This window comes from Georgenia satyanarayanai, assembly GCF_900116375.1.
In the GTDB taxonomy this organism is placed as follows: domain Bacteria; phylum Actinomycetota; class Actinomycetes; order Actinomycetales; family Actinomycetaceae; genus Oceanitalea; species Oceanitalea nanhaiensis.
Map to the genome: position 1 here is coordinate 396,158 of NZ_UETB01000001.1, position 45,449 is coordinate 441,606.

Genomic DNA, 45,449 nt, shown 5'->3' on the forward strand with positions numbered 1-45,449 from the left:
GGAGGGCTTCCTCGACCTCGACGAGCGGGTGGTCATGGCGCTCACCGGCGCCGGCCTCACCTGGGGCGGGACGTACCGGACAGCCAAGGACATCATGCACTTCGACCTGCGCGAGGGGGACGGCGGGAAGGTGAACAAGGCGCGGATCGCGCACACCGACAGCAGGTAGCGCGCGCGGCGGCGAGCATGGACGCCCGGTCCGTCCCTCCTCGCTCGCGCGCCCCGCGGGCTACGCCGTGATCAGGTCTCGACGGCGGAAGCCCGCGGTACCGATCGCCACGAGGATCGCGGCGATGAGTGTCAGCAGGGCGACCGCGCCCCAGGAGATCTCCTCGGCCGGGTACTGGCCGACGTGCCGGAACACCGAGGTGGCGAGCACCGCGTCCTCCAGCTGCAGCATGTCGCCGAAGAGCCCGAGGACAGCTCCGTACACGAAGACCACCCAGGTGAGCCCGGTGAGGCGCGGCGCCAGCCCGTAGAGCGCGACGGCGAGCCCGAGCAGCAGCCAGGTGACCGGTGCGTGCGCCGCGTGTCCGAGGACCACGCTGCCGACGAGGTCCCAGTCTCCTGTCCCGAGCCCCGCCCCGAGCCCGACTCCGAGACCGGCGAGGGCGAGGAGCCACAGGGTCCCCAGCGCGGCGACCAGCACCCAGGAGAGCACCCAGCTCGTCCGCGAGACGGCCGCCGCCAGGACAGGCTCGGTACGCACCCCCTGTTCCTCGCCCCGCAGCGACTGGACCGACAGGATCGCGAACACGGCCACGATGATCGTGAGGTAGATCCCCATGAACCCGAGGTACCCCTCGACCATCCCCTCGGAGCCGCCGAACACGGCGAGGAGCTCCGCGGGCATGCCGGACGCATTCTCCGCCATCGGCTGCACGAAGGCGCCGAAGGTGATGCCGGCCAGCAGCAGCGCGAACGACCACCAGGCCAGTCCCGACCGCTGCAGCCGGTAGGCGAGCGTGAGCGAGCTGCGCAGCCACCCGGGAGCCGATGCCGAGCCGAGCCTGTCGGGCAGGATGCCCGCGGCAAGGTCGCGCCGGGACTGCAGCGCGAACCCCGCAGCGGCCAGTGCCAGCGCCGCCGCCAGCGAGACGGTGAGCGGCCACCACCGGTCGAGGGTGAGCGGGGCGGTCTGCTGCGACCACCCGAACGGGGAGAGCCACGACAGCCACCCGAGGTTGCCGCCCTGCGTGGCGGACATGTCGCCCAGCCCGCGCACGATGAAGGCCGCTGCGAGCACCGCCCCGGCGACGCCTGACGCCGCACGGGAGTACGGCGAGAGCTGCACGGTGATGGCTGCGACACCGGCGAAGACCAGCCCGACGGCGCCGATGCTGCACGCGAACAGCAGCGCCGCCCCCAGCGGGCCGGCGGCCCGCGAGGTGTGGAACGTGAGTGTCAGGAGCACCGTCATCGCCGCGTTCATCAGGACGACGAGGACCAGGGCAGCGGCGAGCTGCGCGTGCCGCCCCACGACGTTGGCGCGCACCAGCTCGGCCCGGCCCGTCTGCTCCTCGACGCGTGTGTGGCGCGAGACCGTGGTGATGCTCATCAGGGCCGCGCCGATCATGATGAAGGCGCCGTAGGTGCCGACCAGGAAGCGCCCGAGCGTGATGTCGTCGAAGCCGTAGCCCGGACCGCCGATGAGTGCCATCACGGGGTTGGCCGCGAACGCGGCGAAGGTGGCGAGCGCCTCCTCGTCCAGGACCAGCCCGAGCGCGGTGGCGAAGTAGGCGAGAAGCATGGTCAGGCCGAGCACCCACGCGGGGAAACGGACCCGGTCCCGGCGCAGCATGAACCGCAGCAGCGTCCCGGTGCCGACGAGCGAGGAGCCCCGCTCGCGGTCCCTGCGGTGGGTGGATGCGGGGGAGGTGGCGAGCGTCGTCGTGGTCATGACGCGCTCCTGGTCAGCTCGTCGCCGTAGTGGCGCAGCAGCAGCCGCTCGAGCGTCGGCTGCGTGGCGGTCAGCGACTGCACGCCGTGGCTGGACAGCTCGCGCATCACCTCCGGGAGATGCTGTGCATCGACGTCGAAGTGGAGCCGGCCGTCCTCCTCGCGCAGACCGTGCACGCCGGTGAGCCCCGACAGCGCGGAGACGGGCTCGGCCGTCTGCGCGGTCACCGCCGTGCGCGACAGGTGGCGCATCTCGCCCAGCGTTCCGGACTCCACGATGGCGCCCTTCCGGATGATCGAGATGCGGTCGGCCAGGACCTCGACCTGGGCGAGGATGTGGCTGGACAGCAGCACCGTGCTACCGGCGTGCTTGGCCTCGCGGATGCACTCCTGGAACACCGCCTCCATGAGGGGGTCGAGTCCGGCGGTCGGCTCGTCGAGCAGCAGCAGCTCGGCGTTCGAGGCGAGCGCCGAGATGAGCGCGACCTTCTGCCGGTTGCCCTTGGAGTAGGTGCGCCCCTTCTTGCGGGGGTCGAGGTCGAAACGCTCGATGAGCTCGTCGCGCTTCTTCCGGTCGACGCCCCCGCGCAGCTGGGCGAACAGGTCGATAGCCTCACCGCCGGTGAGGTTGGGCCACAGCTCCACGTCGCCGGGCACGTAGGCGAGTCTGCGGTGCAGCGACACGGCGTCGTGCCACGGGTCGCCTCCCAGGAGGCGAACGCTGCCGGAGTCGTGCCGCAGGATCCCGAGCAGGATGCGGATCGTGGTGGACTTGCCCGCCCCGTTCGGGCCGAGGAAGCCGTGGACCTCGCCGGGGGAGACGTCGAGGGTGAGGCCGTCGAGCGCGTTGACCGTGCCGAAGCTCTTGCTGAGGTTCGAGATGCTGATGGCGGGCGCCGTGGCGTCCGCGCGCGTGAGGGATGTCATTGTTCGCCTTCTCGGGTCGATGGGGTGTCGGTCTCCGGAGCGTGCTGAGCCGGCGGGTCGTGCTGGCTCCCCGGAGTGGCCCGAGGCCCCGGCGCGGACATCCCCTCGGGGACGGACTCGATGAGGCCGTACCGGTAGAGGTCGAACAGGTAGGGGGTGAGGCGTGTCATCGAGGCGAACAGGTCCTCCGTGCCCAGCGAGTGCCGAACCCTGGGCTCCAGCAGCATCGGCGCGAGCCCCAGCATCGCGACGGCCGTGGCCTGTGCACGCCGGTCCTCCGCCTTGCGCAGGACGTACCCGGCGAAGCCTTCCTCGATGATCTGCTCGATGACCTCGACGTAGTGGTCGAAGAAGCGCTGGCCCTGCTCGGACGGGTCGAGCAACGACGTGAGCAGGTACTCGGCGCTGATCCGCATCGGACCGTGGCTCAGCATCTCGGCGACGACGAGCGGTGAACGGGTGGCGTTCTCGCGCTTCGTGTTGGTGAGCAGCTCGAAGACGTGGTCGTCACAGGCGGCGCGCAGCCCGTCCTTCGAACCGAAGTGGTGGATCACCAGACCCGGCGACACCCCCGCCGTCGCCGCGATCTTGCGCACCGTCGTCCTGGAGAAACCGTGCGCGGCGAACTCGCCGATCGCGGCGTCGCGGATGCGTGCTGCGGTGTCCGGAGCGGTGTGCGGGGCTCGTCGTGTTGAACCCATGTTCAATATTAAACGGCTGTTTGATGACGTCGTCAAGAGGCCTCAGCGCGGGGGCCGGTGGAGATCGTCAGCCAGCTCGCGCCCCGGTCGCCCGACGTGCCGACAGCCCGCTCAGTTCTTGCATGTGACGCGCATCACGGACATCCTTGCGAGACGATCGCCTCCGGGTTGGAGGTGCCATCACCGTGGACGAGGGGGCAACGATGCTCGAGCGGCTCGCTGAACGTCTTGGACTGCGCACCAACCCGACGATCTTCTTCGTCTCTGCCGCCCTGATGGTGGTCATCCTCATCGTGCTGCTGCTGTACCCGGGGGAGACTCACGCGGTGTTCACCCTGAGCCGCAGCTGGGTGGTGACCAACCTCGGCTGGTTCTTCATCATGGGCGTCTCACTGTGGCTGGTCTTCCTGCTGGCGGTGGCGCTCAGCAAGTTCGGCAACATCCGCCTCGGGGACGACGACGACCGGCCCAAGTACAGCAACGTCTCCTGGTTCACCATGCTGTTCGCCGGCGGCATCGGCACCGTCCTCATGTTCTGGGGCGTCGCCGAGCCGATCTCCCACTTCTCCAACCCGCCCATCGACGGCGTGGAGCCCTACTCGGTGCAGGCCGCGCAGGACGCGATGAGCTTCTCGCTCTACCACCTGGGCCTGCACACCTGGACGATCTTCGCGCTGCCCGGCCTGGCCATGGCCTACTTCATCTACCGCTACAAGCTGCCCATCCGGGTGAGCTCGGTGTTCTACCCGTTCCTCAAGGAGCGCATCTACGGGCCCATCGGCAAGACGATCGACGTCTTCGCCATCCTCGGCACGCTGTTCGGCCTGGCCGTCTCGATCGGTCTGGGCACCTCCCAGATCAACGCGGGCCTCAGCGAGCTCTTCGGGGTCCCGGACGCCGTGCTGCCGAAGGTGCTCATCATCGTGGCGCTCACGACGGTGGCGGTCGCCTCGATCGTGGCCGGTCTGGACAACGGCGTGCGGCGGCTGTCGAACATCAACATCGGCATGGCCGTGGGGCTGCTGATCTTCGTCTTCCTCGCCGGCTCCACCGTGTTCCTCGCCCGTCAGATCATCGAGACCATCGGCCTCTACGCGCAGAGCATCATCCCGCTGTCCTTCTGGAACGACGCGATGGCGCCCTACACCGACGAGGAGGGCTGGGGCTGGCAGGGCGGGTGGACCGTCTTCTACTGGGCGTGGACGGTCACCTGGGCGCCCTTCATGGGCATCTTCGTCGCGCGGATCTCCAAGGGCCGCACGATCCGCGAGTTCGTGCTGGCGGTGCTGTTCGCGCCGTCGGCGTTCACGCTGGTCTGGTTCTCCATCTTCGGCTGGTCGGCCATGGACCTGGACGGGATCGGCGGGGACGGCGGGGCGATCTCCGCCGCCGTCGCGGAGAGCATCCCGCTGGCGATGTTCGAGTTCTTCGAGAACTTCCCGGCCACCACCCTCATCCAGGGTCTGGCGGTCCTGATCGTCGCGATCTTCTTCGCGACCTCCTCCGACTCCGCCTCGCTGGTGGTGGACATGCTGTGCACCGGCGACGGCGAGGAAGGGCCGGTGCGCCAGCGCGTCTTCTGGGGGGTGTCCGAGGGCATGCTCGCCGCGCTGCTCATCGTGCTCGCCGGGGACACCGGGCTGGAGGCGCTGCAGCAGGTGATCACCGTGGTGGGCCTGCCGATCTTCATCCTCGTGTTCGCGATGGCGTTCGCCTTGGCGCGCGGGCTGCAGCAGGAACGTATCCAGAAGCTTCGGATCGTGGCCCCACCACCGGCCCCGTCGGAGGAGGAGGTCGCCCGCGCGAACGGGGACCCGCCGACCCAGGCGCAGACGCCCAAGGCGGAGGACTGACCCCCGGCCGGCCGGCGCGGGTACGGCGCGAACGGGAACGCCGTCACGAGGGGTCGGCTCGTGCCGTACGGCGTCTCGTCAGCCCTTGGCCGGATCCTCGACCAGCGTGGACGCCCAGTCGGGGACGTAGGAGGAGACCTCGATCGGCGGCCGCTGGTAGCCGGTGCCGGAGGGGCGCTTGGGCAGGGTGACCTTCTCCTCGCGTGGGACGTCCTCGTAGGGGAGCGAGGCGAGCAGGTGGTGGATCATGTTGAGCCGCGCCTGCTTCTTGGAGTCCGAGGCCACGTGGTACCAGGGCGCGACCGGTGTGTCGGTGTGGACCATCATCTCGTCCTTGGCCCGGGAGAAGTCCTCCCAGCGGGTGATCGACTCGAGGTCGATGGGGGAGAGCTTCCACTGGCGCAGCGGGTCGTGCAGGCGCTTGCGGAAGCGCTCGAGCTGCACGTCGTCGGAGACGGAGAACCAGTACTTGCGCAGGTGGATGCCGTCCTCGACGAGCATCTGCTCGAAGATCGGGCACTGGCGCAGGAAGCGCTTGTGCTCCTCGGGCGTGCAGAAGCCCATGACCTTCTCGACGCCGGCGCGGTTGTACCAGGACCGGTCGAACAGGACGATCTCGCCCGCGGCCGGCAGGTGCTCGACGTAGCGCTGGAAGTACCACTGGCCGCGCTGACGCTCGGTGGGCGCGGGCAGCGCGGCGATGCGCGCGGTGCGGGGGGAGAGGTACTCGGTGATCCGCTTGATCGTGCCGCCCTTCCCGGCGGCGTCGCGGCCCTCGAAGATGACGACGACGCGTTCGCCGGTCTCTTTCACCCACCTCTGCAGCTTCCCGAGCTCACCCTGCAGGCGGTAGAGCTCGGCCTCGTAGACCTTGTTGGGGATCTTCGTCGTGGTGAACCCGGCAGCCTCGGGACTGATGTCGGTGGCGTCCGTCCTCGTTGATCTGGCCATGGGGAGAGTGTGGCGCAACTTCCACGGGTGCGGGGGTCCGTGCCTCACGACGGCGACGCGCCACTGCGGAGATCCAGTGGCGCCGCGCTCGTCGCTTGCCCCGCTCAGTACCCCGAAGAGCTGCTCACGGCGACGAAGGCGCCGATGGCGACGAAGACCAGGACGACCTGTCCGATCCCCCAGACGACGGCGAGCCACCCCAGGACCTTGCCGGCGGTGGCCGACTGATTCATCCGCTCGGCCTTGGACGCCTGCCAGATCGCGAGCGGGCCGAAGACGATCCCGGCGAAGAACAGGCCGATGATGCCGAAGATGAGCGAGGTCTGCGCCGCCTTCTCGCCGCGCATCGCGTCCGGTGAGTAGGTGGTGTGCTCCGGGGCTCCGTTGTAGATCGGCATGCCGCCCTGCGGCTGCGGCGGCGGAGTCGTGGGGTACTGCTGGGACATGGCGCTCGCCTTCTCGTGGGAGGAGTGGTCGACACGGTCGCCAGGCACGCGTGGAGGAGGGGCTGGCAGCATCCGACGGCATCGCCGGTCGCACGGCTCATGCTAGCCACGTGGGCAGGGTCGTCGACGAGCTACCGCACCTCGACGTCCACCGAGTGCCAGCCGCTGGCGCCGTCGGGCGCGGGCGGGGTGAAGCGCTCGGTCTGGACCTCACCGTTCCCGTCGGTGGCCCGCACGGTGAGCGTGTGCTCCCCGGGCTCGGCGTCCCACTCGAGCATCCACATGCGCCACGAGTCGATCGTGGGCTCGGCGGCGAGGGTGGCGGGCTGCCACTCGCCGTCGTCCACGCGGACCTCGACGGCGGTGATGCCGCGCTGCTGGGCCCAGGCGACGCCGGCGATGACGGTCGGCCCGGCGTCGACCGGTCCACGGCGCGGCACGTCGATGCGTGAGGCGGTCTTGATCGGGCCGCGCTCGGACCAGCCGCGCGGCGTCCAGTAGCCCTCGTCCCTGGCGAAGCTCGTCACCTCGAGGTCGACCACCCACTTCGTCGCCGACACGTACCCGTACAGCCCCGGCACGACCATCCGCACCGGGAAGCCGTGCTGGGCGGGCAGCGGCTCGCCGTTCATCCCGACGGCGAGGAGGGAGCTGCGATCGTCGGTGAGCGCCTCGAGCGGGGTGCCGGCCGTCCAGCCGTCGGCACTCGTCGAGAGCACCATGTCCGCCTCCGGCAGCGGACGGGCGCGGGCGAGGAGCTCGCGCACCGGCCAGCCGGTCCACACCGCGTTGCCGGCGAGGTTCCCGCCCACGTAGTTCGACACGCAGGTGAGTGTCACGAGCGCCTCGACCATGGGCTGGGCGAGCAGCTCGGCCATGTCGATCTCGACCTCCTCCTCGACCATCCCGTGCACCCGCAGCCGCCACGTCGTGGGGTCCACCTGGGGGACGGTGAGGGCGGTGTCGATCCGGTAGAAGTTGTCGTTGGGTGTGCGGTAGGGCGTCTGGCCCGGCACGCCCTGCTCAGCGGCCGCGGGGATGGTCACCGGCGCGGCGACGCGCGGCACGACGAACGCGTCCCGTGCCGCCCGCACCGCCTCGCCGGCGCCGCTGAGGACGCGCCCGGCGATGATGCCGAGCACGCCGACGACGGCGAGCGCCCCGCCCCCGACGAGCACCGAGCGGCGGGTGAGGTCGCCCGGCATCTCGACCTCCGCCGTCGTCGTCATGTCGCGGTTGAACCAGGCGAGGACGAGGGCGCCGACGACGACGCCGGCCATCGTCGGCAGGGCGTCGGTCGCCGCCGCGTTGGGGCGGCTGAGGACGGCCGCGACGCCGAGGATGCCGACGAGCGCGAACGTGACCAGCCCGGCCGCGAGCATCCACCGGGCGAGCAGCCCGATGCCCGCGCACGCGGCGAGGAGCACGAGGCCCATGCCGACGAACAGGGCGGTCTTGTCCGCCGTCCCGAACGTCGCGACGGCGAAGTCCTTGAGCCACGGCGGGGTGAGGTCGACGAACGCGTCGGCCACCGCGAGCAGCGGCGACGGCGTCCCCTCGACCGTGGTGACGCGGGTGAGCAGCCCCGCCAGCAGCTCCGCGACGCCGAGCGTCACCGCGCCCGCTGCCAGTCCGGCAAGCGCGGCCGCACCTCGCGGGGTGAGCATCACCACACCATGGTCGCACCCTCGCGCGGAACTTCGGCGTGGGACAGGTCTGCGCGAGGGTGCAGCCCTTCTGGGTGCAGTTATGCATACCTTGCACGAGTGCAAACCAGCTGCCCCGCCCCCGCGGCAGGGTCCGGCTCGACCTCGCCGGGATGGTCCTGCTCGCCGTCGCCACCAAGTGCCTCGTGCTCGCCACCTCCTGGGGCGGCCACACCTACGCCTGGTCCGACCCCGTCATCCTCGGCCTCATCGCCGGCACGGTCGTCGCCGCGGTGGCGTTCGTGATGGTGGAGCTCCGCGCCGCCGAGCCGATCCTGCCCATGCACCTGTTCGCCGAGCCCAACTTCAACGTCACCACGGTGGCGGGCCTGCTCATCGGCGTCGGCATGTTCGGCGCCATCGGCTACATGCCCACCTACCTGCAGATGACCTTCGGTGTCGACGCCACCGAGTCCGGGCTCCTCATGATCCCGATGATGGGGACGATGCTCGTCACCTCGACCGTCACCGGCCAGCTCGTCACCCGCACCGGGCGCTACAAGTGGATGCCGATCACCGGCAGCCTCATCCTCGCCGTGGGCCTGATGCTGCTGTCCACCCTCACCGCGGACATGGGCGTGTGGCACGTGTGTCTCTACGTCGGGGTCATCGGGCTGGGGCTGGGCATGTCGATGCAGGTCCTCGTGCTCGTCGTGCAGAACACCTTCCCGCTGCGTGAGGTCGGCACCGCCACGGCGTCGAACAACTACTTCCGCCAGATCGGCGCCACCCTCGGCTCGGCGCTCGTGGGCAGCATCTTCACGAGCCGGCTGGCGAGCCTGCTCGTCGAGCGGCTCCCCGCCGAGGCGGTGGAGAGCGTCGGCGGCGGTGCCGACTCCCTCACTCCCGCCATGGTCGCCGGCCTGCCGGACGCGATCCGCCAGCCGATCATCGAGTCCTACAACGACGCACTGACCCCGATCTACCTGTGGATCGCGCCCCTCGGGCTCATCGCCGCGGTGCTGCTGTGCTTCGTCAAGGAGGTGCCGCTGGCCACCAGCCTGGACGACGAGCAGGTTCCCCAGGCCGCCGTCGAGGGCAACCTCCTGGCGCCGGCCGACATGGCCGAGGAGGGGGCCGTGGCCCGCGGGCCTCGCGCGGTGGGATCCTGACGACGCGACGGACCCGTCCGGGTCCGGCGGTCGGGACGTCTCCCGCCCTCTCCGCGCGACGCCCTGCACAGCACCACGAGATCGGAGGCCCTGATGCCGTTCGCCGACGAGCTGATCGGGACGCAGACCGTCCGCGCCCTGACCTCGTCGCTCGAGACGGTGCGGCCCGACCTCGGGCTGACGGCGGTGCGCGCAACGGAGCAGGCGCTGGCACCGCTGTCCTTGCGTGAGCGCAGCGACCTGCTGCGGGACGCGCTGCTCGCGGACCTGCCGGGCGACTATCCCGCCTTGGCCGCGACGGTCCGCGCAGCACGCGACCGCGCCGAGTCGTTCACCGGCTGGCTCATCTGGCCGGTCACGAGCGCCGTCGTCGCCAAGGCGATCGAGGACGGCTCGGAGGACGCGTTCGACGATGCTCTGGCCCTGATCGCAGAGCTCACCCCGCGGCTGACCGCGGAGTTCGCCATCCGCGGGCTTCTCAACCACGACCTCGACCGGGCTCTGGCGATCATCCAGGGCTGGGTCGCCTCCGAGGACGAGCACGTCCGCCGGCTGGCCACGGAGGGCACTCGCCCGTTCCTGCCCTGGTCCGTGCGGGTACCGGGCATCCTGGTCGAACCCCGGTCCACGCTCCCGATCCTGCACGCCCTCTACCGGGACGAGTCCGAGTACGTGCGCCGCTCGGTCGCCAACCACCTCAACGACCTGAGCCGCCGTGAGCCCGACCTCGCCGTCGAGACCGCGACTGCCTGGCTCGACGCTCCGGGCGACACCGACGTGACCAAGGAGAACACCCGCAGGCTCGTGCGCCACGGCCTGCGCACCCTCGTGAAGCAGGGGCACCCCGGAGCGCTCGGCCTGCTCGGGTTCACACCCGCGGCGGTGGATGTGACAGGGCCGGTGCTGGCCACCGACGTCGTCGCGGTGGGGGAGGTGCTGGCCTTCACCGCCTCCGTCCGCAACACGGGGACGGAGGCGGCTCAGCTGGCCGTCGACTACGTCATCCACCACCGCAAGGCGAACGGGTCGCAGACCGACAAGACGTTCAAGCTCACCACCCGCCGACTCGCACCCGGCGAGGCCGTCGACCTTGGCAAGCAGCACTCGTTCCGTGTCATCACCACCCGGCGCTACTACCCGGGGGAGCACGCACTCGAGCTCCAGGTCAACGGCGTTCGATACGGCCGCGTGAGCTTCACGCTGACGACCCCGCCGGGGCAGGTAGCCGCGGAGGGCTGACTCCACCGGCAAGACGGTCCGGATGTCTGCGTGTCCGACGATGTCCGGGCACACCGGGGCGGGGAGGCCCCCCTCGACGCCTCCCCGCCCCGGTGCTGTCCCAGGGCCGGGCTACTCCGCGATCGCACCCTTCCGGCGGGCGACGGCCGTCACCGCGATGCCGGCGAGCAGGGTGGCCAGTGCGCCGGCGAGCACGGCCGTCGAGACGCCGGTGGTCGGCAGGGTGCCGCCGCCGGCGGTCGGACCTTCGCCGGTGCCGCCGCCGGGCACCTCGCCGTCGTCGGGTGCCGTCGTCGGCTGCTGCGTGGGAGGCGTGTCGGTCGGGGCGTCCGTCGGCTGCTCCCCGTCCATGGTCGCGAGGGCGTCGAGGTAGTCGTAGACCGCGAGCCCGATCTCCTGGACGATCGGGTTGCCGATCTCCTGGGTCTCGTCGAAGCCGCCCGAGTTCGTCACCTCGGTGAGCACGACGACGGCGGCCTCGTGACCGGGCACGAGGAAGTAGCCGACGTCGTGGGTTACGTTGCCGGTCTCCCCGGTCTTGTGGGCCACGGGCGCGTCGTTCAGCACGGCGCCGAACTTCGTGTCGACCTCCTGGTCACTCATCCACGTGAGGATCTGCTCGCGGGACTCCTCGCCCAGCAGCTCGTCCCCGTACATCGCCTCGAGCAGCGCGAGGGTGTCGCCGACGTCCAGCACGTTGGCCGGCTCGTCGATGAGCTCCCCGGGGAACATCTGCCGGTTGAAGCGCATGACGTCCAGGCCGAGGTCGTCGATGAGCTCCTGCGTCGTCGGCAGGCCGATGTGGTAGAGCAGCACGTTCGTCGCCGTGTTGTCACTCTCCACGACCATGCGCCGCACGAGCTCGCGCACCGTCGTCGTGAACGGCATCTCCTCGTCCTGGAAGCTGCCCGACCCGCCGACCACCATGTACGGCGAGATCGTCACCGGCGCGTCGAGGTGGAGCAGGTCGCGCTCCGTCTGCCGCATGACGGCGGCGAGCAGCGAGAGCTTGATGACGCTCGCCGGGTTGTACGGCTCCTGCGACCCCAGCAGGACCCGGTCGCCGTCCGCGGTGAGGTCGCTGAAGCCCACGGACACGCGGACGTCCTGCGCCGCTGCCCTGTCGATGTAGGGCTGGACGATCGCCTCGACGTCGGCCGTGACGTCCCCGGTGAGGCGCGCGAAGTCGTAGACGACCCGGGCGGTCTCCTGGACGAAGACGTCGGCCTCGGCGCGCGGCAGGTCGGTGAACGACGTCGTCGTGGTGAACGCGAGCTCCCGTCCGGGCAGCAGGACGATACCGGAGTCGTGGGACACGTCGGCGAGCTCACCGGTCTTGTTCGCGAGGTGGGCGCGCGGGATGACGGCACCGAACTTCGTGTCGACGAGCTGGCCCCGCATGAGGTCGATGATGTGCTCGCTGGACTCCGCGCTGAGGATCTCTCCCTCCCACAGGAGTGTGACGAGCTCGGTGACCTCCTCGGCGGAGATGTAGTTCTCCTGGAGGGGAGGGGAGGCCGGGTGGATCATCTTGCGGCCGAGGTACAGGTCCTCGAACCCGAGCGCCTCGACGTAGTCGTTGACGGCGTCGAAGCCGCCGGCCAGATCGATGAGGACGTTGGTGGCGGTGTTGTCGCTGACCTGGACCATGAGCTCCATGAGCTCGGCGACGGTGATGTCGAGTGGGAACTGCCCGTCCTTGAGCGTGCCGGAGCCGCCGACGATGTTGGGGTCACCGGCCGGGATCGTCACGGTCTGGTCGAGGTCGAGCTCGCCGGCGTCCACGTCGGCCATGAGCGTGGCGAGCAGCGGGAGCTTGATGATGCTCGCCGCCTTGACCCGCTCGTCCTCACCGGCGATCAGCGTCGCGCCGTCGAACCCGCCCGCGAGGTCGGTGACGGCGACGCTCAGCGTGACCCCTGACTCGGCGGCGTCGGCGACGACGGCGTCCAGCCGGCTCTCGAGCCCGTCCCAGGTCTGCAACGGCTCCGCTGATGCGGTTGCTGCTCCGGCGAGCACAAGAGCGGCTCCGACCGACGTCGCCACCAGCCCCCGTGTCGCTCGGCGTGATCCTGTGCGCATGCGCAAGGTCCTTTCCTCGTCGTGGGTGAGTACGAGGGAGTGAAGTCGAGCGACGTTGCCGGGGTGTTGCGACCTGTTAACTCCGTGTCACTTCGGGCGCGGGCCTCAGCTGCAACGTCATGAAGGTGCTCAGCGGGTCGGGCGCGTAGTCGCCGAAGGGCCCGGTCTCGAGAAAACCGTGGCGCGCGTAGAGCCGGCGCGCGGAGGCGAAGTAGTCCATCGAGCCGGTCTCGAGGTGCACGCTCGTGCAGCCGCGCTCGCGGGCGACGCCGAGCAGGTGGGCCAGCATCGCGGACCCGACGCCGCGGCCGCGGGCTGCCGTCACGGTCCGCATCGTCTTGAGCTCGGCGGCTCCCTCTCCGAGCCGCTTGATGGCGCCGCAGCCGAGCAGGGCGCCGTCGTCGTCGCGCGCGGTGAAGAACGTGACGTCCGCGCCGCGAAGACCCTCGTCGGTGAGCGCGTGCACGCTCTCCGGGGGTGAGGTGGCGTACATGTCCTGCAGGTGCTCGCGCAGCAGCGCCGCGACGTCCTGCGTGTCCAGGTTCCCGGGTTCGATCCGCACGGGAGCACCGTAGGACCTCGCGGTTTCGGTCGCGTTTCGCGCCGCCCCACCGGTGCGGTTGCCCGCCCCGCACGGTGTAGACAGGGAGCATGCCTCACCCGTCCCGCCGCTCCTCCGTCGCGCCGTTCCAGGTCATGTCGATCCTCGACCGCGTCGCCCAGCTGCGCGCCCAGGGCCGCGACGCCATCTCGCTGTGCGCGGGGGAGCCGTCCGGTGGTGCGCCGCGGCAGGTGCGCGAGCTCGCGACGAGCACGCACGCAGGCGACCAGGCGCTCGGGTACACCAGCGCGCTGGGCCTATGGGAGCTGCGCGAGGCGATCGCCGGGCACTACGGCCGCTGGTACGGGCTGGACGTGCCGGCCGAGCGGGTCGCCGTCACCACCGGGTCCTCGGGTGCGTTCATGCTCACCTTCCTCGCCGCGTTCGACCCGGGCGACGTCGTCGTCCTCGCGCGACCCGGCTACCCCGCCTACCGCAACATCCTCGACACGCTCGGCTGCCGGGTGGTGGAGGTCGACTGCGGGGCGGAGGTCGGCTTCCAGCCCACCCCCGAGCTGCTCGACGGCGTGCTCGCCGAGCACGGCAGCGTCGCAGGGCTCGTCATCGCCTCACCCGCCAACCCGACCGGCACGATGATCGACCGGGAGCGGATGGCGGCGCTCGCCGCCTGGTGCGCCGAGCACGACGTGCGCCTGGTGAGCGACGAGATCTACCACGGCATCACCTACCCGACCGACCCCGCCGCCCCCGACGCGCGCGGGGTGTGCGCGTGGGACGTGCCGGGTGCGGAGTCCGCCGTCGTCGTCTCCTCGTTCTCCAAGTACTGGGGGATGACGGGGTGGCGGCTCGGGTGGGCGCTGCTGCCCGAGGACCTGTCCGGCGCCGTCGACGCGCTCGCCGGGAACGTCGCCCTGTGCCCGCCCGCGCCGGCCCAGTACGCCGCGCTCGGCGCGTTCTCCGACGCCACCTACGCCGACGCCGACGCACGCGTCGCCGACCTCGCCCGCACCCGCGCCGTCCTGCTCGACGACGTGCCCCACCTCGGGTGGGGGCCCGTCGCGCCCGCGGACGGGGCGTTCTACCTCTACGCGGGGCTGGGGGAGCGGCTGGGCTCCTACGCGTCGTCGGTCGAGTGGTGCGAGGCGTTGCTCGAGCAGGAGGGCGTTGCCGTCGTGCCGGGCGTGGACTTCGACGGCGCGCGCGGGCAGGAGTACGTGCGGCTGTCCTTCGCGGCGGGTGCCGAGGCGGTGCGGGAAGCGGTGCGGCGGATCGAGCGGTTCCAGGGATCGGTGAGCTGACGAGGAGGGTCCGGATGGACACGTGGACGTACGAGGGGCACGCCGGTGAGCTGGCGGCGCGGCGGTGGCCGGTCGACCAGCCGCGCTACGTCGCGGTGCTCTGTCACGGCTACGGCGAGCACATCGGGCGCTACGAGTGGGTGGCGCAGACGCTCAACGGGCACGGGGCGAGCGTGTACGGCGTCGACCACGCCGGTCACGGCCGCAGCGCTGGAGAGGGGGTGCTCATCCGCGACTTCGACGACGTCGTCGCTGACCTCCACCTGCTGGTGCAGGCCGCGGAGGAGGAGAACCCCGGCCTGCCCGTGGTGCTGGTGGGCCACTCGATGGGCGGGATGATCGCCGCCCGGTACGTGCAGCTGCACGGCGAGGAGCTCACCGCCGTGGTGCTGTCCGGCCCTGTGATCGGACGTTGGGCGACGGTCGACTCCCTGCTGGCGATGGAGGAGATCCCCTCCACCCCCATCGACCCGGCGACGCTCTCGCGTGACCCGGCCGTCGGTGCCGCCTACGCGGAGGACCCGCTCGTGTGGCACGGCGACTTCAAGCGACCGACCCTCGAGGCGCTGCAGGAGGCGATGCGGCGGATCGCGGCCGGCGGGTCCTTCGGGCAGCTGCCGGTGCTGTACCTCCACGGCGAGGACGACCAGCTCGTCCCGATCGGTGCGAGCCAGGCCGGGATCTCGGCAGTCCGAGGTGCACGCACGGAGGCGAAGGTCTACCCGGGGGCGCGGCACGAGATCTTCAACGAGACGAACAAGGACGAGGTTCTCGCCGACGTGCGGGAGTTCATCGACGGGGTGCTGGGGGTCTGACTCATTGTGGCCGACGGCGTAGGCGTGGCCTCTCGGACGTTCGGAGCGATATCCCGGGTACTCGCCAGTGAGCAGTGCGGTCCGCGAGCGATGACATCACCTGAGTCGGTGTTGCCAGCGACGCCGAGGCGGACACGCTCATTGCGCCCTACTGACAGATAGTCAGCGATCCGGTGCGAGCTTACGTCCGCTCCCCACCACCTATCTCCGATTTGCCACCAAGGACCGCGAAGGCGATGCCGAGTCCGATCACGGCTGCACCACCCACGGTGGTGGTCAACTTGTATGCGAAGGCTTTGTGTTCGGAGTCCTTGGCGGCTTCTTTGTCGATAATCTCGCCCAACATCGCCAGGATCCGAAACCGATCCTCTGATGTCAGTCCATCGCGATCCAGTTCCTGTCGGAGGATCGCGCGGTACTCGGCGAACGCGCGGTGGACCTTCTTCTGGCTCTTCCAATTGCTGGTGAGTGCGTTGGTGGCCTGCTCGTGAACGTCGCCTAGGGAGTCGAGCACAAGAGACTTGAAGTCGGGGAACTGGTCGATAATCTTGAGTGCTACGTCCGTGCTCATGTTCGGCATCTCGGACACGAAACTAAGAAACCTGTCCTTGGAGAGGTGCCTCCACGACTCAATACCGAGCTTCTCCTTAAGACCCTGTTCATCGAGTCCATTCATGGTCGCCCTCCCAGGTCTGCTGTGCTCGCATCACGAACCGCCACATCCGTTTGAGTCTACGGCTGAGCTCAGGGCAGCCGGCCCTGCTTCATGACGAGTGAGGAGTAGACGTTGCTGATCCGCACGCCGTCGAGCCAGGCGGTCAGCCGCGCTGCCTCGGCGTCGAGGGCGGACCGGGCCACGGTGCTGACGTCGCGGTGCAGGACCACCTTGACCACGCCGTCGTCGTCCTGGACCCAGGCGCCGACGATGCGGCCGTCCCACCACGCGGTGTTGCCGGCATTGCCGTTGGTGTCGAAGAGGTAGGGGGTGTCGTCAGGGTCGAGGTAGAAGCTGCGGCCCTTCCAGCCCATGGTCGTGGGGTCGAGGGTGGGCAGGAGCGCGGCCCACGGCTCGGGAGCGGCGACCGGCGCCTCGTCCTCGGGCAGCACCCAGCCGACCTGTCCGCCGTCGAGGCTGACCTCAACGGCGCCCACCGCGGCGAGGGCGGCGCGCGCCGCAGCTTTCGTGGAACCGAGCCACCACTGGACGTCCTCGACCGTGCCGGGGCCGAAGGTCGCGAGCCAGCGGCGGACGATCGCGGCGTAGCCGTCGTCCGCGGGCAGGGGAGTAGGTCGCTCACCGAGCCAGGACTCCATGAGCGTCCAGGTGGGGCGGCCGATGCGCCAGTGGCCGGCGTTGTGGGCGCGCACGATGCGGCCCTCGGCGCCGAGCATGGTGAGGACTCGTGGACCGATCTGGAAGGTGCCGCCGTACTTCTTGTCGAGGTCGGTGGTGAACCGCCCCGCCATCTCGGGGACCTGTTCGCGGATCTCGCGTGCCGGCAGCGGGCCGGACGTGGCGAGATGGGCGAGGACGGCGCTCGCGGCGGCGTCGCGCCAGGCGGCGCCGTCGTCGGCCACGGCGTACTTCTCCACGTCGCGGGCGATGACGCGGCGCTGCTCGGCGGCCGTGCGCGCGGAGGCGCTGCCGAGCGCCGCGGGGAGGAGGTCGCGCGGGAACACGAAGAGCGTGCGGCGCATCGCGAGCTGCTTGACGAGGCTGCGGTCCTCGTACAGGGCGTGGTCGACGGCGTCGGGTGCGACGCCCTCGGTGCGGGCGTGGACGGCGAGGTGCACGGTCGACGGCTCGGTGGCGTGGAGGACGGTCATCGCCCGGGTGGCGGCAACCGGGTCCGCCAGGCGGTGGGCCGGGTGCAGGGCGTGGCGGATCGCGAGCCGGCTCCGGCGCTCGGTGTCGTCGATGTGGCGCATCGGGGACCACTATGCCGGTCGGCTACGACATTGGGCGGCCGCGCTCCGCTGAGCGGGCCGGGGTCGCACTCTGCGAGTCCCGCGGCCCTCGTGTAGACAGTTCTCATGCCACTTGAAGGTGAATACGCCCCCAGCCCCAGCGACCGCGCCCGCAAGCAGGCCGAGCTGTACGAGATGTCCAACGGTCAGGAGGGGAACACCCTGGGCGGGCGTCCCGTCGTCATCCTCACCAGCGTCGGTGCCAAGTCCGGCAAGCTGCGCAAGACACCGCTGATGCGGGTCGAGCACGAGGGACGTTACGCCGCCGTCGCCTCGCTGGGCGGCGCCCCCAAGCACCCGGTCTGGTACTTCAACGTGGTGGCCAACCCGCACGTCGAGCTGCAGGACGGCGCGGAGAAGTGGGACATGCAGGCCCGCGAGGTCACCGGCGCGGAGAAGGAGGAGTGGTGGGCCCGTTGCGTCGAGGCCTTCCCGCCCTACGCCGAGTACCAGGAGAAGACCGACCGCGAGATCCCGGTCTTCGTCCTCGAGCGGACGGTCTGATGTCGAGGTTGCGCACCGTCGCACGGGTCGCCCTCGGCGTCGCCATGGTCGGCGCCGGGGTGGGCCACCTGACCGTGCAGCGCGAGGAGTTCCAGGCGCAAGTCCCGAACTGGTTCCCGCTCGACAAGGACCTCACGGTCCTCGCCTCGGGCGTCGTGGAGATCGCGCTCGGCTCGGCGTTCGTCGCGCTGCCCCGGCACAAGCGGGTGATCGGGGCGGTCCTCGCCCTGTTCTTCGTCGTCATCTTCCCGGGGAACGTCGCCCAGTACCTCGAAGGCAAGGACGGCTTCGGGCTCGACACCGACGAGAAGCGCCTTGGCCGGCTGTTCTTCCAGCCGGTCCTCATCCTCTGGGCGCTCTACGGCGGCGGCCACCTCCGCCGCCGCAAGAAGACGGAGCTCACCGGCTCCTGACGGCCGCCATCCGAGGCAAGGGGAGACGTGTGCGCAAGACGTTCAGCTGATTCACGACGTGAATCAGCTGAACGTCTCGCGCACACGGTCACCTTCTGCGACCTCCTCCCCGCGGCAGGCCCAGCGCCACGGCGCCCGCCACAGCGATGAGCGCGACCGCTGCCACGGTCGTCCCGCCCCACGCGCCCGCCTCCCACGCCTGGCCCAGCAGCACCCCGCCCACCGACGAGCCCGCGTAGTACGCCAGCGTGTAGCTGCCCGAGCCGTCCGAGGGCCGCGGGCTCAACCGCGCCGACGCCGCGGACGCCACCGCGTGCACCATGAAGAAGCCCGCCGCCACCACCGCGAGCCCCACCCACACGAGGACGAGGGAGTCGGGCACGGTGAGCGCCACCCCGGCCGCGCACGCCGTCAACCCCGTCAACGCCGTCGCCCGCAGGCCGACGCGCCGCTCCAGCCGTCCGGCGAGCGACGACGTCGCCGTCCCCGCGAGGTAGGTGAGGTAGAACATCGAGCCGAGCCCCGTGCCGAGGAGGAACGGCGGCGCATGGGTGCGGTAGGCGATGACGTTGTAGATGCCCACGAACATCGCCATCCCGAGCCCGCCGAGCAGGTAGACGCGGAGCCGGGCAGCTCGGGCGCCGTCGGTCTCCGTGCGCCGCGCGTCCGTGGCGACGACGCCGGGGGAGCGGCGCGGGAGAAGCAGGGCAGCCGCCGCCGTCAGGGCCGCGCCCGCGAGCGCGACGACGAGCATCGCGGTGCGCCACGTCGTCACGTCCGCGACGATCCCGCCCACCACGCGCCCGCCCATCCCGCCGACCGTCGTGCCGGCGATGTAGAGCCCGGCCACCCGCGTCACCCAGCCGGGCGCGACGTTCTCCGCCACCCAGGCCAGCGCGGCGGCCGGCACCGCTGCCATCGCGGCCCCCTGGACGGCGCGGGCGAGGAGCATGAGCGCGAAGGTGGGTGCGAGCGCGGCCACGACCCCGGCGACGACGGCGCCCGCAAGTCCCAGCACCATCGTCCGTCCCCGGCCCGTGCGCTCCGACAGCCGCGCCAGCGGCAGGACGGCGACGGCGATCCCCAGCGTGGACGCCGACACGAGGAGGCTCGCGCGGGTCGCGCCCACGTCGAGCTCGGCGGAGACGAGCGGCAGCAGCGGCTGCACCACGTAGACCATCGCGAAGGCGGCCACGCCCGTGGCGCCGAGGGCGAGCAGCGCCCTGCGGTACTGCGGGTCCTGCGGACGCAGACCCACGGCGGGCTGCGCGGCGGGCATCGGCCCACTGTAGGCGCGGGTGCCACGGCCCGCGCCCGCGTGGCCCCCGCGCCGGTGTCGGCGGGAGGAACTAGCGTGTGACCGAGGACACACTGACAAGGGGGCCGGTCATGACCCAGCGACCCGTTCCGGGTGACCACCTGCGGGACTACTCCCCACGGCCACGCGGCGGCGACGACGAGGACAACCGCTCACCGGGCGAGCGCACCGAGCCGCTCAAGCGCACCACCTGGCGCAACCGACTCCTCGGCCTGGCGGCCGGGCTCGGCGGCGGGCTCCTCGTCTTCCTCCTGCTCCCGGGCGACCTCGCCGTCTCCGCGCGGGTCACCGCGGCCACCGCCGTCCTCATGGGCCTGTGGTGGATGACCGAGGCCATCCCCATCCCGGCCACCGCCCTCGTCCCGCTCGTCGTCTTCCCGATCTTCAACGAGACGACGGCGGAGGACGGCACCACGAGCCCGGTCACCGTGGACCAGGTGGGTGCCTCCTACGGCAACAACATCATCTTCCTGTTCATGGGCGGCTTCCTCCTCGCCCTGGCCATGCAGCGGTGGAACCTGCACCGGCGCATCGCCCTCGTCACCGTGCGCGCCATGGGGACGAGCCCGTCCATGGTCGTGGCCGGGTTCATGGTCGCCACCGCGTTCCTCTCGATGTGGGTGTCCAACACCGCCACCGCCGTCATGATGCTGCCCATCGGTGTCTCGGTGCTCCTGCTCGTGGCCAGGCTCAAGGACGAGGTCCCGGCGGGCGCGCCGGGCGGGGAGGGGGAGACCGACCTGCAGTCCGAGGAGGTCAAGGAGCACGTCATCGAGTCGACGTTCGGCACCGCGCTCATGCTCGGCATCGCCTACGCCGCCTCCATCGGCTCGCTCTCCACGATCATCGGCACGCCGCCCAACACGCTCCTCGTCGGCTACCTCGCCGACAACCACGACATCCGGATCGGCTTCGGCCAGTGGATGCTCGTCGGCCTGCCCCTCGCGGTGGTCTTCCTCGTCATCTGCTGGTTCCTCCTCACCAAGGTGCTGTTCAAGCCGGAGATCAGCGAGATCCCCGGCGGACGCGACCTCATGAACGACGAGCTCGCCAAGCTCGGCCCGATGTCGAGCGGGGAGAAGCGGGTGCTGGCGCTGTTCGTCCTCGCCGCCGTCTCGTGGGTGGCGATCCCCCTCATCTTCGACGAGCCCTTCATCTCCGACGCCGGCATCGCGATGGCCGTTGGCCTGCTGCTGTTCCTCAGCCCGTCCGGCAGCGGCCGTGGCGTGCGGCTCCTCGACTGGGACAGCGCCGTCAAGCTGCCGTGGGGGGTGCTCCTGCTCTTCGGCGGCGGGCTGGCGCTGTCCTCGCAGTTCGGCGCCAGCGGTCTGACGGGGTGGATCGGTGAGCAGGCGGAGGCGCTGGGTGGGGCGCCGGTGATCCTCGTCGTCGTCGTGCTCGTGGCGCTCGTCATCTTCCTCACCGAGCTCACCTCCAACACGGCGACGGCGGCGACCTTCCTCCCGGTGGTCGGTGGCCTGGCCATCGGGATCGGCATGCCCGTCACCCTCGCGACGATCCCCGTGGCGATCGCCGCGACCTGCGCGTTCATGCTCCCGGTCGCGACCCCGCCGAACGCCATCGCCTTCGGCTCCGGGTACGTGACGATCCCACAGATGCTCCGGGGAGGGATCTGGCTCAACCTCATCGGCGTCGTCCTCATCACCGCCACCGCGATGACCCTGGCGGTGTGGGTGTTCGGCATCGTGTACTGAGGCGCGGACGGCAGCGGGCAGCGAAGAGCCTCCGGGGGTGACCGGTACGCCGGCCACCACCCGGAGGCTCTCCTCACCTCAGCGGATGCTGTGCAGGGTCACCGCCTGCCGGCTCGTGACCCGCCCGACATCGCTGCGGGCAGCAGCCCGCACGATCGCGTCCCGCTCACGCGCGGTGAGGACGCCGTCGGCCTTCAGGCCGGCGGCCACGTCGCCGACGTGCCGGACGAACGCGCCGGAGCTCGCCCACCCGTCACCGTCGTCGATGAGGTCGTTCACCGTGCAGCCGTCCTCGAGCTCGTAGTTCGGAACACGGCTGTCGACGCCGCCGACCACCACGGTCTCCCGGGTGTCGGCGTCGGGGCACTCGCTCGGCTCCTCACCGGCGATGGTGAACTCGACCGTCTCCCAGTCCGCCACGTTGCCGGCGACGTCGGAGGAGCGGAACTCGACCGCGTACTCGCCCTCCGCGGTGAAGCTCAGCGGACCGTTGTAGGTGCTGTGCTCCTCCTCGCCGGCGAGCCGCCAGTGCGTCTGCGCGACGCCGGACGTGGTGTCCTCCGCGGCCAGGCCCACGGTGACCTCGCCGGTGTAGGCGTCACCGCTCTGCTCCCCCTCGAGGCTCGCCTCGGTGACCGCGGGCGTCTGGTCGATGAGGAACTCGATCTCCGAGATCCCCGTCTCCGTCCCGCCCGAGCCCTCGGCCGGCGTGACCTCGAACGTCGCGACCATGCCGCGCCACGTCGTCGGGTCGTCCGGGTCCATGAGCGCCGAGTGCGGGGTGCAGTACACGTAGAACGTCCCCGCCTCGGTCGCCTCGAAGTAGAACGGGTCGTCCTCCCAGTCCGAGGCCTCCGGACGGGACGCCAGCACGTTGGCCTCGTCGTCGGTGACGACGACGTCGTGCGGGTAGCCCGGCACGTACTGGAACTTGATCGTGTCGCCCTGCGTGACGGAGAACTCCGTCTCGCTGAAGCCGAACCCTCCGGTCCCGACGCCGATCTCCTTCTCGCTCGGTTCACCGCCGCCGCCGTCGAGCACGGCGCGGTAGTCGATGTTGTGGACGCCGTCCTCGTCGAAGGTGACCGGTTCGGTCCACGTCCGCCACTGGGACTCGTCGGTGCGCGGGCGCCACTGCAGCTCGGCGTCCGGGTCGTTCGACTCCAGGGTGAGCGTGACGGGGGAGACGTACCACGGCGGGTTGCCGTCGGGGTCTGCCGGGTCCAGCGACGTCTCGACGGTCAGCTCCGGCGTCTCGGTGAGGTCCTTGATCCAGACGTTGCGGAACTCCACCGACTCCCCGGCCGCCTGGCCGGAGGAGTGGTTCTGCAGCCCGACGAAGCCCTCGAGGCCGCGGCTGCCGTCCCCGGTGTAGGTGGCGACCTCCACCCCGTTGACGGTCACCCGGTAGTCCTGGCCGACGGCCTCGACCTCCATGGTGTTCCACTCACCGACCGGGTTGGTGGCGAGCGGGTCGGCCCCGGCGAAGGTGTAGACCGCGCCGGTCCGCCCCTCGGGGTTGTCGGTGGCCTCGTAGATCTGGATCTCGTAGCCCTCGTCCACCGGCTTCCACGGGTCGCCCTGCGGGTCGGGGAAGCGGACGAACACCCCGGAGTTGTCGGCGGGGTCCTGCACGCGGAAGTCCACGCGCATCGAGAAGTCCTCGTAGGTCTGCTCGTCGTACCAGAGCAGGCCCATGCCGCCGTGCGGCTGGAGCAGGCCGCAGTCGCTCACCTCGAAACCTCCGGGGCCCGCCTGCGTCCACCCCTCGAGGCTCTCGCCGTCGAAGAGCGAGACGTAGCCCTCGGGCGGCGTCTGCGCGTCCGGGCAGGTGTCCTCGCCCAGCTCCTCCACCCAGATGTCCCGGAAGAACACGTTGTCCTGGACCCGGTTGTTCTGGATGCCGATGTAGCCCGAGGAGAGGTCACGGCCCAGGTCACCCGGGTCCTCGTACTCGTTGACCAGGACGTCGTTGATCCACACCTTGACCATCGGGTCGTCGACCTCGATGACCATCTCATTCCACTCACCCGCCACCGTCGGGAAGGACGTGGGCGCCTGGTAGGTGTAGATCGATCCGGTCTTCGAGCTGTCCGCGGCGTTCGGGCTGCCGCCGGTGTCGTCGATGTTGATCTCGTAGCCCTGACGCACCGCCACCCACGGGTCGTCACCCGGGTCCGGGAACCCGAAGAAGACACCGGAGTTGTCGGCCTCGGTCACGGCCTTGTAGTCGACGTGCAGCCGGTAGGACTCGAACTCCTCCTCGAACCACAGCATGCCCAGGCCCGCGGGGTCACCGACGGTCTCCAGGGCGCAGGTGCCCTCACGGTCCTCGTCCGGGACGACGGCGAACCCGCCGGGTCCCGCCTGGCGCCAGCCGTCCAGGGTCGAGCCGTCCCACAGCACGCGGTGGCCCGCGTCCGGCTCCGGAGCCGCGCACACCGGCTCACCGGGGTCGGCCGTCTGGCACAGCGTGAAGTCACGGAACGTCGCGGTGAGCGGCTCGGCGATCTCGTCCGGTCCGTGCACGGCGAAGAAGCCGAGCTGCGGCGCGTCGTAGCTCGAGACCGGTGCGGGTCGTCCGGCGTTCACCCACGTGCTGCCGTCGTGGGAGTACGCGGCGGCGACGTTCTCGCCGTCGCTCGTCAGGCGCAGTGTGATGGTGCTGGGCGCGTTGTAGACCGTGGGGTTGTCGACCCCGCCCTGGTACCGGATCTCTCCGTCCTGGTGGTAGAGGTACTCGAACCGGCCGTCGGCGCTGGAGCCGTAGGACGGGAAGTACGCGAGCTTGGTGAAGTTCTCGTCGTCGTCGTAGATGATGAAGCCGGCCTGGTCGTGGTTGACCGGGTCGTCCGGCATGTCGATGGTCACCTCCGAGACCCAGCGCCCCTCGGGCATCTCGGTGAGGACGAGGTTCTGGGCGTCGGTGACGATGTTGCCGCTGAGGTGGTTGCTGATCATGTCGCCCTGGAGCATGTCGATCTCCAGTGCGCCGTCGACCTGCCGGTAGCCGTCGGGGTTCTCCCGCACGATGGTCGACCACCGCTCACGGTCCAGCTCGGTGCCCTCGAAGCCGTCGGCCACGCACTGCCCGGGCTCGGGCTCCTCGTCGCCCCCGACGTAGTCGACCCGGTAGAGCGCCTGGTTGGAGCTGTCACCGAAGCCGCCGCCCTCCAGCACGTACAGCGAGCCGTCCGGCCCGAACTGGCCGTCCATGAGGTTCGCCCAGTACTCCCCGGGCATGAAGTCGTCGATGGCGGCGATGTCCTCGTTCTCGTCGAGCTCGGCGGTCTTGATGTGACCGCGGTGGTAGTCGAGGAGGAACCAGCGCCCGTCGTAGTGCTCGGGGAACTTCGTGTCCGAGTCGAGGTTCTCGTCGTAGCGGTAGACCGGCCCGGACATCGGGCCGCCCGCCCCCGAGCCCATGTTGAGGAAGGGCTCGGGGATGGGGTCGACCACGCCGTCGGGCATGCCCACCCACGTCTCGGGCCAGTTCGCCCAGCTCCGCGGGTAGTAGATGGTCGCGGGCTTGACCGGCGGCAGCTTCTCGAGCCCGGTGTTGTTCGGTGAGTCGTTCACCGGACCGTTCTCACAGTCGTAGAAGTCGCCGAGGGGCTCGTTGGTGACGTAGTCCCAGGGACGGTAGGGGAAGTTGTTGCCGATGCAGAACGGGTACCCGAAGTTCGCCGGCTCGGAGGTGACCATGTACTGGTCGAAGCCCCACGGGCCGCGCTCGGTCCACTCACCCAGCCGGTCGGGGCCGTAGTTGCCGATGTGGAGCCGGTCGGTGGCCGGGTCGATGGAGATGCGGAAGGGGTTGCGGAACCCCATCGCGTAGATCTCCGGCCGCGTCAGCTCGCCGTCGTACTCGTCGGCCGGGAAGAGGTTGTCCTCCGGGACCGTGTACGTGCCGTCGGGCTGCGGCGTGATCCGCAGGATCTTGCCGCGCAGGTCGTTGGTGTTGCCCGAGGTGCGCCGGTCGTCGTTGTACCAGTGCGTGGGGCGCGAGTCGATCGGCGAGTACTGGCTGTTGAGGTCGGGTGTGCCCTCGTCACCGGTGCTGAGGTACAGGTTCCCGGCCGAGTCGAAGTCGATGTCGCCGCCGAGGTGGCAGCAGTTCGTCTTCTGGTAGGGCACCGTGAGCAGCACGCTCTCCGAGGCGACGTCGATCGTGTCTCCGTCGGTGTCGAACCGGGCGAGGACGTTGTGGTCCTCCTCCCGGCTCGTGTAGAAGGCGTACACCCACCCGTTGTCCTCGAACTGCGGGTCCAGCGCGAGGCCGAGGAGCCCGCCTTCCTGGTTCTTCGAGCCCTCGATGTCCGGGCGAGAGGGCAGCGGGTGGTCGTCGAAGACGCTGAGCTCTGCGGCGACCGTCACCTCCTCCGTGCCCGGGTCGTAGACGCGGACGACGCCGTCGCGGCTGGTCGTGAAGACCCGGCCGTCCGGGGCGATGTCCATCGTCATCGGTTGCGGCACGGACGCGACCCGCACCTTTTCGAACTCGTCCGCCGCGGACGCCTCGGCGAACGACGCTGGTGCTGCGCCGTCGTCCGGCGCCTCGGTCGGTTGTGCGCCGACCGGTGTGCTCACCAGCAACGACATGAGCAACGGAAATGACAACATTCCGGCTATGGAACGCTTACTCATGACCCCTCCACTCTGAGTAGGCAGAACTGAGCAACCCCCCGTGCGAGGGGTCACCGAAGCACGCGACGAGGACGTCGCGCGGGTGTGGCCGGTGAGCCCGGTGATGTGCAGGCCCGGCCGGCGGGCTGGTTCCTCAGCTGGGCTGGGCGACCAGCTCCCGGATCTCCCCCGTCTCGCGGTCCTGGAACAGGACCTTGCTGCGCCCGTCGGGCAGGAGCTCCCGCTTGATGACCGGGTGGCCGTCGTGGAGCTCGGGGTTCTTGGTGATGCGCGGGGTCGTGCCGCCGCGCCAGTCCGCGATGTCCACCGGGTGCCACGCGCCGCGCTCGGCGGAGGCGTAGCAGGCGTCGATGATCGCGTTGACGATGTAGCCGTCGTAGAACGTCTCCTGCGGTGCCCGGCCGGTGTCCATCGCCTCGAACATGTCGGTGAACATGTCGAGGTAGCCGAGCTCGGTCACCTCGTCGGCGACGGGGAACAGCCAGCCGCTCGCCGACTCGGCCTTCTCCGCCACGTACCCGTCGGCCGCGCCGCTCGTGTACATGTCGAAGCCCGTCCGCAGGAAGTGGTTGAGCCAGATCGTGCCCTCGGTCCCGGCCACCTCGTCACGCAGGTCGAGCCCGCCGCGGAAGGCCCAGGACACCTCGAACTGGCCGACGGCGCCGGACTCGAAGCGGATCAGCGCGATGGCGTGGTCGTCCGCGGTGATGGGGTGGACCAGGGTGTCCTTCCAGCAGAAGACCTCCACCGGACGGTTGCCCTTGCCGACGAAGTTGCGGCACACGGCGATGCAGTGGCAGCCGAGGTCGACGATGACACCGCCGCCCGCCTTCTTCTCGTCCCAGAACCACGCGCTGTGCGGACCGGGGTGGGTCTCCCGGGACCGCACCCACAGGACGTCGCCGAGGGCGCCGTCCTGCACGGACCTCACCGCCGCGAGGGTCTTGGGCGTGTAGACCAGGTCCTCGAGGTAGCCGGCGAAGACGCCGTGCTCCTCGACGATGTCGAGCATGCGCTTGGCCTCGGCGGCGGTCCGGCCCAGCGGCTTGGTGCACAGGACGGCCTTGCCGTTCTCCGCTGCCAGGCGCACGGCCTCCTCGTGCATGTCGTTGGGCAGCCCGATGACCACCGTGTCGATGTCGGGGTCCGAGCAGGCCGCCGTCAGGGAGGTGGTGGACCGTGGGACCCCCCAGCGCTCCTTGAACGCGGCGCCGCGTTCCTCGCTGCGGGAGTAGATGAGCTCGACGGCGTCGCGGCCCCGTCCGCGGTTGAGCGCGGCGGTGTAGAAGTCACCGATGAGGCCGGTGCCGAGCATGGCGATGCGGTGTGCTGTCACTGCAGGTGAACCTTCCCTCGTTGAGAGGCTCCTGTGCGGAGCCGGTGTCGTCGGCGGGCCCGGAGGGCGCGCATGAGCTCGACCGGTCAGTGAATTCCCCCCTTCGATCCGTGATCAGTCGCTGCGCTGCCCGGAGACGGCGACGTAGACCCAGGCGAGACCGAGGACGATCACGCCGTAGACGATCTGCTGCACGGCCTGGCCCACGCCGAGCGTGAGGAGCAGGCGGTTGAGGACGGTGAGGACGAGCGCCCCGACGATGGTGCCGGCGTAGCCGCCGGACCCGCCGAGGATCGAGGTCCCGCCGATGACGGCCGCAGCGATGCTCGGCAGGAGGAAGGAGTTCGTCTGGCTCGGTCCCACCGAGCCGCTGCTTCCCGAGATGAGCAGCCCCGCGATCGCGGCGAGGACGCCGACGATGACGTACGTGGCGATGAGGACCTGCCACACCTTGACGCCGGACAGGCGGCACGCGACAGGGTTGTCCCCGACGGCGTAGATGTTGCGTCCCAGCCCCGTCCGCGACAGGCCGAGGAGGAGGACGACGGCGACGGCGGCCCACACGACGACGTTGAGCGGGATCGGCCCGACGAGGGTCCCGCCACCGACGGTGCTGAGGACGGGCAGCACCGATGCGGCGCCGGTGAGGAAGCCGCCGCTGGCCAGGCCCACCGACACGACACCGAGCAGGACGCTGGACATCCCGATCGTCATGATGAGCGGGTGGACCCGGAAGACGCCCACCCCGACCCCGTTGACGAAGCCGGCCACCGCACCGACGGTGAGCGCGAGGGCGATGGCCTGCAGCGGTCCGGCGCCGCTCTGGGTGGCGGCCACGTAGGCTGCGAAGTTGGCCACCATCGTCACCGACAGGTCGATGCCGCCCGTGAGGAAGGCGATCGTCTGCCCGGCCGCGAAGATCGCCAGCGGGCACGCGAGGAGCAGGATCGAGCGCAGCCCCCCGCTGGTGAAGAGGCTCGGGTCGAGCAGGCCGGTGACGAGGTAGAAGACGACGAACACGACGCCGAGCACGATGACCGGGCGGTCGGTGGTGAGGGTCCGGAGCCGGTGGCTGGGCGTCGGGGGAGCGGCGGTCGTGGTGCTCATCGGGTCCTCCTGCGGAGCTCGAGCAGGCCGCCGAGCATGACCACGCCGATGATGACCAGGCCCTCGATCAGCACGGCGACGTTCGGGTTGATCCCCATGCTCAGGAGGATCGGCGGGATGAGGGTGAGCACGAAGGCGGCCAGGACGGGCCCGAGCAGCTGGCCGCGTCCACCGGACAGGGCGACGCCACCGAGCACGACGGCGGCGACCGAGCCGAGGAGCGCGCCGAGAGCGATCGACTCCTGGGGGCTGCCGCTGCCGAGCAGCGCCGTCGTCACGAGGCCCGCGAGACCGGCGAAGACGCCGGAGACGACGTAGGCCTGCACCCGGGTGCGCTTGACGACGACGCCCGCGAGGAATGCCGCCTGGCGGTCGCTGCCGATCGCGTAGGTCGCGATGCCGGCGCGGCTGCGCCGGAAGGGCAGCCAGACGAGGCAGAGGATGGCGGTGAGCCAGAGCAGCGAGGGCCACGGGTTGGAGAAGCCGCCGACGATCAGCCGGGACAGCTCGGGGTTGGCCGCGCCGCCCGGCCCGCCGAGGATGAGCAGCGCCAGGCCGACGAAGGCGAAGTGCAGGGCGAGGGTGACGACGATGTCGGGCAGCCCGGAGACCGTGATGACCCAGCCCATGAGCCCCGAGAGCAGCGCGATCCCCACGACGGTGCCGAGTGCGACGGCGACGCTCGCGCCGAAGGACGCGTCCTCCATGAGCCACGCCGAGACACAGTTCGCGAGGACCATGAGCGCACCCACGGCGAGGTTGATGCCACCGGAGATGACGACCACCCCCTGCGCCAGGGCGAGCAGCGCGAGCATGAGGCTGCCGGCCGTCAGGGCGCGCAGCTCGAAGCCGCCGAAGTTCTCCACCTGGAGGTAGCGCACGAGGATCATCACGAGCAGGAGCACCCCGACGCCCACCACCCAGCCGTTCTGCTGGCGGAAGCGGGCCGCCCTGCTCGTGGGCTCGGGCGCCGTCGTCACCGTGGTCACGAGGTCCTCACCTCCGTCGCCTGGAGTCCGTGGGCGGCGTTGAGCATGGCTTCCTCCCCGGCGTCGGCGGCGAGCTCCGAAACGACGGTGCCGCGGTAGATCGCCAGGGCGCGGTCGCAGACGAGGTCGATCTCCCGCAGCTCGCTCGTGTACATGACGACGGCGGCGCCGGACTCGGCGACCTCGCGGACGAGCTCGTAGATCTGGCGCTTGGTGCCGATGTCGATCCCGCGGGTGGGGTCGAAGAGCAGAAGCGTGCCGAAGCCCTCGGCGAGCCAGCGCCCGATGGTGAGCTTCTGCTGGTTGCCCCCGGACAGGCGGCGCGCCTGCGCGGCGGCGCGCGTGTCGATGGACAGCCGGGCGATGGCGCCGTCGACCGCGCGGTTCTCCCTGGCCCGCGAGATCGGTCCCCACCGGGAGAAGCGGGCCCGTGACGGAAGGGCGATGTTCTCCCGGATGGAGCGCTTGGGCAGCAGGGCCGCGGACCGGTCCGCGGGGACGAGGGCCACGCCCTGGCGGATCGCGGCCGCCGGGTGGCGAGCGTCCAGAACCTTGCCGTCCACCCGGATCTCCCCGGAGCGGGGCCGCTGGTCCCCGGCGAGGACGTCGAACAGGGTGTCCTGCCCCTGCCCCTCGAGGGCCACGAGGCCGAGCACCTCACCCGGACGCACCGAGAAGCTCACGTCGTGGAGCATCGTGCCGGCGCTCAGCCCCTGGACCACGAGCCGGGGTTCGGACTGGGGTGCCTGGGCGCGGCCGCGGCGGTCCTCCGCCGACTCCTCGCCCATCTGCTCACCGAGCATGGACTGGACGATGCGCTTCTCCCGCCCCTCCTTGGGGGCGAAGCGTGCGACGTCGCCGCCGTCGCGGAACACCGTGCACATGTCGCAGTGCTCGATGACCTCCTCCAGGCGGTGGGAGATGAACAGGACGGAGCCGCCGCCGCGGGTCTGCTCGGCCATGACCGTGAAGACCTTCTCGCTGAGGTCCGCGGGCAGGGCCGCGGTGATCTCGTCGAGGATGAGGAGCTTGGGCCGGTGGGCCAGCGCCCGGGCCAGGTCGAGCATCCGGAGGAAGGGCAGCGGGATGTCGCGCACCCGCTCACCGAGGTCCAGCCCACCGATCTCCAGCCGCGCGAGGTGCTCCTCGACGACGGCGGCGTCGGTGGCGGTGAGCCTGAGGTTGTGACGGACCGTGAGGTCCGGGATGAGCGCCGGGTCCTGGAAGACGGCGGCGATGCCCTGGGCGTAGCCGGCTGCGGGGGTCCGCAGGTCGACAGGGGCGCCGTCGAGGGTGACGGTGCCGCGGTCCCGGCGGATGACGCCCGTGAGCGTCTTGACGAAGGTGGACTTGCCGGCACCGTTCGCCCCCAGGAGGGCGTGGGACTCGCCGTGGCCGACGGTGAGGTCGGCGGACCTCAGGGCGAGGACACTGCCGTAGGACTTGGCCACCCCGCGGGCGGCCAGCAACGCATCAGCTGACATCGTGCTCCTCAGCTCAGGGCGGACCGTGCCTGGGGCGGGCGTCCGCCCCAGGCACGTCGCCTACCGGAGACCGTCAGGAACCGCTGGGGCCCTCGCAGGCGTACAGCTGCTCACGGGTCATCTCGAGCGGGTAGTCGATCTCGACGGCGGCACTCGTGTCCGGCCCGCGCTCGGGGTCGTAGGCGGCCTCGAGCTGCTCGGCGCTGTCGTCCGTGGTCCACAGCTCGGGCGTGAGCATGGTCGTCTGCTCGACGTCCTCACCGCCCAGCACCTGGAGTGCCACGTTCGTGCCCACCGCGCCGATGACGGCGGGGTTGGTCACCACGGCGCCCGGGGCGCCCTCCATGAGCTGGCCCACGAAGGCGTTGCTGTCCTGCCCGGTGACGGGGACGAGCTCCTTGCCGGCCGTCTCGATGCCGTTGACCACCGTGTAGTCGGCGCCGGTGGTCCACACGCCGTCGTAGTCGCCGGCGCTGAACTGCTGGACGGCGAGCTCCCCGCCGAGCGTGTAGTCCCAGTTGCTCCATACCGTGGTGAGCTCGATGTCGGGGTAGCTCTCCAGCGCCGCGGTCACGCCCTCGTGGCGGTCGGTGTCGGACTGCACGCCCTCGATGCCGCGCATGTACAGGACCTCGCCCTGCCCGCCGATCTCCTCGGCGAGCCACTCCATGCCGATCCGGCCCCACTCGACCTGGTCGTTGGTGACGACGTAGGCCTCCTCCGTGGTGACGGCGGCGTCGATCGCGACGACGACGATGCCCTGGGCGCTCGCCTCCTCGATGATGCCGTTGAGCTGCTCGGGGTCGGAGGGGTTGACGACGATCGCGTCGACCCCCTCGGAGATCAGGGTCTGCAGGTGCTGGACCTGCTCGGTGGGTCCGGCGTTCTCCGACATGACGACCACCCGGTCGACCTGGCCGCTCGCCAGCGCCTCGGCCTGGATCGAGCACACCATCTGCTCGCGCCAGCCGTTGCCCGCGAGCGTGTTGCTCACGCCGATGACGTAGCCGCCCTCGGCGTCGCCGTCGTTCTCGGTGCCGCCGGCCGCGCCGTCGTCCGACCCGCACGCGCTCGCGGCCAGTGCGAGCGCGGCAGCGCCGGCGATCGTGGACGTTCTTCTCGACAGCCTCATCGCTGGATCCCCCTGTGTGTGTGATGTCTGGGGGTGCCCACCCGCCTCCGGGGGCACCACTGAACCGCCTGCGTCGTCGCAAAAAGGCGAATCTGTATAGACCACATCCGGTGTCTGTATGTACTTGAGAACGTAACGGAGGTCACTGAAGTCGTCAAGGGTCGAACGTGAACGGTTCGGGCGAACCGGGCATCTCCCGCCGACTCGCACGGGTGTGCGCACGGGCTACGCTCTGGCCTATGGCCGGTCAGCAGCGGGAGACGGCGCCTGCGCGGTACGAGGTGATCGAGGACTGGCTGCGTGACCGGGTACGCAGCGGGACGCCGGGCGACCTGTTGCCCTCGGAGGCGGACCTTGCCGTCCAGTTCGGGGTGAGCCGGATGACCGCGCGTCAGGCGGTCCAGAACCTCGCCCGCGACGGGCTGGTGGACCGGCGCCGCGGCTCGGGCACCTACATCGCCATCCCGCCGATCCGCAGGCACGGGTCGGCGCTCACGAGCTTCTCCAGCGACATGCGCAAGCGTGGGCTGGTGGCGACCTCCCGCCTGCTCAGGGCCGAGCTCGTGGACGGCAGCCCCGACGACGTCGAGGCCCTGCGCCTGGCCCCGGGCAGCCGGGTCGTGAGCATCTCGCGGCTGCGGCTGGCGGACGGGGTCCCCATGTCGATCGAGACCGCCGTCCTGCCCCTCGAGTGCGCGCCCGTGCTCTCCCGCGACCTGGAGAACGGGTCGCTCCAGGTCGCTCTGAGCGAGCTCGGACGGGAGCCGGCGACCGCGCGGGCGAGGATCACCGCCCGGACGGCGACGGCGGCCGAGGCGCGTCTCCTCGGCGTGCCGGTGCGGTCGGCGCTCCTCGTCGAACGGCGCGTCATCCTCGACACGGAGGACCGGCCGCTGGAGCACACCGAGAGCCGGTACGTGGCCGAGCGCTACGTCATCGACGCCGTCTTCACCGTCTGCGCCGAGCTGTAGCAGGTCTGCGGAGCGCGCAGGAGGCCCCGGCCCTGTCGAGACAGGGCCGGGGCCTCCGGGCTGGTACGGCTCAGCTGGTGCTGCGCCGGCGAACACCGAGAACGACGGCGCCACCGGTGACGAGCAGGACGAGCGCGGCCAGGATCGGCGCGGCCGGCACACCCGTCGTCGGCAGGCGGCCGCCGGGGCCGGCGGGCGTCTCGTCCTCCTCCGCCCCGTCGTCAGGCGTCGGGCTCTCGCTGCCACCGCCGTCGCCCGGCTCCTCACCGGGTGCCTCGCCGTCGTCCTCGCCGGGGCGCACCTGGGCCAGCAGCCACTGGAGCGTGGCGCTGTCCTCGTAGGTGGGCGCCGAGGCGAGGTGGTAGTCCGGCAGCGAGAACGCCTCGTCGCCGTACTCCGTCCACAGAGCGAGCTCGGCGATGCGCTCCTCCGCCAGGCCGCGGTCCCGGTAGGCCGCGACGAGCGCGTCGTACGCGCCCTTGGCGTCCTCGACCGGCAGCAGGTGGTCACTGGTCCCGTGCGTGATCCACATCGGGACCTCGGCCGCGGCGATGAGCGCGTACTCGTCCTCGTCCGCCGCGAACCCGCCGGTGAGCAGGCCACCCGCGAACAGCTCGGGCCGGGTGGAGAACATCTCCCACATGAGCTGGGACCCGTAGGACACCGAGGTCGCGTAGACGCGGCGCTCGTCCACCGAGAAGCGCCCGGTGAAGTCCTCGAGGAGCTGGAGCACCTGGGCCGCCTCGAGCTCCTTGCCCACCCGCGCGTTCTGCGGGGCGAGGACGATGACCTCCTCGTCGGTGCCCGTCCACTCCTCCTGGAACCACGCCGTCGCCGGCATGTCCGCGACGAGCTGGACCCGCTCGTTCTGGCCGTCGAAGCCCATGCCGTGCCCGGAGAGGGCGACGACGAGCGGGTACTCCCGCGCCGGGTCGTAGTCGTCGGGCAGGCGGTAGTCGTAACGGACGGTGAGGTCGTCACCCTCCACGCCGTCGACGTCGGACTCGAACGTCGCGTGGACGAACTGGTCGACCTCGCGGTTGATCGCGGGCTCGGTCAGCGGCCACGCCGTGTCGGCGTCGCCCCGGGAGATGACGGCCGCGCTGGGTGCGTGCACGTCACCGGCCTGCACCACCTCGGTGGGCTGGTCCGGGTTGATCATCACCGAGCACAGGAACGTGGGGCACAGGGAGACCATGACGGTCCAGCCGCCGTTCGGGTCGTCCTCGAGGTCCAGGACGACGTATCGGCCGGGTGCCTCGGACCGGTCGTGCTCGAGCAGGCGGGCGGGGTCGTCGGTCGTGTAGACGCCGGCGACGTCCCGCTCGACGAGGTTCTCCAGCTCCTCCAGGCCGGTGAACCGGAAGTTGTACGAGGTGTCGCGGACGGTGAAGTCCTCGGCACCGAGCGAGGCCGGGTCGACGACGTCGGCGTACTCGAGCACGACACCGGTGACCTGCTGACCGAAGGAGGACACCTCGGTGACCGGGGTGACACTCTCGATCCGGTTGGGGGAGCGGTCCTGCGCGAGAACCCACCGCAGGATCGAGCTGTCGCTGTAGGTGGGGCCGGTGGCCGCGTGGTAGTCGGGGTAGGTGAACGCGTCGTCCGCGTACTCGGTGAAACGGACGAGGTCACCGGCGTCGTCCGCGCCGGCGCCGGTGTAGGCCGCGCGCAGCACCTCCGCGGACGTCCGCCCGAAGTCGGGCGGGAGGACCGGGTCACTGGTGGCGTGGGTGATCCACACGGGCGTCCGCGCGGTGGCGATCGACGCGGCCTGCTCCTCGCTCACCGGGAAGCCGGAGACGATGAGCGCGGCGTCGAACAGCTCGGGCTGGTCCGCCATGAGGTTCCACGCGATGGTCGAGCCCCAGGAGAACGTCGTCACGTAGGTGCGGTCCTCGTCGACGCTGTACTCGTCGGTGAACTGCTCCAGCAGCGCGAGGACGGAGGTCCACTCCACCTCCTCGTCGCCGCGCACGTTCTGCGGCGCGAGGACGATGACGTCCTCCTCGCTGCCGGTCCACTCCGGCTGCGCCCAGGAGGTGGCCATGATGTCGACGGCGACGTTGACCCCGTGGTTGACCCCGTCGAAGCCGGAGCCCCAGCCGTGGAGGACGACGACGAGCGGGTAGGTCCGTGCCGGGTCGTAGTCGTCCGGCAGCCGGTAGGAGTAGGGCAGGTCCGCGCCGGGGAAGGGCATGACGTCGGAGTGGAACTCCTCCGCGACGAGGTTGACCGGTGCCTCGGTCATCGGCAGGGCGTCCTGGGACCCTGCCGCGAGCAGGGGCGCGGGCGCACCGCCCGCGGCGTAGCCGTGGACGTCCCCGAGCTGGACGAGGTGGGTCGGCAGCGACTCGCGCAGCTTCTCCGAGCACAGGAAACCGTCGCACGCGGAGCGGACCACGGTGTTGCCGCCGCTGTCCTCGGGGTCGAGCTCGACGACGACGTAGGAGCCGCGTGTCGAGGACCCGTCGGCCCGCAGCGCGGGCTCGTCGCTCGTGTAGACGGCGGTGACGGTGCGCGGCTCGAGCGCGTCGAGGTCGGCGGGGTCGTGGGCCCGGAAGTTGTACGGGCTGTCCAGGACCGAGAAGTCGCCGGTGGAGAGCTCGGCGGGGTCGACGTCGGCGCCGTACTCGACGGCGACGGCGACGACCTTCTGCCCGAAGGTGAGGACCTGGGTGATCGGCGTGATGCTGACGATGCCCTCGTCCGGGGGTGGGGTGGTGGTGGCCGCTGCCGGGCCGGCGGCGGCGAGACCGCCGATCGCCAGGACCAGGGGCGCAGCGAGCGCACGGAGCAGGCGCCGGGTGCGGCTGCGCCGAGATGGGTGGGGTGTCGTTGTCGGCATGGGTCTCCTTCGACCGGCTCGGGTGAGCATGTGCTAAAACGATGTAGCAGGAGGTTACGGGTCGGCCGTCATGAGGTCAACGCAGTGTCCGCGACCGGGCGGTGCGGCGTGGAGTGCCGACTCCGACGTCGGCGACAGCTCGACTCTCGGTAACAACTCAGCGGTCGGTGAGGGCGTACTTGTCGGGGGGAGCTCGGTTCGCGGTAACAACTCAGCGGTCGGCGAGGGCGTGGCTGTCGGCGAGGACGGGGCTGTCGGGGGACCTCGACTCGCGGTAACAACTCAGCGGTCGCCGCGGACGTGGCTGTCGGCGACAGCTCGACTCTCGGTAACAACTCAGCGGTCGGCGAGGGCGTGGCTGTCGGGGAAGCGTGGCTGTCGGGGGGGAGCTCGGCTCGCGGGAACGGCTCAGCTGCCGGCGGGAAATCGGCTGTCGGCAGGGGGTTGGCCGGTGCGGCGCGGGGCGAGGGAGCCGCGGGTGCGCAGGGGCATGTCGACGGTGTGGACGCCGCCCGAGAGCGGGTTGCGCCGGCCGTCCTGCAGGGCGGCGACGAGCATGTCGACCGCCATGCCGCCGAGCGTCCGGTGCGGGATGGCGAAGGTGGTGAGGGCGGGCCGGAGCCAGCCGGCAAGAGGGGCGTCGTCGAAGGAGACGATCGAGGTGTCCTCAGGAATCCGCAGACCGGCCTCCTGCAGGGCCTGGTAGGCACCGAAGGCCAGGCGGTCGTTGAAGCAGAGGAGGGCCTCGGGTGCGGTGCCCCGCTCGAGCAGGTCGTGGACCGCCTCCCAGCCGTGGGCCGGGTTCCACGAGCGGTAGGGGTAGCCGGACGCCGGTGGGACGCCCGCCTCGCCGAGGGCCTCGAGCATCCCGGTGAGGCGCAGGTGCCCAGCCTCGGAGGCGGCCGGGGCGTCAGCGAGTCCCGGGCCGGCGCCGATGAGATGGATGTCCCGGTGCCCGGCCGCGAGGAGCTGCTCCGCGGCCGCGCGGCCTGCCGCGTGCTCGTCCGGGATGATCGCGGTGAGCTGCCGGCCCTCCGGTGGCAGCGCGTTGAGGAGGACCGTCGGGAGGGTGTCCAGCTCCTCGGGGAGGGCCTCCCGCTGACGCGTGAACATCGAGGCGAGGATGAGGCCGTCCACGCGGTGGTCGAGCATCGCTTCGACGGCCTCGCGCTCCTGGGCCGCGCCGCCGCCCGTCTCGCTCATGAAGAGCATGTAGCCGCTGTCGCGTGCTGCTTCCAGCGCGCCACGGATCATGCCGCCGGCCAGCTGGGAGGAGGCGACGGTGTCCGACACGAAGCCGATGGTGGTGGTCGAGCCCTTGCGCAGCCCCACCGAGATCGTGTTCCGGCGGTACCCGAGGGCCTCGGCGGTCTCCCGTACCCGCTCGTGGACGGCGTCGGAGATGCGCAGCTCGCGACCCCGTCCGCTGAGGACGAGGGAGGCGGTCGACGACGACACTCCGGCTTGACGCGCGACGTCCGCGAGCGTCACGCGCTTGCTGGTCATGGTGCTCCTCTCGAGGCTGATCGTAACGGTCCGGTCACATGCTCGTGCCGCCTTGACACGCTGCGGACCTGAATGGTGGCATGTGCCTGCTAACACGATTTAGCCGAGTGTGGCCCCCGCGCACTCGCCCCGCTGAAAGGGAGATAAAGGTGTCTCGCACCCCCTCTACCGCACGCCGTCGGTCGCGCTCCACCGCAACTGCGCTCGGCCTGACCGGACTTCTCGCGCTCGCCGCGTGCTCCGCTCCCGGGCAGAGCACGTCGGAGGAGCCGAGCGCCAGCGCCGGCGCCTCGGACGCCGCCACCACGCCGGGCGAGGTGCCCGGCTGCGGCGAGGACGCCGTCGTCGTCGACGCCTACGTCGAGACCGGGTTCCCGCTCTTCCGTGAGCTGGCCGACGAGTTCACGGCCCAGTTCCCCAACGTCACCTTCGACATCCGTGAGGACCAGTTCGCGGTCCTCACGCAGAACGCGCCCCGCGTGCTGGCGGACGACCCGCCGGACCTCATGCGCCTGCCGCAGATGAGCGAGCTCGCCTCCGACGGACTCCTCCTCAACCTCGACCCCTACGCCGAGGCCTTCGGCTGGGACGAGTGGCCCTCCTCCCAGCTCGAGCAGATGCGGGTGGACGACGAGGGGCGCCGTGGCTCCGGCCCGCTCTACGCCATGGGCATGAACTTCTCGATGACCGGCGTGTTCTACAACAAGGCGCTCGCCGAGGAGATCGGCATGACCGAGGCGCCGGCCACGCTCGAGGAGCTCGACGGCTACATGCAGGCAGCCGTCGACGCCGGCATCACCCCGAGCGCCCAGTTCAACGGCGGCGCCACGGGCGGCCTGGCCTTCCCGCTGCAGATGCTCATGGCCTCCTACGGCGACCCCTCCGAGGTCAACGCCTGGGTCTACCAGCAGGAGGGCGCGACGATCGACACGCCCAGCAACCTCCAGGCCGCCGAGCACCTCGAGCGCTGGATCGAGGCCGGCTACTTCGCCGACGACGTCAACTCCCTGGACTACTCCCAGTCGATGGCGCGCTTCCTCGAGGGCGACAACCTCTTCTTCTTCAACGGTGACTGGGAGTCGGGCACCTTCGACACGCAGGTCCCCGGTGAGGTCGGGTTCTTCCTCATGCCCCCCGTCGAGGAGGGCGGGTCCGTCGGCGCGATGTCCGCGCCGCTGACCTACGGGATCGGCGCCGGCGCGGAGAACGCCGACTGCGCCGCCTCGTTCCTCAACTGGATCGCGACCGACGAGGAGGCCCGCACGATCGCCGTCGAGGTCGGCGGCTCCCACCCGATGGGACCGGTCGACGCGTTCATGCCCGAGATCGACGAGAGCTCGGTGACCGCGCAGACCCTCGCCGCCGGCGTCACCATCGGTGAGGACAACGGCTCCATGGACTTCATCGCCAACGCCACCGGCGGCATCTACGCCAAGGGCTGGACGCCGAACCTCCAGAAGCTCGTCGCCGGGCAGATCGAGGCCGCCGACCTGCTCCCGGCCGTCCAGGCGGAGTACGAGAACGAGATCGGCTGACCCGATGTCCGACCTGACCATCTCCCGGCTCACGCCGGAGGCGGACGCGCGGGCGGAGCTCCCGCCCGCGCGTCCGGGTCGGCGCGGGACGTGGGCGCGCCGCCGTCGCTCGGCGGCGGCGCTCGCCCTCGTCCTGCCGGCCGCCTTCTTCTACGTCACCTTCGTCCTGCGCCCGATCCTCTTCACGGTCCAGTACTCCCTGTACGACTGGAACGGGGTCACTGAGGCGACCTGGGTGGGCGCGGAGAACTACACCCGACTCTTCTCCGACCCGGAGATGTTCGGGCCGATCCTCAACGCCCTCCAGCTCATCGTCTACTTCAGCTTCGTGCCCGTCGCCCTCGGGCTGATCGCCGCGGCGATCATCCGCAAGTTCGCCACCAGCCGGCTCGCGATCATCGGGCGCACGGTGCTGTTCCTCCCGCAGGTCATCCCGCTCGTGGCCGCCGGCATCATGTGGACCTGGATCATGGCGACCGACGGCGTCCTCAACCAGTTCCTGCGCCTCATCGGTCTCGGCTCGGTCACCCGCGCCTGGCTCGGCGACTTCGACACCGCGCTGCCCGGCGTCGGCGTCATCGGCGCGTGGGTGTCCCTGGGCCTGTGCCTCGTGCTCCTCCTCGCCGGCATGTCCAAGATCGACCCGGCGCTCTACGAGGCCGCCCGGCTCGACGGCGCCGGACCGATCCGCGAGTTCTGGTCGGTGACCCTGCCGAGCCTGCGCCAGGAGCTGGCCGTGTGCCTCACCGTCACGGTCATCGCGGCGCTCGCCAGCTTCGACATCATCTACATCTCCACCCAGGGCGGCCCGGGCAACAGCACCCTCGTGCCCGGCCTCGAGATCTACTACCTCGCGTTCTTCCAGCGTGAGGTCGGCCAGGCCTCCGCCCTCGCCGTCGCCCTCATGGTGCTCGTCCTCATCGTCGTCATCCCGCTTCAGCGGCTCATCCGAGGCAGGGAGCAGTGAAGACCTCCGCAAGCGAGCTCTGGCTCGGCCGACTCGTCCTGGTGATCCTCATGGTGATCACCCTCGTCCCCTTCGTCACCCTCTTCGTCACGGCCCTCCACCCGACCGGGACCTACCCGGCCGGCCTGTCGTGGCCCGAGGAGCCCCAGTGGGGCAACTTCCTCAGTGCCTTCCAGGCCGCGGACATGCAGAAGCTGCTGCTCTCGAGCGTCCTCATCGAGCTCGGGGTCGTGCCGCTGGCGCTGCTCATCAGCACGCTCGCCGGGTTCGCGCTCGGGCACCTGCGCCCCCCGGGCAGCCGGTGGATCTTCCTCGTGTTCATCCTCGGTCTCACGCTGCCCTTCGAAGGCATCGTCGTCCCGCTGTACTACCAGATGCGTGACGTCGGGCTGCTCAACACCCGGTGGGCCATCATCCTGCCGCTGCTCGGCCTGTTCATGCCCTTCGCGGTCATGTGGATGCGGGCGCACTTCGTCAACATGCCCGAGGACATCTCCGAGGCCGCCCGGATCGACGGCGCGAACAACCTCCAGCTGTTCAGCCGGATCCACATCCCGCTGTCCATGCCCGCCCTGTCCTCGCTGGCGATCCTCATGTTCCTGTGGACGTGGAACCAGTTCCTCCTGGCCGTGGTCCTCGTCGACGACCCGACCAAGCGGACCATGGCCGGTGCCCTCGGCGCCTTCCAGGGGCAGTGGGGCACCGACATCCCCCTGCTGTGCGCCGGCTCGCTCCTCATCCTCACGCCCACCCTCCTCGTCTTCCTCATCTTCCAGCGGCACTTCGTCGCCGCCCTCCTCCAGGGGGCGGTGAAGGGATGAGCACGACGACGCCCCCTCCGCTCGACCCGGCGATCGCGCTCGCCCTCGCGGCGGACCCGGACGCCGTCGTCGGGATGACGGCCGAGGACATCGGGGTGCTCCGTGCCCGCGCGCTGCCGGTGCCCGAGCACGAGGTGACCCGGTACGGGACCTTCGAGCGTTCGGACCTGCGGTTCCGCTCGGCCGCGGACGGCGTGCCCGTCCCGGTCGTGCTCCTGCGGCCGGTCCAGACGAGCGGACCGCTGCCCGTCCTCCTCCACATTCACGGTGGGGGACTAATCCTTGGCGGGCCGCTGGACGACCTGCCGGCCACGCTCGACCTCGCCGCCCGCACCGGCTGCGCCGTCGCCACGGTCGACTACCGGCTCGCCCCCGAGCACCCCTACCCGACGCCGCTGCTCGACTGCTACGGAGCGCTCGTGGGGCTGCACGAGGCGGGGCGCGAGTGGAACCTGGACCCCACGCGCATCATCCTCGGCGGGGTGAGCGCCGGGGGCGGCCTGGCCGCCGCCGTCGCCCTGTGGGCGCGGGACCACGACGGGCCGGACCTGCTCGGCCAGCTGCTCGTGTGCCCGATGCTCGACGACCGCAACACCTCCTTCTCCGCGCAGCAGATGCGCGGCGTCGGCACCTGGGACCTCACCGCGAACGCGACGGCGTGGCGGGCCTACCTCGGGGACGCCGCCGGCGGGCCCGACGTGCCGGTCCACGCGGCACCCGGGCGCGCGGAGGACCTGCGCGGCCTGCCGCCGACCTACGTCGACGTCGCCTCCGTGGAGACCTTCCGCGACGAGTGCGTGGCCTACGCCAACCGGATCTGGCAGGCCGGCGGCGCCGCGGAGCTGCACGTGTGGCCCGGCGGCAACCACGCCTTCGACTTCCTCGCCCCGTGGGCGACGCTCTCGCAGGACGCTCGCGGCGCGCGGCTCGCCTGGCTGCGCCGCCTCCTGCTCGACGCGTGACCCCGCCTCCCCACCTGACCGAAAGACCTCCAGTGACCCTCTCCCACGGCCCGCAGCTCATCACCTACGCCGACCGCCTCGGCGGCGACCTCCGCGGACTCGACCGGCTGCTCGACGGTCCGCTGGCCGGCGCCTTCTCCGGCGTCCACGTCCTGCCGTACTACCGCCCCTTCGACGGTGTCGACGCCGGCTTCGACCCCGAGGACCACGCCGTCGTCGACCCCCGGCTCGGCACCTGGGAGGACGTGCGCGCGCTGAGCGAGCGCGGCGTCGTCATGAGCGACGTCATCGTCAACCACGTCTCGAGCCGCTCGGACCAGTTCCAGGACGTCGTCGAGAAGGGGGACGCGTCCCCGTGGGCGCCGATGTTCCTCACGCTCTCCTCGGTGTTCCCCGACGGCGCGACCGAGGCGGACCTCGCGCGCATCTACCGGCCGCGACCGGGTCTGCCCTTCACGACGATGACCCTGGGCGGGGAGCCCCGTCTCGTGTGGACGACCTTCACCCCCGAGCAGGTCGACATCGACCTGCGGACCGACGAGGCGTGGGACTACCTCACCTCCGTCATCGACGCGCTCACCGGCGCGGGCGTGAGCATGCTCCGGCTCGACGCCGTCGGGTACAGCGGCAAGGAGGCGGGCACCGACTGCTTCATGACCGCCTCGACGCAGGCGTACGTCGACCGGATCCTCGAGCTGGCGCACGCGCGGGGCGCCTCGGTCCTCCTCGAGATCCACGGGCACTACCTCCAGCAGGTGGAGATCGCCCGCACGGTGGACTACGTCTACGACTTCGCGCTGCCGCCGCTCGTGCTCCACGCCCTGCACGCCCGCGACCTCGGTCCGCTGGCCCACTGGATGCAGGTGCGTCCCACCAACGCGGTGACGGTCCTGGACACCCACGACGGCATCGGCATCGTCGACGTCGGGCCGAACGACCTGCGACCGGGGGAGCCGGGGCTGCTGGGGGCCGAGCAGATCGACGCGCTCGTGGAGTCGATCCACGACGCGGGCGGTGGCGCCAGCCGTCTGGCCACCGGCGCCGCGGCGTCCAACCTCGACCTCTACCAGGTGAACTGCACGTTCTACGACGCGCTCGGCCGCGACGACCGCCGCTACCTGCTGGCCCGGCTCATCCAGCTCATGGTCCCCGGCATCCCGCAGGTCTACTACGTCGGGCTCCTCGCCGGGGAGAACGACATGGAGCTGTTCACCCGCACCGGCGTGGGCCGGGACATCAACCGCACGTACTACACCGGCCCCGACGTCGAGGAGCACCTGCGCCGGCCGGTGGTCGCCCTCCAGCTCGAGGCGCTGCGCCTGCGTGCGTCCCACCCCGCCTTCGACGGCGAGTTCACCTGCGAGCTGGACGGCACGCGCGGCGTGCTCGCGTGGACCACGCCCGACGCGCGGGTGCAGCTCGGGTTCGACGTCGCCGACGCGTCCTTCGTCCTCGCGGTGCGTGGCTCCGACGGCTGGCGGACGGTCGTCTCCGACGGTGACTTCTCGCCGATGGCCGAGGCGGCCCGGCGAGCCGCCGCCGAGGTGGGCGCCTAGCAGCAGGCCGAGCAACAACGCAGCGCCCGGCGCAGGGCTCCCCCTCCCGCGTCGAGCGCTGAGTTGTTACCTGAGGAACACGTCAGCGCTCGGCGCAGGGGGTTCCCTTTCGCGCGGGCTTCCCTCCAGCAGGGGCTCGCCCGGTGCAAGAGGTTCCCCTTTTCGCGTCGAGCGCTGAGTTGTTACCTGAGGAACACGTCAGCGCTCGGGGCAGGGGCTTCCCGATTCCCGCGGGGGCGGGGGCGGGGGCGTGCTACTCGCCGGTGATGATGCTCCGCAGGGTGTCCATCGGGAGCTTGGGGCGGCGGTCCTCGTCGAGGAGGCCGTTCGTCTCCTGGCCCGTGTCGGTGAGCTGGGTGTAGCAGAACCCGGCCAGCGCGCTGTCGCGGACGGCGTCGAGGAGGTCGCGCAGACGCGCCTCGAAGTCCCCGGCGTCCGACGCCGTCGAGTAGCCCCAGTCGCCCTCGTGCTGCGCGGCGAAGCTCACCCCACCGAACTCGGTGAGCATGACGGGCTGGCCGCGGTCGTCCTCGCGCAGCTGGATGCGGCGGCCCGCCGGGCCGATGCCCGCGAGCAGCTCCCGCACCGCCTCGGGCGTGCCGTAGCGGGTGCGGATCTCGGCGCCGGTGGGGGAGTAGTCGTGGATCGAGAGGATGTCGGAGTCGGTGTGCTCCCATCCGTCGTTGGACACGACCGGCCGCGTCGGGTCCAGGGCGCGGGTGAGGTTGGTGAGCCCGATCGCGTAGTGGCGTTGCGCGGCGTCGTGTGCGCCGTGCTGCACGCCCCAGCTCTCGTTGAGCGGCACCCACGTGACGATGCTCGGGTGGGACACGTCCCGCCGCACGAGCTCGACCCACTCCGTGGTCAGCGCCTCCACCGAGCGCGGGGAGAACGCGTAGGCGTTGGCGGTCTCGCCCCACAGCGTGAGACCGAGCCGGTCCGCCCAGTAGAGGAAGCGCGGGTCCTCGGCCTTCTGGTGCACCCGCACCGAGTTGAAGCCCAGCGCCCTGATGAGCTCGACCTCCTCGCGCAGCGCATCGGCGCTCGGCGCGGCCAGGTGCGTCCGGGGCCAGTAGCCCTGCTCGAGCACCGAGCGCAGGTAGTAGGGGCGGTCGTTGAGCAGGAAGGTGCCGTGGGCGACCGCGACGGACCGCAGCCCCAGGTAGGAGCCGACGACGTCGGAGCGGGCTGCGCCGTCGTCGTCGGTGTCCACGGTGAGGGTCGCGTCCAGGAGCGTGGGCCGCTCCGGTGACCACAGGAGCTCCTCGTAGGCCTGGCCGTTGGCCTGCCGGGCGAGGTGCACGCGCAGCTCGACGTCCTGGTCCAGCGCCCGCACCCGCTGCTCGGCGAGCAGCTCGCCCTCGTGCGACACCTGCACCGTGAGCCACGTCCCCGTCGCCGGCCGCTGCGCGAGGCGCACGGTGGCCCCCACGCTCCCGCCGGGGACGTCGGGCACCCAGGCGAGCTCGGCCACGTGCTGCTCCGGCACCGCCTCGAGCCACACCGGCTGCCAGATCCCGGTGGTGCGGTGGTACCAGATGACGTGCGGCTCACGCTGCCAGTCCTGCTTGCCGCGGGGCTGGGCGGCGTCGTGCGGGTCGTCGACGGCCTGGACCACGAGCTCCAGCGGTCCGTCCGCGGCGCGCACCACCTCGGTGACGTCGAAGCCGAAGGGCGTCTGCCCGCCGGTGTGCGCGCCCAGGAAGACCCCGCCGAGCCACACGCGCGCGCGGTAGTCCACGGCCCCGAAGCGCAGCACGAGGCGCCCACCCTGCTCGTCGAGCCCCGCCGCGGTGAGGTCCTCGGCCGAGAGCACGCGCCGGTACCAGACCTCCCCGAGGTACCCGGTCTCGCCCACCCCCGAGGCGGGTGACTCCGGCGGGAACGGGACGGTGATCTGCCGGTCGAAGTCCACCTCGGTGGGCGCGGCGGCGCTCGCGACCGCGAAGTCCCACGTCCCGCACAGGTCCGCCCAGCGCTTCCGCTGCAGCTGGGGCCGGGGGTAGGAGCCGTCCTGGCGGCTGGCACGGGTCGGCTGCGAGGTCATGGCTGCTCCTGTGGGTCGGTCACGGGGCG

General features: G+C 71.0%; 35 protein-coding genes (1 of these 35 cut by a window edge). 15 read left to right on the forward strand and 20 right to left on the reverse strand.

Annotation, left to right across the window (positions count from 1 at the left end):
- Window positions 1–169, forward strand: partial view of a M15 family metallopeptidase gene (locus tag DSZ44_RS01705; RefSeq protein ID WP_146237454.1) — the 3' portion only. It extends 2,378 nt beyond the left edge of the window; only the last 169 of its 2,547 coding nucleotides appear in the window; the start codon falls outside the window, past its left edge; the stop codon is at window positions 167–169.
- 60 nt (window positions 170–229) lie between these two features.
- Here the strand turns inward: DSZ44_RS01705 and DSZ44_RS01710 are convergent, their stop codons facing one another.
- Genes DSZ44_RS01710 through DSZ44_RS01720 form a run of 3 tightly spaced genes read right to left on the reverse strand, consistent with a single transcriptional unit; the run spans window position 230 to window position 3,527 of the window.
- Window positions 230–1,900: an ABC transporter permease gene (locus tag DSZ44_RS01710; RefSeq protein WP_110850846.1), complete on the reverse strand. Its 1,671-nt coding sequence runs from the start codon at window positions 1,898–1,900 to the stop codon at window positions 230–232.
- Complete coding sequence (locus tag DSZ44_RS01715; RefSeq protein WP_110850847.1) at window positions 1,897–2,826, reverse strand: ABC transporter ATP-binding protein; 930 nt, start codon at window positions 2,824–2,826, stop codon at window positions 1,897–1,899. The genes DSZ44_RS01710 and DSZ44_RS01715 overlap by 4 nt, the downstream gene beginning before the upstream one ends.
- On the reverse strand, window positions 2,823–3,527 hold the full coding sequence (locus tag DSZ44_RS01720) for a TetR/AcrR family transcriptional regulator (protein WP_110850848.1): 705 nt from the start codon (window positions 3,525–3,527) through the stop codon (window positions 2,823–2,825). The genes DSZ44_RS01715 and DSZ44_RS01720 overlap by 4 nt, the downstream gene beginning before the upstream one ends.
- 203 nt (window positions 3,528–3,730) lie before the next feature.
- On the opposite strand from DSZ44_RS01720, the gene DSZ44_RS01725 reads away from it, so the two are divergent.
- Window positions 3,731–5,380: a BCCT family transporter gene (locus DSZ44_RS01725; RefSeq protein WP_110850849.1), complete on the forward strand. Its 1,650-nt coding sequence runs from the start codon at window positions 3,731–3,733 to the stop codon at window positions 5,378–5,380.
- Between the two features lie 78 nt (window positions 5,381–5,458).
- Here the strand turns inward: DSZ44_RS01725 and ppk2 are convergent, their stop codons facing one another.
- From ppk2 to DSZ44_RS01740, 3 genes are all read right to left on the reverse strand, one after another.
- Complete coding sequence (ppk2, locus tag DSZ44_RS01730; protein WP_110850850.1) at window positions 5,459–6,331, reverse strand: polyphosphate kinase 2; 873 nt, start codon at window positions 6,329–6,331, stop codon at window positions 5,459–5,461.
- 104 nt (window positions 6,332–6,435) lie between these two features.
- Window positions 6,436–6,777: a hypothetical protein gene (locus DSZ44_RS01735; protein ID WP_146237455.1), complete on the reverse strand. Its 342-nt coding sequence runs from the start codon at window positions 6,775–6,777 to the stop codon at window positions 6,436–6,438.
- A 131-nt stretch (window positions 6,778–6,908) separates the two neighbouring features.
- Window positions 6,909–8,444, reverse strand: a complete 1,536-nt coding sequence (locus tag DSZ44_RS01740) for a molybdopterin-dependent oxidoreductase (RefSeq protein WP_110850852.1) — start codon at window positions 8,442–8,444, stop codon at window positions 6,909–6,911.
- A 38-nt stretch (window positions 8,445–8,482) separates the two neighbouring features.
- On the opposite strand from DSZ44_RS01740, the gene DSZ44_RS01745 reads away from it, so the two are divergent.
- Together DSZ44_RS01745 and DSZ44_RS01750 are read left to right on the forward strand one after the other, a co-directional pair.
- A complete protein-coding gene (locus tag DSZ44_RS01745; RefSeq protein ID WP_258369145.1) occupies window positions 8,483–9,595 on the forward strand; it encodes an MFS transporter in 1,113 nt (370 codons plus the stop codon).
- A 93-nt stretch (window positions 9,596–9,688) separates the two neighbouring features.
- Entirely contained in the window at window positions 9,689–10,834 is a 1,146-nt protein-coding gene (locus tag DSZ44_RS01750; RefSeq protein ID WP_110850854.1) for a DNA alkylation repair protein, read from the forward strand.
- Between the two features lie 111 nt (window positions 10,835–10,945).
- Here DSZ44_RS01750 and DSZ44_RS01755 read toward each other — a convergent pair whose 3' ends face one another.
- Window positions 10,946–12,817: a serine hydrolase gene (locus DSZ44_RS01755; RefSeq protein ID WP_181424501.1), complete on the reverse strand. Its 1,872-nt coding sequence runs from the start codon at window positions 12,815–12,817 to the stop codon at window positions 10,946–10,948.
- Window positions 12,818–12,992: 175 nt separating this feature from the next.
- On the reverse strand, window positions 12,993–13,478 hold the full coding sequence (locus DSZ44_RS01760; protein ID WP_258369146.1) for a GNAT family N-acetyltransferase: 486 nt from the start codon (window positions 13,476–13,478) through the stop codon (window positions 12,993–12,995).
- Window positions 13,479–13,567: 89 nt separating this feature from the next.
- Here DSZ44_RS01760 and DSZ44_RS01765 point away from each other — a divergent pair, with 89 nt between their 5' ends.
- Together DSZ44_RS01765 and DSZ44_RS01770 are read left to right on the forward strand one after the other, a co-directional pair.
- Entirely contained in the window at window positions 13,568–14,776 is a 1,209-nt protein-coding gene (locus DSZ44_RS01765; protein ID WP_110850856.1) for a pyridoxal phosphate-dependent aminotransferase, read from the forward strand.
- A 14-nt stretch (window positions 14,777–14,790) separates the two neighbouring features.
- Window positions 14,791–15,591, forward strand: coding sequence for an alpha/beta hydrolase (locus DSZ44_RS01770; protein ID WP_110850857.1), 801 nt, complete (start codon window positions 14,791–14,793; stop codon window positions 15,589–15,591).
- Between the two features lie 181 nt (window positions 15,592–15,772).
- Here the strand turns inward: DSZ44_RS01770 and DSZ44_RS01775 are convergent, their stop codons facing one another.
- Entirely contained in the window at window positions 15,773–16,267 is a 495-nt protein-coding gene (locus tag DSZ44_RS01775) for a hypothetical protein (RefSeq protein ID WP_110850858.1), read from the reverse strand.
- Window positions 16,268–16,335: 68 nt separating this feature from the next.
- Entirely contained in the window at window positions 16,336–17,520 is a 1,185-nt protein-coding gene (locus DSZ44_RS01780) for a winged helix DNA-binding domain-containing protein (protein ID WP_110850859.1), read from the reverse strand.
- Between the two features lie 105 nt (window positions 17,521–17,625).
- Between DSZ44_RS01780 and DSZ44_RS01785 the strand changes: the two genes are divergently transcribed.
- The gene (locus DSZ44_RS01785) at window positions 17,626–18,063 is read left to right on the forward strand and encodes a nitroreductase family deazaflavin-dependent oxidoreductase (protein ID WP_110850860.1); all 438 of its coding nucleotides are present in this window, start codon (window positions 17,626–17,628) and stop codon (window positions 18,061–18,063) included.
- The gene (locus DSZ44_RS01790; RefSeq protein ID WP_110850861.1) at window positions 18,063–18,476 is read left to right on the forward strand and encodes a DoxX family protein; all 414 of its coding nucleotides are present in this window, start codon (window positions 18,063–18,065) and stop codon (window positions 18,474–18,476) included. Before DSZ44_RS01785 ends, DSZ44_RS01790 begins: the two co-directional genes overlap by 1 nt.
- 88 nt (window positions 18,477–18,564) lie before the next feature.
- Here the strand turns inward: DSZ44_RS01790 and DSZ44_RS01795 are convergent, their stop codons facing one another.
- On the reverse strand, window positions 18,565–19,755 hold the full coding sequence (locus DSZ44_RS01795) for an MFS transporter (RefSeq protein ID WP_110850862.1): 1,191 nt from the start codon (window positions 19,753–19,755) through the stop codon (window positions 18,565–18,567).
- 110 nt (window positions 19,756–19,865) lie between these two features.
- On the opposite strand from DSZ44_RS01795, the gene DSZ44_RS01800 reads away from it, so the two are divergent.
- Entirely contained in the window at window positions 19,866–21,509 is a 1,644-nt protein-coding gene (locus DSZ44_RS01800; protein WP_110850863.1) for an SLC13 family permease, read from the forward strand.
- A 78-nt stretch (window positions 21,510–21,587) separates the two neighbouring features.
- Here the strand turns inward: DSZ44_RS01800 and DSZ44_RS01805 are convergent, their stop codons facing one another.
- From DSZ44_RS01805 to DSZ44_RS01830, 6 genes are all read right to left on the reverse strand, one after another.
- Complete coding sequence (locus tag DSZ44_RS01805; RefSeq protein ID WP_110850864.1) at window positions 21,588–26,156, reverse strand: 3-keto-alpha-glucoside-1,2-lyase-like domain-containing protein; 4,569 nt, start codon at window positions 26,154–26,156, stop codon at window positions 21,588–21,590.
- A gap of 133 nt (window positions 26,157–26,289) precedes the next feature.
- A complete protein-coding gene (locus DSZ44_RS01810; protein ID WP_110850865.1) occupies window positions 26,290–27,492 on the reverse strand; it encodes a Gfo/Idh/MocA family protein in 1,203 nt (400 codons plus the stop codon).
- A gap of 114 nt (window positions 27,493–27,606) precedes the next feature.
- Window positions 27,607–28,599, reverse strand: coding sequence for an ABC transporter permease (locus tag DSZ44_RS01815; protein WP_110850866.1), 993 nt, complete (start codon window positions 28,597–28,599; stop codon window positions 27,607–27,609).
- Complete coding sequence (locus DSZ44_RS01820) at window positions 28,596–29,588, reverse strand: ABC transporter permease (protein WP_110850867.1); 993 nt, start codon at window positions 29,586–29,588, stop codon at window positions 28,596–28,598. Before DSZ44_RS01820 ends, DSZ44_RS01815 begins: the two co-directional genes overlap by 4 nt.
- Window positions 29,585–31,072: a sugar ABC transporter ATP-binding protein gene (locus DSZ44_RS01825; protein ID WP_110850868.1), complete on the reverse strand. Its 1,488-nt coding sequence runs from the start codon at window positions 31,070–31,072 to the stop codon at window positions 29,585–29,587. The genes DSZ44_RS01820 and DSZ44_RS01825 overlap by 4 nt, the downstream gene beginning before the upstream one ends.
- A gap of 73 nt (window positions 31,073–31,145) precedes the next feature.
- Window positions 31,146–32,204 carry a substrate-binding domain-containing protein gene (locus DSZ44_RS01830; protein ID WP_110850869.1) on the reverse strand — a complete coding sequence of 353 codons (1,059 nt, stop codon included), beginning with the start codon at window positions 32,202–32,204 and terminating at the stop codon, window positions 31,146–31,148.
- Window positions 32,205–32,443: 239 nt separating this feature from the next.
- Here DSZ44_RS01830 and DSZ44_RS01835 point away from each other — a divergent pair, with 239 nt between their 5' ends.
- Complete coding sequence (locus tag DSZ44_RS01835) at window positions 32,444–33,175, forward strand: GntR family transcriptional regulator (RefSeq protein WP_110850870.1); 732 nt, start codon at window positions 32,444–32,446, stop codon at window positions 33,173–33,175.
- A gap of 70 nt (window positions 33,176–33,245) precedes the next feature.
- On the opposite strand, the gene DSZ44_RS01840 is transcribed toward DSZ44_RS01835, so the two are convergent.
- The gene (locus DSZ44_RS01840) at window positions 33,246–36,026 is read right to left on the reverse strand and encodes a PHB depolymerase family esterase (protein ID WP_181424502.1); all 2,781 of its coding nucleotides are present in this window, start codon (window positions 36,024–36,026) and stop codon (window positions 33,246–33,248) included.
- Between the two features lie 408 nt (window positions 36,027–36,434).
- Window positions 36,435–37,532, reverse strand: a complete 1,098-nt coding sequence (locus DSZ44_RS01845) for a LacI family DNA-binding transcriptional regulator (RefSeq protein ID WP_181424503.1) — start codon at window positions 37,530–37,532, stop codon at window positions 36,435–36,437.
- 149 nt (window positions 37,533–37,681) lie between these two features.
- Here DSZ44_RS01845 and DSZ44_RS01850 point away from each other — a divergent pair, with 149 nt between their 5' ends.
- The 5 genes from DSZ44_RS01850 to gtfA are packed head-to-tail and all read left to right on the forward strand — an operon-like array spanning window position 37,682 to window position 43,373.
- On the forward strand, window positions 37,682–39,067 hold the full coding sequence (locus DSZ44_RS01850; protein ID WP_258369148.1) for an ABC transporter substrate-binding protein: 1,386 nt from the start codon (window positions 37,682–37,684) through the stop codon (window positions 39,065–39,067).
- A 4-nt stretch (window positions 39,068–39,071) separates the two neighbouring features.
- Window positions 39,072–40,034, forward strand: a complete 963-nt coding sequence (locus tag DSZ44_RS01855; RefSeq protein ID WP_110850873.1) for a carbohydrate ABC transporter permease — start codon at window positions 39,072–39,074, stop codon at window positions 40,032–40,034.
- Window positions 40,031–40,855, forward strand: coding sequence for a carbohydrate ABC transporter permease (locus DSZ44_RS01860; RefSeq protein WP_258369149.1), 825 nt, complete (start codon window positions 40,031–40,033; stop codon window positions 40,853–40,855). The genes DSZ44_RS01855 and DSZ44_RS01860 overlap by 4 nt, the downstream gene beginning before the upstream one ends.
- The gene (locus DSZ44_RS01865; RefSeq protein ID WP_110850874.1) at window positions 40,852–41,817 is read left to right on the forward strand and encodes an alpha/beta hydrolase fold domain-containing protein; all 966 of its coding nucleotides are present in this window, start codon (window positions 40,852–40,854) and stop codon (window positions 41,815–41,817) included. The genes DSZ44_RS01860 and DSZ44_RS01865 overlap by 4 nt, the downstream gene beginning before the upstream one ends.
- A 32-nt stretch (window positions 41,818–41,849) precedes the next feature.
- Window positions 41,850–43,373, forward strand: coding sequence for a sucrose phosphorylase (gene gtfA / locus DSZ44_RS01870; protein WP_110850875.1), 1,524 nt, complete (start codon window positions 41,850–41,852; stop codon window positions 43,371–43,373).
- Between the two features lie 253 nt (window positions 43,374–43,626).
- Here gtfA and DSZ44_RS18165 read toward each other — a convergent pair whose 3' ends face one another.
- Complete coding sequence (locus DSZ44_RS18165; RefSeq protein WP_110850876.1) at window positions 43,627–45,420, reverse strand: glycoside hydrolase family 2 protein; 1,794 nt, start codon at window positions 45,418–45,420, stop codon at window positions 43,627–43,629.
- Window positions 45,421–45,449 lie beyond the last annotated feature (29 nt).

Excerpts from the sequence above, each read along its gene's own strand:
- DSZ44_RS18165 (WP_110850876.1), bottom strand. The coding sequence starts at position 45,420 with ATGACCTCGCAGCCGACCCGTGCCAGCCGCCAGGACGGCTCCTACCCC.
- DSZ44_RS01830 (WP_110850869.1), bottom strand. The coding sequence starts at position 32,204 with ATGAGGCTGTCGAGAAGAACGTCCACGATCGCCGGCGCTGCCGCGCTC.
- DSZ44_RS01815 (WP_110850866.1), bottom strand. The coding sequence starts at position 28,599 with ATGAGCACCACGACCGCCGCTCCCCCGACGCCCAGCCACCGGCTCCGG.
- DSZ44_RS01790 (WP_110850861.1), top strand. The coding sequence starts at position 18,063 with ATGTCGAGGTTGCGCACCGTCGCACGGGTCGCCCTCGGCGTCGCCATG.
- DSZ44_RS01800 (WP_110850863.1), top strand. The coding sequence starts at position 19,866 with ATGACCCAGCGACCCGTTCCGGGTGACCACCTGCGGGACTACTCCCCA.
- DSZ44_RS01795 (WP_110850862.1), bottom strand. The coding sequence starts at position 19,755 with ATGCCCGCCGCGCAGCCCGCCGTGGGTCTGCGTCCGCAGGACCCGCAG.
- DSZ44_RS01840 (WP_181424502.1), bottom strand. The coding sequence starts at position 36,026 with ATGCCGACAACGACACCCCACCCATCTCGGCGCAGCCGCACCCGGCGC.
- DSZ44_RS01805 (WP_110850864.1), bottom strand. The coding sequence starts at position 26,156 with ATGAGTAAGCGTTCCATAGCCGGAATGTTGTCATTTCCGTTGCTCATG.
- DSZ44_RS01750 (WP_110850854.1), top strand. The coding sequence starts at position 9,689 with ATGCCGTTCGCCGACGAGCTGATCGGGACGCAGACCGTCCGCGCCCTG.
- DSZ44_RS01725 (WP_110850849.1), top strand. The coding sequence starts at position 3,731 with ATGCTCGAGCGGCTCGCTGAACGTCTTGGACTGCGCACCAACCCGACG.
- DSZ44_RS01720 (WP_110850848.1), bottom strand. The coding sequence starts at position 3,527 with ATGGGTTCAACACGACGAGCCCCGCACACCGCTCCGGACACCGCAGCA.
- DSZ44_RS01740 (WP_110850852.1), bottom strand. The coding sequence starts at position 8,444 with ATGCTCACCCCGCGAGGTGCGGCCGCGCTTGCCGGACTGGCAGCGGGC.
- DSZ44_RS01845 (WP_181424503.1), bottom strand. The coding sequence starts at position 37,532 with ATGACCAGCAAGCGCGTGACGCTCGCGGACGTCGCGCGTCAAGCCGGA.
- DSZ44_RS01825 (WP_110850868.1), bottom strand. The coding sequence starts at position 31,072 with ATGTCAGCTGATGCGTTGCTGGCCGCCCGCGGGGTGGCCAAGTCCTAC.
- DSZ44_RS01785 (WP_110850860.1), top strand. The coding sequence starts at position 17,626 with ATGCCACTTGAAGGTGAATACGCCCCCAGCCCCAGCGACCGCGCCCGC.
- DSZ44_RS01865 (WP_110850874.1), top strand. The coding sequence starts at position 40,852 with ATGAGCACGACGACGCCCCCTCCGCTCGACCCGGCGATCGCGCTCGCC.
- DSZ44_RS01835 (WP_110850870.1), top strand. The coding sequence starts at position 32,444 with ATGGCCGGTCAGCAGCGGGAGACGGCGCCTGCGCGGTACGAGGTGATC.
- DSZ44_RS01770 (WP_110850857.1), top strand. The coding sequence starts at position 14,791 with ATGGACACGTGGACGTACGAGGGGCACGCCGGTGAGCTGGCGGCGCGG.
- DSZ44_RS01715 (WP_110850847.1), bottom strand. The coding sequence starts at position 2,826 with ATGACATCCCTCACGCGCGCGGACGCCACGGCGCCCGCCATCAGCATC.
- DSZ44_RS01765 (WP_110850856.1), top strand. The coding sequence starts at position 13,568 with ATGCCTCACCCGTCCCGCCGCTCCTCCGTCGCGCCGTTCCAGGTCATG.
- DSZ44_RS01855 (WP_110850873.1), top strand. The coding sequence starts at position 39,072 with ATGTCCGACCTGACCATCTCCCGGCTCACGCCGGAGGCGGACGCGCGG.
- DSZ44_RS01735 (WP_146237455.1), bottom strand. The coding sequence starts at position 6,777 with ATGTCCCAGCAGTACCCCACGACTCCGCCGCCGCAGCCGCAGGGCGGC.
- DSZ44_RS01780 (WP_110850859.1), bottom strand. The coding sequence starts at position 17,520 with ATGCGCCACATCGACGACACCGAGCGCCGGAGCCGGCTCGCGATCCGC.
- DSZ44_RS01710 (WP_110850846.1), bottom strand. The coding sequence starts at position 1,900 with ATGACCACGACGACGCTCGCCACCTCCCCCGCATCCACCCACCGCAGG.
- DSZ44_RS01775 (WP_110850858.1), bottom strand. The coding sequence starts at position 16,267 with ATGAATGGACTCGATGAACAGGGTCTTAAGGAGAAGCTCGGTATTGAG.
- ppk2 (WP_110850850.1), bottom strand. The coding sequence starts at position 6,331 with ATGGCCAGATCAACGAGGACGGACGCCACCGACATCAGTCCCGAGGCT.